The organism is Methylobacterium endophyticum (assembly GCF_050591105.1).
GTDB lineage: Bacteria > Pseudomonadota > Alphaproteobacteria > Rhizobiales > Beijerinckiaceae > Methylobacterium.
In genome coordinates, this window is the sequence record NZ_JBNHES010000005.1 from 167,203 (window position 1) to 224,147 (window position 56,945).

49 protein-coding genes and 2 tRNA genes (2 of these 51 only partly in view) are annotated in these 56,945 nt (G+C 70.0%); 26 read left to right on the forward strand and 25 right to left on the reverse strand.

What is annotated here, in order from left to right; translation table 11 throughout:
* Both frc and ACP56T_RS08170 read left to right on the forward strand, forming a co-directional pair.
* Window positions 1–400 carry the 3' portion of a formyl-CoA transferase gene (gene frc, locus ACP56T_RS08165; RefSeq protein WP_430911640.1) on the forward strand. 851 nt of this gene lie to the left of the window's left edge, so 400 of the gene's 1,251 nt are visible here — the last part of the coding sequence; its start codon lies off the left edge, out of view; the stop codon is at window positions 398–400.
* Between the two features lie 235 nt (window positions 401–635).
* Window positions 636–1,841 (forward strand): HPP family protein, encoded by a 1,206-nt coding sequence (locus ACP56T_RS08170; protein ID WP_430911641.1) that lies wholly within the window; start codon window positions 636–638, stop codon window positions 1,839–1,841.
* A gap of 34 nt (window positions 1,842–1,875) precedes the next feature.
* Here ACP56T_RS08170 and ACP56T_RS08175 read toward each other — a convergent pair whose 3' ends face one another.
* The 3 genes from ACP56T_RS08175 to oxlT all read right to left on the reverse strand — a co-directional run bounded on the left by ACP56T_RS08175 (window position 1,876) and on the right by oxlT (window position 5,935).
* Complete coding sequence (locus tag ACP56T_RS08175; RefSeq protein WP_430911642.1) at window positions 1,876–2,574, reverse strand: alpha/beta hydrolase; 699 nt, start codon at window positions 2,572–2,574, stop codon at window positions 1,876–1,878.
* Window positions 2,575–2,744: 170 nt separating this feature from the next.
* On the reverse strand, window positions 2,745–4,508 hold the full coding sequence (gene oxc, locus ACP56T_RS08180) for an oxalyl-CoA decarboxylase (protein ID WP_430911643.1): 1,764 nt from the start codon (window positions 4,506–4,508) through the stop codon (window positions 2,745–2,747).
* 119 nt (window positions 4,509–4,627) lie between these two features.
* Window positions 4,628–5,935, reverse strand: coding sequence for an oxalate/formate MFS antiporter (gene oxlT / locus ACP56T_RS08185; RefSeq protein ID WP_430911644.1), 1,308 nt, complete (start codon window positions 5,933–5,935; stop codon window positions 4,628–4,630).
* Between the two features lie 407 nt (window positions 5,936–6,342).
* Here oxlT and uraH (ACP56T_RS08190) point away from each other — a divergent pair, with 407 nt between their 5' ends.
* Window positions 6,343–6,852, forward strand: coding sequence for a hydroxyisourate hydrolase (uraH, locus tag ACP56T_RS08190; protein WP_430911645.1), 510 nt, complete (start codon window positions 6,343–6,345; stop codon window positions 6,850–6,852).
* Window positions 6,853–6,905: 53 nt separating this feature from the next.
* Window positions 6,906–7,259 carry a hydroxyisourate hydrolase gene (uraH, locus tag ACP56T_RS08195; RefSeq protein ID WP_430911646.1) on the forward strand — a complete coding sequence of 118 codons (354 nt, stop codon included), beginning with the start codon at window positions 6,906–6,908 and terminating at the stop codon, window positions 7,257–7,259.
* Window positions 7,260–7,276: 17 nt separating this feature from the next.
* Here uraH (ACP56T_RS08195) and ACP56T_RS08200 read toward each other — a convergent pair whose 3' ends face one another.
* Genes ACP56T_RS08200 through ACP56T_RS08220 form a run of 5 tightly spaced genes read right to left on the reverse strand, consistent with a single transcriptional unit; the run spans window position 7,277 to window position 12,851 of the window.
* Complete coding sequence (locus ACP56T_RS08200) at window positions 7,277–8,302, reverse strand: ABC transporter ATP-binding protein (RefSeq protein WP_430911647.1); 1,026 nt, start codon at window positions 8,300–8,302, stop codon at window positions 7,277–7,279.
* Complete coding sequence (locus tag ACP56T_RS08205; protein ID WP_430911648.1) at window positions 8,299–9,357, reverse strand: ABC transporter ATP-binding protein; 1,059 nt, start codon at window positions 9,355–9,357, stop codon at window positions 8,299–8,301. The genes ACP56T_RS08200 and ACP56T_RS08205 overlap by 4 nt, the downstream gene beginning before the upstream one ends.
* Window positions 9,354–10,280, reverse strand: a complete 927-nt coding sequence (locus ACP56T_RS08210) for an ABC transporter permease (RefSeq protein WP_430911649.1) — start codon at window positions 10,278–10,280, stop codon at window positions 9,354–9,356. The genes ACP56T_RS08205 and ACP56T_RS08210 overlap by 4 nt, the downstream gene beginning before the upstream one ends.
* A 4-nt stretch (window positions 10,281–10,284) precedes the next feature.
* Window positions 10,285–11,238, reverse strand: a complete 954-nt coding sequence (locus tag ACP56T_RS08215; protein ID WP_430911650.1) for an ABC transporter permease — start codon at window positions 11,236–11,238, stop codon at window positions 10,285–10,287.
* Between the two features lie 26 nt (window positions 11,239–11,264).
* Window positions 11,265–12,851: an ABC transporter substrate-binding protein gene (locus ACP56T_RS08220; protein WP_430911727.1), complete on the reverse strand. Its 1,587-nt coding sequence runs from the start codon at window positions 12,849–12,851 to the stop codon at window positions 11,265–11,267.
* A gap of 586 nt (window positions 12,852–13,437) precedes the next feature.
* Between ACP56T_RS08220 and ACP56T_RS08225 the strand changes: the two genes are divergently transcribed.
* Together ACP56T_RS08225 and ACP56T_RS08230 are read left to right on the forward strand one after the other, a co-directional pair.
* Complete coding sequence (locus ACP56T_RS08225; protein ID WP_430911651.1) at window positions 13,438–15,492, forward strand: carbohydrate porin; 2,055 nt, start codon at window positions 13,438–13,440, stop codon at window positions 15,490–15,492.
* 18 nt (window positions 15,493–15,510) lie between these two features.
* Window positions 15,511–16,392 (forward strand): polysaccharide deacetylase family protein, encoded by an 882-nt coding sequence (locus tag ACP56T_RS08230; RefSeq protein ID WP_430911652.1) that lies wholly within the window; start codon window positions 15,511–15,513, stop codon window positions 16,390–16,392.
* Window positions 16,393–16,408: 16 nt separating this feature from the next.
* Here the strand turns inward: ACP56T_RS08230 and selD are convergent, their stop codons facing one another.
* The 6 genes from selD to ACP56T_RS08260 form a co-directional block, all read right to left on the reverse strand.
* Entirely contained in the window at window positions 16,409–17,461 is a 1,053-nt protein-coding gene (gene selD / locus ACP56T_RS08235; RefSeq protein WP_430911653.1) for a selenide, water dikinase SelD, read from the reverse strand.
* Between the two features lie 107 nt (window positions 17,462–17,568).
* Complete coding sequence (fdhE, locus tag ACP56T_RS08240; protein ID WP_430911654.1) at window positions 17,569–18,540, reverse strand: formate dehydrogenase accessory protein FdhE; 972 nt, start codon at window positions 18,538–18,540, stop codon at window positions 17,569–17,571.
* Window positions 18,541–18,544: 4 nt separating this feature from the next.
* A complete protein-coding gene (locus ACP56T_RS08245; RefSeq protein ID WP_430911655.1) occupies window positions 18,545–19,267 on the reverse strand; it encodes a formate dehydrogenase subunit gamma in 723 nt (240 codons plus the stop codon).
* Window positions 19,268–19,316: 49 nt separating this feature from the next.
* On the reverse strand, window positions 19,317–20,249 hold the full coding sequence (gene fdxH, locus ACP56T_RS08250; RefSeq protein WP_430911656.1) for a formate dehydrogenase subunit beta: 933 nt from the start codon (window positions 20,247–20,249) through the stop codon (window positions 19,317–19,319).
* 16 nt (window positions 20,250–20,265) lie between these two features.
* A complete protein-coding gene (gene fdnG, locus ACP56T_RS08255) occupies window positions 20,266–23,346 on the reverse strand; it encodes a formate dehydrogenase-N subunit alpha (protein WP_430911658.1) in 3,081 nt (1,026 codons plus the stop codon).
* A 121-nt stretch (window positions 23,347–23,467) separates the two neighbouring features.
* Entirely contained in the window at window positions 23,468–23,806 is a 339-nt protein-coding gene (locus tag ACP56T_RS08260) for a hypothetical protein (protein WP_430911659.1), read from the reverse strand.
* A gap of 192 nt (window positions 23,807–23,998) precedes the next feature.
* Here ACP56T_RS08260 and selA point away from each other — a divergent pair, with 192 nt between their 5' ends.
* The 10 genes from selA (at window position 23,999) to ACP56T_RS08310 (ending at window position 35,018) form a co-directional block, all read left to right on the forward strand.
* Window positions 23,999–25,411 (forward strand): L-seryl-tRNA(Sec) selenium transferase, encoded by a 1,413-nt coding sequence (gene selA, locus ACP56T_RS08265; protein ID WP_430911728.1) that lies wholly within the window; start codon window positions 23,999–24,001, stop codon window positions 25,409–25,411.
* Window positions 25,408–26,196 carry a tetratricopeptide repeat protein gene (locus ACP56T_RS08270; protein ID WP_430911660.1) on the forward strand — a complete coding sequence of 263 codons (789 nt, stop codon included), beginning with the start codon at window positions 25,408–25,410 and terminating at the stop codon, window positions 26,194–26,196. The genes selA and ACP56T_RS08270 overlap by 4 nt, the downstream gene beginning before the upstream one ends.
* Complete coding sequence (gene selB, locus ACP56T_RS08275; protein ID WP_430911729.1) at window positions 26,193–28,196, forward strand: selenocysteine-specific translation elongation factor; 2,004 nt, start codon at window positions 26,193–26,195, stop codon at window positions 28,194–28,196. The genes ACP56T_RS08270 and selB overlap by 4 nt, the downstream gene beginning before the upstream one ends.
* A tRNA-Sec gene (locus tag ACP56T_RS08280) sits at window positions 28,149–28,244 on the forward strand. The genes selB and ACP56T_RS08280 overlap by 48 nt, the downstream gene beginning before the upstream one ends.
* Before the next feature lie 337 nt (window positions 28,245–28,581).
* Window positions 28,582–29,901 (forward strand): MFS transporter, encoded by a 1,320-nt coding sequence (locus ACP56T_RS08285; protein ID WP_430911661.1) that lies wholly within the window; start codon window positions 28,582–28,584, stop codon window positions 29,899–29,901.
* A gap of 156 nt (window positions 29,902–30,057) precedes the next feature.
* Entirely contained in the window at window positions 30,058–31,170 is a 1,113-nt protein-coding gene (cyoA, locus tag ACP56T_RS08290) for a ubiquinol oxidase subunit II (protein ID WP_430911730.1), read from the forward strand.
* A 44-nt stretch (window positions 31,171–31,214) separates the two neighbouring features.
* The gene (cyoB, locus tag ACP56T_RS08295; RefSeq protein ID WP_430911662.1) at window positions 31,215–33,218 is read left to right on the forward strand and encodes a cytochrome o ubiquinol oxidase subunit I; all 2,004 of its coding nucleotides are present in this window, start codon (window positions 31,215–31,217) and stop codon (window positions 33,216–33,218) included.
* 5 nt (window positions 33,219–33,223) lie between these two features.
* On the forward strand, window positions 33,224–33,853 hold the full coding sequence (cyoC, locus tag ACP56T_RS08300; protein WP_430911663.1) for a cytochrome o ubiquinol oxidase subunit III: 630 nt from the start codon (window positions 33,224–33,226) through the stop codon (window positions 33,851–33,853).
* The gene (cyoD, locus tag ACP56T_RS08305) at window positions 33,850–34,242 is read left to right on the forward strand and encodes a cytochrome o ubiquinol oxidase subunit IV (protein WP_430911664.1); all 393 of its coding nucleotides are present in this window, start codon (window positions 33,850–33,852) and stop codon (window positions 34,240–34,242) included. Before cyoC ends, cyoD begins: the two co-directional genes overlap by 4 nt.
* A 20-nt stretch (window positions 34,243–34,262) precedes the next feature.
* On the forward strand, window positions 34,263–35,018 hold the full coding sequence (locus ACP56T_RS08310) for an SURF1 family protein (protein WP_430911665.1): 756 nt from the start codon (window positions 34,263–34,265) through the stop codon (window positions 35,016–35,018).
* A gap of 39 nt (window positions 35,019–35,057) precedes the next feature.
* Here ACP56T_RS08310 and ACP56T_RS08315 read toward each other — a convergent pair whose 3' ends face one another.
* Window positions 35,058–36,194, reverse strand: a complete 1,137-nt coding sequence (locus ACP56T_RS08315; protein WP_430911666.1) for a DUF2778 domain-containing protein — start codon at window positions 36,192–36,194, stop codon at window positions 35,058–35,060.
* Window positions 36,195–36,404: 210 nt separating this feature from the next.
* The gene (locus ACP56T_RS08320; RefSeq protein WP_430911667.1) at window positions 36,405–37,202 is read right to left on the reverse strand and encodes a lytic murein transglycosylase; all 798 of its coding nucleotides are present in this window, start codon (window positions 37,200–37,202) and stop codon (window positions 36,405–36,407) included.
* A gap of 284 nt (window positions 37,203–37,486) precedes the next feature.
* Between ACP56T_RS08320 and ACP56T_RS08325 the strand changes: the two genes are divergently transcribed.
* The 8 genes from ACP56T_RS08325 (at window position 37,487) to ACP56T_RS08360 (ending at window position 45,165) form a co-directional block, all read left to right on the forward strand.
* Window positions 37,487–38,413, forward strand: coding sequence for an ABC transporter ATP-binding protein (locus tag ACP56T_RS08325; RefSeq protein ID WP_430911668.1), 927 nt, complete (start codon window positions 37,487–37,489; stop codon window positions 38,411–38,413).
* A gap of 11 nt (window positions 38,414–38,424) precedes the next feature.
* Window positions 38,425–39,186, forward strand: a complete 762-nt coding sequence (locus ACP56T_RS08330; RefSeq protein WP_430911669.1) for an ABC transporter permease — start codon at window positions 38,425–38,427, stop codon at window positions 39,184–39,186.
* A gap of 476 nt (window positions 39,187–39,662) precedes the next feature.
* Window positions 39,663–40,229 (forward strand): FMN reductase, encoded by a 567-nt coding sequence (msuE, locus tag ACP56T_RS08335; protein ID WP_430911670.1) that lies wholly within the window; start codon window positions 39,663–39,665, stop codon window positions 40,227–40,229.
* Window positions 40,230–40,240: 11 nt separating this feature from the next.
* Entirely contained in the window at window positions 40,241–41,209 is a 969-nt protein-coding gene (locus tag ACP56T_RS08340) for an aliphatic sulfonate ABC transporter substrate-binding protein (protein WP_430911671.1), read from the forward strand.
* 7 nt (window positions 41,210–41,216) lie between these two features.
* Window positions 41,217–42,074 (forward strand): aliphatic sulfonate ABC transporter permease SsuC, encoded by an 858-nt coding sequence (gene ssuC / locus ACP56T_RS08345; protein WP_430911672.1) that lies wholly within the window; start codon window positions 41,217–41,219, stop codon window positions 42,072–42,074.
* 38 nt (window positions 42,075–42,112) lie between these two features.
* Complete coding sequence (locus tag ACP56T_RS08350; RefSeq protein ID WP_430911673.1) at window positions 42,113–42,940, forward strand: ATP-binding cassette domain-containing protein; 828 nt, start codon at window positions 42,113–42,115, stop codon at window positions 42,938–42,940.
* 33 nt (window positions 42,941–42,973) lie between these two features.
* Window positions 42,974–44,149, forward strand: a complete 1,176-nt coding sequence (gene ssuD / locus ACP56T_RS08355) for an FMNH2-dependent alkanesulfonate monooxygenase (RefSeq protein ID WP_430911674.1) — start codon at window positions 42,974–42,976, stop codon at window positions 44,147–44,149.
* A 41-nt stretch (window positions 44,150–44,190) separates the two neighbouring features.
* Window positions 44,191–45,165 carry a sulfonate ABC transporter substrate-binding protein gene (locus ACP56T_RS08360; protein ID WP_430911675.1) on the forward strand — a complete coding sequence of 325 codons (975 nt, stop codon included), beginning with the start codon at window positions 44,191–44,193 and terminating at the stop codon, window positions 45,163–45,165.
* Window positions 45,166–45,476: 311 nt separating this feature from the next.
* Here the strand turns inward: ACP56T_RS08360 and ACP56T_RS08365 are convergent, their stop codons facing one another.
* Entirely contained in the window at window positions 45,477–46,328 is an 852-nt protein-coding gene (locus ACP56T_RS08365) for a class I SAM-dependent methyltransferase (RefSeq protein WP_430911676.1), read from the reverse strand.
* 371 nt (window positions 46,329–46,699) lie between these two features.
* On the opposite strand from ACP56T_RS08365, the gene ACP56T_RS08370 reads away from it, so the two are divergent.
* On the forward strand, window positions 46,700–48,631 hold the full coding sequence (locus ACP56T_RS08370; RefSeq protein ID WP_430911678.1) for an HAD-IIIA family hydrolase: 1,932 nt from the start codon (window positions 46,700–46,702) through the stop codon (window positions 48,629–48,631).
* Window positions 48,632–48,688: 57 nt separating this feature from the next.
* Here ACP56T_RS08370 and ACP56T_RS08375 read toward each other — a convergent pair whose 3' ends face one another.
* From ACP56T_RS08375 to ACP56T_RS08385, 3 genes are all read right to left on the reverse strand, one after another.
* Complete coding sequence (locus ACP56T_RS08375) at window positions 48,689–49,657, reverse strand: GHMP family kinase ATP-binding protein (RefSeq protein ID WP_430911679.1); 969 nt, start codon at window positions 49,655–49,657, stop codon at window positions 48,689–48,691.
* A 172-nt stretch (window positions 49,658–49,829) separates the two neighbouring features.
* On the reverse strand, window positions 49,830–50,801 hold the full coding sequence (locus tag ACP56T_RS08380) for an NAD-dependent epimerase/dehydratase family protein (RefSeq protein WP_430911680.1): 972 nt from the start codon (window positions 50,799–50,801) through the stop codon (window positions 49,830–49,832).
* Window positions 50,802–51,082: 281 nt separating this feature from the next.
* A tRNA-His gene (locus tag ACP56T_RS08385) sits at window positions 51,083–51,159 on the reverse strand.
* A gap of 153 nt (window positions 51,160–51,312) precedes the next feature.
* Here ACP56T_RS08385 and ACP56T_RS08390 point away from each other — a divergent pair.
* Window positions 51,313–53,160 (forward strand): chloride channel protein, encoded by a 1,848-nt coding sequence (locus ACP56T_RS08390; protein ID WP_430911681.1) that lies wholly within the window; start codon window positions 51,313–51,315, stop codon window positions 53,158–53,160.
* A 12-nt stretch (window positions 53,161–53,172) separates the two neighbouring features.
* On the opposite strand, the gene dxs is transcribed toward ACP56T_RS08390, so the two are convergent.
* From dxs to ACP56T_RS08415, 5 genes are all read right to left on the reverse strand, one after another.
* A complete protein-coding gene (gene dxs / locus ACP56T_RS08395; RefSeq protein WP_430911682.1) occupies window positions 53,173–55,170 on the reverse strand; it encodes a 1-deoxy-D-xylulose-5-phosphate synthase in 1,998 nt (665 codons plus the stop codon).
* Between the two features lie 134 nt (window positions 55,171–55,304).
* A complete protein-coding gene (locus tag ACP56T_RS08400) occupies window positions 55,305–55,592 on the reverse strand; it encodes an exodeoxyribonuclease VII small subunit (RefSeq protein WP_430911683.1) in 288 nt (95 codons plus the stop codon).
* Window positions 55,593–55,731: 139 nt separating this feature from the next.
* Window positions 55,732–56,244 carry a tyrosine phosphatase family protein gene (locus ACP56T_RS08405; RefSeq protein ID WP_430911684.1) on the reverse strand — a complete coding sequence of 171 codons (513 nt, stop codon included), beginning with the start codon at window positions 56,242–56,244 and terminating at the stop codon, window positions 55,732–55,734.
* Window positions 56,245–56,275: 31 nt separating this feature from the next.
* Window positions 56,276–56,839, reverse strand: coding sequence for an HD domain-containing protein (locus tag ACP56T_RS08410; RefSeq protein WP_430911731.1), 564 nt, complete (start codon window positions 56,837–56,839; stop codon window positions 56,276–56,278).
* 38 nt (window positions 56,840–56,877) lie between these two features.
* On the reverse strand, window positions 56,878–56,945 hold the 3' end of the coding sequence (locus tag ACP56T_RS08415) for a DNA-3-methyladenine glycosylase I (RefSeq protein WP_430911685.1). 550 nt of this gene lie beyond the right edge of the window; only the last 68 of its 618 coding nucleotides appear in the window; the start codon falls outside the window, past its right edge; the stop codon is at window positions 56,878–56,880.

Genomic DNA, 56,945 nt, shown 5'->3' on the forward strand with positions numbered 1-56,945 from the left:
CGGCAAGCCCGAGTGGATCGACGATCCGGCCTACAACACCGCCCGCGCCCGCCAGGACAAGATCATGGACATCTTCGCCACGATCGAGGCCTGGCTCGCGGACAAGACCAAGTTCGAGGCCGTCGACATCCTGCGCAAGTTCGACATCCCGTGCTCGCCGGTGCTGTCGATGAAGGAGATCTCGGTCGATCCGTCGCTGCGCGCCAGCGGCACCGTGGTCGAGGTCGACCACCCGAAGCTCGGCAAGTACCTGACCGTCGGCAGCCCGATCAAGTTCTCGGACATGAAGGTCGACATCAAGGCCTCGCCGCTGCTGGGCGAGCACACCGACGAGGTGCTGCGCGACCTCGGCTACACCGAGCAGCAGATCGAGATGCTGCACCAGGAGCGCGCCGTCTGAGGCGATCGTCCATCGGAGGACGGAGCGCCATGCGTCGCCGTCGTCCCGTGCCGGACGCCGCTGCCCATGCGTGACGGGCAGCAGGCGGTCGGCCTGATATGAAAGGGCCGCCTCCGGCCGGATCGGGGGCGGCCCTTTTCTTTGGCACGGCGGCGACACCCGCTATGGAGCCGGCGGGCCCGCGTCCGCTCCGGCGGTGCGCCGGCCGCTCCTCGAACGCAGGTGATCCCCCGCGATGCATCCGATCTGGCGGCGATTCCTCCCGGAGCAGGCTCCCCTCAGCCCGCGCGAGCGTGTCCGCTCGGCCCTCGGCGCCCTGATCGGCATCGTCGCGACGGGGCTCGTCTGCACGGCGGCGCTGGGGCCGGACGCCGCCCTTCCCGCGCTGATCGCGCCGATGGGCGCCTCGGCGGTGCTGCTCTTCGCGGTTCCCGCGAGCCCCTTGGCGCAGCCCTGGTCGATCCTCGGCGGCAACACCGTGGCGGCCCTCATCGGCGTGACGGCGGCGGCCGTCGTCTCGGATCCCGCCTGGGCGGCGGGCCTCGCCATCGCCCTCACCATCGCCACGATGATGAGCCTGCGCTGCGTCCATCCGCCGAGCGGCGCCGTGGCGCTGACGGCGGTCCTCGGCGGCCCCGCCATCCGCGACCTCGGCTACGGCTTCGTGCTCTGGCCGGTGGGGGCGAACTCGCTGCTGATGCTGGCGGCGGCGCTCCTGTTCAACAACCTCACCGGCCGGCCCTATCCGCATGCCAGGGTGGCGGCGCCCGACCGCGGCACCGCCGATCCCGCGCCGACGACCCGGATCGGCTTCTCCTCGTCCGACCTCGACGAGGCCCTGAAGACCTTCGACCAGCTCCTCGATGTCGGGCGCGGCGACCTGGAGGCCATCCTGCGGCAGGCGCAGATCAACTCCTACCGGCGGCGCTCGGGGCAGGTCGCCTGCGCCGACATCATGTCCCGCGACGTGATCGCGGTGGCGCCCGGCGATTCCCTCGCCGAGGCGCTGAGCCTCCTGCGCCGTCACCGGATCAAGGTGCTGCCCGTCACCGACGAGAGCGCGCGGGTGCTCGGCATCGTCACGCAGACGGACCTGCTCGACAAGGCCGCCTGGGACCGGAGCGGGCCCCGGCTCGGCCTCGGGCGGCGCCTGCGCCTGATGCTCCAGCGCGGACAGGCGCCGCATGGCTGCGTCGCCGACATCATGACCACCTCCGTGAAGACGCTCTTTCCCGAGAGCCCGATCGCGGACGTCGTCGCGCGCATGGCGGAATCCGGGCTGCACCACCTGCCCGTGGTGGGGGCCGACGGGCGCCTCGTCGGGATCGTCTCGCAGACGGACCTCGTGTCCGCGCTGCTCGCAGACGCCGCCGGGAACCGGAGCGAGGAGCGCTCCCCGCCGGCCGGCGGTCTCGAGCCCGCGATGCCCTCGCCGGCCTGATCCGGGCGGGGGAGGGGGCTAAGCGGGGAGGCCGTTATCCGGCCGACTCCGCGCCCTCGCCCAGGAAGAAGTCCACCGCCATGGCGACGACGGCCGGGTGGTAGGCATGCGGCCCGTCATACTCGACATAGGTCACGTCGTAGCCGGCGGCCTTGAGCTTGCCCGCGTGCGAGCGGCCGCCGTGATCGACCGCGATCTGCTCGTCGCGGGTGCCGTGCGAGACGAACACGCGCGGCGCGCCGGTCTGCATCTGCACGGACATGAAGCCCGCCGACGAGACGATCAGGTGGGTGACGAAATCGCCGTTCGTGAGCCCCGAGGACAGGGTGTAGCTGCCCCCGTCCGAATGGCCCGCGAAGGCGAGCCGGGCGGGATCGAGCAGGAAGCGCGAAGCGACCTCGTTCAGCGCGGCCTCGACGCGCTCGCGGTCGGGCCCGTTGCCGGCGATGACGAGGTCCCAGGTCGGAAACAGCGATTGCGGGACGAGGAGCAGGAAGCCGCGCGCCTCGGCGTGCCCCTGGAGCATCGGCAGGATCTTGGCGGCGGAGCCGCCGCCGCCGTGGAACAGCACCACGAGGGGCGTCGGCCGTCGCGGATCGATGCCGGCCGGCACATGGAGCAGCGCGTCGCGCTTCTCGAACAGGCTCAAGGGCTGCGGGCCCGGCGGCAGCGGCGGCTTCGTCGGCAGGCGGTGCGCGAAGGCGATGCGGCCGGCGAGATGAGGATCGATCATGGCCACCGTCCCGATCTTGTTTTGAATGCGAGAGCGCGTGCGGCGCGCCCTCGAACGGAAACGTCCCGGCGGAAATCAATCCGCCGGGACGAGGACGCCTTATGAGCGGCGAGGGCGGTGGGCTCCCCTGTCGGCAAGACGTCCCGAGGGAACGTCCCGCCGGGGCGGGCTCACTTCTTCTTGACGACGCTCTGCGGGTTGAGGCTGCCGATATTGCCGCTCTCGGTGCCGGCGGCCGGATCGATCACGGCGTTGACGAGGGTCGGGCGGCCCGAATCCATCGCCGCGTTGACGGCGCGGCTGAGCTCGTCGGGGGTCGCCACATGGACACCGACGCCACCGAAGGCCTCCATCATCTTGTCGTAGCGCGAGTCCGGCACGAACACCGTCGGCGCGACGTCGGCGCCGCCCGTGGGGTTCACGTCGGTGCCGCGATAGATGCCGTTGTTGTTGAAGACCACGATGCAGACCGGCAGGTTGTACCGGCAGATCGTCTCGACCTCCATGCCCGAGAAGCCGAAGGCGCTGTCGCCCTCGACCGCGAGCACCGGCTTGCCGGTCTCGACGGCGGCGGCGACGGCGAAGCCCATGCCGATGCCCATGATGCCCCAGGTGCCGACATCCAGGCGCTTGCGCGGCTGGTACATGTCGATGATGCCGCGGGCGAGATCGAGGGTGTTGGCGCCCTCGTTGACGAGGATGGCGTCGGGCCGGTCCTTGATGATCGTCCGCAGCGCCCCGAGCGCCGAGTGGAAGTCCATCGGGGTGGAGTTCTTCAGGAGGCGCTGACCCATCTTGGAGATGTTGGCCTCCTTGCGGGCCGAGATGGCGTCGAGCCACTCGGACGGCGGGGAGGGCCACTTCGACCCCATGCCCTTGAGCAGCGCCTCGACGCAGGAGCCGATGTCGCCGACGACCGGCGCCACGATCTCGACGTTCGAGTCCATCTCCTTGGGCTCGATGTCGATCTGGATGAACTTCTTCGAGCCGGGCGCGCCCCACTGCTTGCCCTTGCCGTGCGACAGCAGCCAGTTGAGGCGGGCGCCGATCAGCAGGACGACGTCGGAATCCTTGAGCACCGTCGAGCGCGCGGCGCCCGCCGAGAGCGGATGCGTGTCGGGCAGCAGGCCCTTGGCCATGCTCATCGGCACGTAGGGGATGCCGCTGGTCTCGACGAGCTGGCGGATCGCCTCGTCGGCCTGGGCGTAGGCCGCGCCCTTGCCGAGGATGATGAGCGGACGCTTGGCGCCCTTGAGCACCTCGAGGGCGCGCTCGATGGCGTGCGGGGCGGGAAGCTGGGCGGGGGCCGCGTCGATGACCTTGACGAGGGACTTGGCGCCGGCCTCGGCGTCCATCACCTGCGAGAACAGCTTGGCGGGCAGGTCGAGATAGACGCCGCCCGGACGGCCCGAGACCGCCGCGCGGATGGCGCGGGCGACCGCGATGCCGATGTCGCAGGCGTGCAGGACGCGGAAGGCGGCCTTGCAGAGGGGCTTGGCGATGGCGAGCTGGTCCATCTCCTCGTAGTCGCCCTGCTGGAGGTCGACGATCTCGCGCTCGGAGGAGCCCGAGATGAGGATCATCGGGAAGCAGTTGGTGGTGGCGTTGGCGAGCGCCGTCAGGCCGTTGAGGAAGCCGGGGGCGGAGACCGTCAGGCAGATGCCGGGCTTCTTGGTGAGGAAGCCGGCGATGGCGGCGGCGTTGCCGGCATGCTGCTCGTGGCGGAAGGAGATCACCCGCATGCCCTCGGCCTGGGCGAGGCGGCCGAGATCGGTGATCGGAATGCCCGGCACGCCGTAGATGTTGGTGATGCCGTTGAGCTTCAGCGCGTCGATGACGAGATGGAAGCCGTCGGTCAGCTCGCGCTGCGTGTCGGCCTCCGCCATGCTCACGTCGGCGGTCTGGGGGTCGATGATCTGGGCCAGTGCGGACATGACCGCTTCCTCCTGAAGAATTGTCGACGGGATTGTTGGATCGTTGATCGGCGGGTGCCCGGATCGGATCGGTCCGTCAGGGCACCCGGTTGTCGGTGCGTCCGTTCAGGACACGTCTCCTACGCCAGGCGGACGGGCGGCTGAGCGGCGGCGGTGGCGGGCGCCGTGAGGAGATACTTGAGGCGCATCGGCTTGAGGACGAACATGGCCAGGATCGCGGCGGTGGCGTTGAGGCCGATGACCAGGGCGAACACCGCCGACCACCCGTAGGCGGCGGAGAGGATGCTGGCGAAAGGCACCAGGAACGCCGCGGTTCCCTTGGCGGTGTAGAGCAGGCCGGCGTTCGTGGTGGCGAACTTCGAGCCGAACGTGTCGCCGCAGGTCGCCGGGAAGAGCGAGTAGATCTCGCCGAAGACCCCGAAATACATCGCCGTGGCGAAGATGAACACGATCGGGTTGTGGCCGTTGGTGATGAGCAGGATCACCGCCACCGCCGCCACCGAGAAGGCGATGAACATCGTGTTCTCGCGGCCGATGTTGTCCGAGACGAAGCCGAAGAACGGCCGCCCGAACCCGTCGAAGATGCGGTCGAGGGAGATCGCGAAGGTCAGGGCCGCCATCTGGAGGCCGAACATGCTCACCGGCACGTCGGCGACCTGGAAGTCGTGGGCGATGGGCGCGATCTGCGCCGCCGCCATCAGGCCGCCGGAGGCGACCATCACGAACATCGCGTACATCACCCAGAAGACCGGGGTGCGCACGGCCTCGCGCGGCGTGCGGTCGACCTTGGTCTGCGGCAGGCGCACGCTCTTGCGCTGAACCGGCACGGCGACGCTCGGCTTGCGCAGGAAGAACGACAGCAGCAGCACGGCGCCGCCCTGGATCAGGCCGAAGGTGAAGAACGCGTTCTGGTAGCCGCCCGAGGCGATCATCTTGGCGATCGGCACAACCGTGAGCGCGGCGCCCGCGCCGAAGCCCGCCGCCGTCGCGCCCGCCGCGAGCCCGCGCCGGTCCGGGAACCACTTCAGGGCGTTGCCGACGCAGGTGCCGTAGACCGAACCGGCGCCGATGCCGCCCAGCACAGCCGCGAGATAGAGCAGCGGCAGCGAGTCGGCGTAGGCATCGAGCATCCAGGCGGAGGCGATCATCACGCCGCCGAAGGCCACCACCACGCGCGGACCGTAGCGGTCGACGAACCAAGCCTCGATCGGCACCAGCCAGGTCTCGGTGGCCACGAACAGGGTGAAGGCGAACTGGATCGCGGCGCGACCCCAGTGATACTTGGCGTCGATCGGATCGACGAACAGGGTCCAGCCGTATTGCAGGTTGGCGATCATCGCCATGCACAACACGCCGAACCCGAGCTGCCACCACTTGGCCGACGGCGCATCGGCCGGCGCGGAGGCCGACCCATTCTCGCGTTCCATCCCCGAATCCTTCTGAAGAGCGACTCTCCGGTCGAACTGGATACATAATGCACCAATCGACTAGGCATGCAATATACCAGAATGAAAAACGTGCGCGGGGTGTAACATCCTGCAAGGCGGCGCGCGGCGGGGAATGGTCTCCATGGCCGTCGATGTCCGACCGTGCCGGTCCCTCGTCCCGTGGCGTCGGGACGCGCCTACGAGGATGGCGCCCGGCGGACCCGTTCGCCAGTTGAGGCCGGCCGCGCCGCGCTAGGCTAGGGGCGACTTGGCGCGCGCTCCGGGGATCGCTGACAGTTGCGGGCGACCGTCAACGATCCCGCCGAGGCCGGCGACCCGTCCCCGATCTGCCTCGATCTTGCATGGCAGTGCGCGCGGCATCGAGTCCGAGCCCCGGAGACAGGATCGTGGACCCAAACTCCCTTACGCGGCGCAGCCTGGTCCGGGCGGGGATCGGCGGCATGGCGGCGGCCTCGACGGGCGCCTCCACGGGCGTGCTGGCCCAGTCGGAGCCGCCCAAGCCCGGCGCCCTGACCGTGGCGCCGAAATCCCAGGCCGGGCTCGGCCCGCGCCTGACGATGCACGCCATCGACAACTTCCACGGCACGCCGGGCGCCGGCATGGTCGCGGATCTCTCGATCCGCGACGGGGACGCCTACAAGCCGATCAAGACCGTGACGACCGCGCCCAACGGCCGGACCGCCGAGCCGCTGCTCGTCGACGAGGCCCTCAAGGAGGGACGCTACGAGCTGCTGCTGCATGTCGAGGACTACTTCAAAACCTACGGCGTGACGCTGCCGACGCCGAACTTCCTCGGGCTCGTGGCGGTGCGCTTCGTCATCCGCGACGCTGGGCAGCGCTACCACCTGCCGGTGCTGTTCACGCCCTGGGGCTACTCGTTCTATCGCGGCAGTTGAGCCGCCGGCCGTCCCGCGGACCCGATCGACCCCATCCAACGCCGGAGGCTCCCATGGCAGGAATCACCACCCACGTCCTCGACGCCGAGCGCGGCCGCCCCGTCGCGGGGGTGCGCATCGACCTCTCCGTCCTGGAGGGCGGCGAATGGCGCCATCTCAAGACGGCGACGACCAACGCGGACGGGCGCACCGACACACCGATGGTGCCTCCCGCCGAGGCGAAGACAGGGATGTACCAGCTCGAATTCCATGTCGCGGAGGTCTTCGCCGCCCGCGCGGGGACGGGCGCGGTCGACGCCTTCGTCGACGACACGGTGGTGCGCTTCTCGGTCTTCGACGCGAAGCAGCACTACCACGTCCCGCTGCTCTGCACGCCCGGAAGCTGCACGACCTATCGCGGCAGCTGAAGGCCGCGCCGGGTCCGTCAGGCCGGCACGGCGGTGTCCAGAGCCGCCGCCGTGCCACCCCGGAAGGCGGCCGCCGCGTCGTCCGCGCGGCGGCAGGCGACGACGTGACCGGGGGCGATCGCGGCGGCGGCCGGCATCTCCATCCGGCAGGCGTCCTCGGCGAGGAAGCAGCGCGGCGCGAAGGGGCAGCCGGGGGGCCGGGCCGAGAGATCGGGCGGGTTGCCGGGGATGGTCTCGAGGCGCTGCCCCTTCACGAGCACGCCGTCGGCGCGGCTGCGCAGCAGCCCGATGGTGTAGGGATGGTGCGGCTCGCGCACGATCTGCCGAGCGGTGCCGATCTCCACCACCTTGCCCGCGTACATCACGGCGATCCTGTCGGCGACCTCCACCGCCGCGCCGAGATCGTGCGTCACGAGGACGATCGAGAGCCCGAGGTCGCGCTGCAACTCGCGCAGCAGCAGCAGGATCTGGATCTGCACCGTGGCATCGAGCGCCGTCGTCGGCTCGTCGGCGAGCAGCACCTGCGGGCGGCAGGCGAGCGCCAGAGCGATCATCGCGCGCTGGCGCATGCCGCCGGACATCTCGTGCGGGTAGTTGTCGAGCCGGCGCGCCGGGCTCGGGATGCGCACCCGCTCGAACAGGTCGAGGGCGCGCTTCCTCGCCGCCTGCGCGCCGATGGCCTCGTGGCGCAGGATCGCCTCGGTGATCTGCCGGCCGACGGTGTAGACGGGATCGAAGGCCAGCAGCGGCTCCTGGAAGATCATCGAGACCACGCGGCCGCGAAAATCCACCAGCTCGCGCTTCGACAGCGCCAGCACGTCGCGCCCGACCACGCGGACGCCGCCCTCGATGCGACTGCGGCCCTCGGGAAAGAGCCGCAGGATCGCCCGCAGGGTCACGCTCTTGCCCGAGCCGGACTCGCCGATCAGCGCCAGCGACTCGCCGCGCTCCAGCGACAGGTCGACGCCGTCGACCACCTGGACGGGGCCGAAGCCGACCCGCAGCCCCGTGAGCTCGATCGCCTTCGCGGTATCGCCGGTCATGCCGCGATCCGCTGGGCGGGAGCAGCGGGATGGCCGGAGCCCGGCTGGCGGGCGAGGCAGGCGACCCGGTGCAGGTCCCCGACGGCATCGAGGCGCGGCTCGTCCTGGGAGCAGACCGGAGCGGCGAGCGTGCAGCGGGGGTGGAAGCGGCAGCCGGAGGGCGGATCGATGGGGTTCGGCGGATCGCCAGCGAGAAGCGCCGCCTCGGTGCGGTTGTCGGGATCGAGCGAGGGCATCGAGGCGAGCAGCGCCTGCGTGTAGGGATGCGAGGGCGCGGAGAGCACCGTGTCGGACGGCCCGATCTCGGCGACGCGGCCGAGATACATCACCATCACCCGGTCCGCGATGAAGCGCACCACGTTGAGGTCGTGGCTGATGAAGATGTAGGTCAGCCCGAATTCCTGCTTGAGGTCGAGGAGCAGGTTCAGCACCTGCGCCTCCACGGACTTGTCGAGGGCCGAGACCGCCTCGTCGAGGAGCACGAGGCGCGGCTCCAGCGCCAGGGCGCGGGCGATGTTGACGCGCTGGCGCTGGCCGCCGGAAAGCTCGTGCGGATAGCGCCCGGCGAAGCGCTTCGGCTCCAGCCCGACGCGGGCGAGCAGCATGCGCGCGCGTTCCACGGCCTCGCGGCCCGGCACGCCGTTCACCTTCGGTCCGAAGGCGATGGACGCCTCCACCGTCATGCGCGGGTTGAGGGAGGCGTAGCTGTCCTGGAAGACCATCTGCACCTGCCGCCGATAGGCGCGCCAGGGCAGGGAGCGCTCGCCGACCGGCTGGCCGTCGAACAGGATCTCGCCGGAATCGCGCTCGATCAGCCCCATCAGGAGCTTGGCGGTCGTCGACTTGCCGCAGCCGGATTCGCCGACGATGCCCAGCGTCTCGCCCTTCAGGGTCTCGAAATCGACGCCGTCGACGGCCTGCACCACCTGCCGCTTGCCCCCGAACCCCTTGCGGACGGGGAAATGCTTCACGAGGCCCGAGATCGACAGGAGGGGCTGGGCCGGGCCGCCGCGATCATGCGCGAACGGGTCCGGCAGGTCCGGGATGACACTCAACGACGGATCTCCATGGCGCTGCGCAGTCCGTCCGAGAACAGGTTGAACGAGATCGAGACGATGAAGATCGCGAGCCCCGGCAGCGCCGCCACCAGCGGGTTCACGTAGATCGCCGTGCGCAGGGTGTTGAGCATCAAGCCCCATTCGGGCTCGGGCGGGCGCACCCCGAGCCCGAGGAAGGACAGGCCCGAGGCCAGGATCATCGAGACGCTGATGAGGCTCGTCGAATAGACGAAGATCGGCCCCAGCACGTTGCCGAGCACCTGCACGCGCATGATGGTGAGCGCCGAAGCGCCCGACAGACGCGCCGCGTCGATGTAGTCGCGTTTTCGGATTCCCGTGGTCACGCTCTCGGCCACGCGCGCGATCTGGGGGACGAACACGCAGGTCAGCGAGACGATGGCGTTGAAGATGCCCGCGCCGAGCGCCCCCGACAGGGCGATCGCCAGCAGCACCGAGGGGAAGGCGAAGAACACGTCGATGGTGCGCATCAGGATCGTGTTGGTCCAGCCGCCGACATAGCCGGCGAGGATGCCGATCCCCGAGCCGATGACGAAGGCGATGAGCACCGGGGTCACGCCCATGAACAGGGAGAGGCGGGCGCCGATCATCAGGCGGCTCAGCATGTCGCGGCCGAGCTCGTCAGAGCCGAGGGGGAAGTTCGCCGTCCCGATGGGCTTCAGGCGGCGCAGCATGGCGCCCTTGTAGGGATCGGCGGGCGTGATCCAGGGCGAGAGGATCGCGACGAGCACGATCAGCAGGATGACGGCGCCTGCGGCGAGCGCGACGGGATCGCGCATCAGCCGGTGGCCGACATGGCGCCAGTAGCCGCGCGAGGCGACGAAGGCGGCGGGTTCGGCGCCGGGAGCGGCCGCGACGTTGCCGTCGAGCGCGACCGAGCCGGCGGTGAGGGGGGCGGACATCGGCTCAGCCCCGCTCGATGCGCGGATCGAAGGCCGTCTGCATGACGTCGACGGCCAGGTTCAGGAACACGAAGAACATCGCCAGCACCAGGATCGAGCCCTGGAGCAGGGGCAGGTCGCGCTGGAAGATCGCGGCGTTGAGCAGGAAGCCGGTGCCGGGCCAGGCGAACACCGTCTCGATCAGGATCGAGCCGCCGAGCAGGTAGCCGAGCTGGAGCCCCATGATCGCGAGCGCCGTCGGCGCCGCGTTGCGCACGACGTGCTTGAACACGCCCCACTCGTCGAGCCCCTTGGCGCGCAGCGCCTCGACGAAATCCTGCGCCAGGATGTCGGCGACGAGGGCGCGCACGGTGCGGGCGATGATGCCGGTGGGGATCACCGACATCGTGACCGCCGGCAGGATGATGTAGCGCAGATGATCGAGATCGGGCCGCCAGTTGCCGGACCCGTCCGGGCCGGCCCCCGTGGGCGGCAGCCAGCCGAGCGTCGCCGAGAACACGATCACCATCACCATGCCGAGCCAGTAATGCGGCACGCTGACGCCGAAGACCGACAGCGCCGAGGCGATGCGGTCCGGCCAGGAGTTGCGGTGGTAGCCGGCGACGAAGCCGAACAGCGTGCCGAAGGTGAAGCCGAGAAGCGTGGCGACGGAGGCCAGGATCAGGCTGTTGACCACCGCGCGCGAGACCTCGCCGAGCACCGGGCGGCCGGTGGCGATGGAGGTCCCGAGATCGCCGTGCAGGACGCGCCAGAACCAGATTCCGTATTGCACGGGCAGCGGCTTGTCGAAGCCGTAGGCGGCGCGCATCTCCTCGATGGTCGCCTGCGTCGCGTCCACGGGCAGCACGGCGCTCAGGGGATCGCCGGGCGCGAGATGCACGAGAAGGAAGCAGACGACGCTGACGCCGAAGGCCACCGGCGTCACCGCGACCAGGCGCTTGAGGATGTAGAGCAGCATCGTCTCTCAGCCCTTCCCGCCGCGCGTCACCGGCTCGCCGCCGCGTCGATGGTGATGGGCGAGAAGTCCTGGAACCAGTTCTGCGCCTGGACGAAGCCCTTGACCTTCTTGCTCATCGCCCGCGGATTCACGTCGTGGGTGATCATCAGGAACAGGGCGTCGTCGACGAACTTCTCGTGGACCTTCTGGAGGACCTTGACCTGCTCCTCCTTGTCGAAGGTGTTGCGCACCTGATCGAAGAGCTTGTCCATGTCGGGATCGTTGTAATAGCCCCAGTTCGTGCCGTTGGGCGGGGCGAGATTGCCTTGCAGGTGCCGGATGAAGCCCGTGAAGGGGTCCTGGATGAAGTAGCTGTAGTTGAGGCCGGTGCCGCCGCGCGAGGTCTCGGCCTTGGCGCCCGCGCGCCAGATGTTGATGAGCGTGTTCCACTCGACCACTTCGAACTCGACCTTGATGCCGACCTCGGCGAGGCTCTGCTGCACGAACTCGTTCATCGGCAGCGGCTGCATCTGGCCCGAGCCCGAGGCCGAGATCAGGATCTTGGTGGTGATCGGCTTGTCGGGGCCGTAGCCGGCCTCCGCCAGCAGCTTCTTGGCCGCCGCCGGGTCGTATGTCAGCTTGAACGAGGGGTGCCCGAACCACTGGTGGCCCGGCGGCATGAAGCCCTCCGCCGGCACCGCGAGGCCGCCGAGCAGCTCCTTCAGCCCCTCGCGGTCGACGGCGAGGTTGGCGGCCTTGCGCACCCGGATGTCGTTCCAGGGCGAGCCCGGCACCCGCGAGAGGTGCCACGTCCAGTTGTGCGGATAGGTGTTGGTGACGATGGTGAAGCCGGCCCCCTTCAGGGAGGCGACGGCGTCCGGCGCCGGGGCCTCGATCCAGTCCACCTGGCCCGAGCGCAGGGCCGCGATGCGGGCGTTGGCCTCCGGCAGCGGCACGAGGACGAGCTTGTCGAGCTTCGGCACGCGGGCCTTGTCCCAATAGGCGGTGTTCGGGACCATCTCGGCGCGCTCGCGGGGCGCGAACAGCGTCAGCTTCCACGGGCCGGTGCCCGAGGGCGACTTGGCGAAGGCGTCCCAGCTCTTGCCGAGCTTCTCCCACTGGGCGGGAGAGGACATCATGATCCAGGCGATCTGGTAGGGCAGCGTGGCGTCCGGCGCCTTGGTGACGATCTCGACGGTGCCGGGGTCGACGACGCGGTAGCTCGCCACCGCCGGGATGCGGGTCCGCCCCTGCGCGGACTGGCGCGGGTCGTATTGCGGGGCGTCGGTCTTGAGGAGCTTGTCGAGGTTCCAGACCACGGCCTCGGCCGTGAAGGGCGACCCGTCGTGGAAGGTCACGCCCTCGCGCAGCTTGAAGGTCCATTTGGTCTTGTCGGCCGGGTCGACCGCCCAGCTCACGGCGAGGCCGGGGACGAGGTCAGAGGGCTTGGTGGCGCTCGACAGGTCCCAGTTGATGAGGCCGTCATAGACCGTGTAGCCGGTGAAGCGCATGCCCTCGCCGCCGTTGTCGGCCTGCCCCGTGGTCAGCGGGATGTCGGAGGCGGTCATGCCGATGCGCAGGACGCCCTGCGCGCAGGCGAGCGTCGGCGACGCCGCCAGGGCGAGGGCGGCCATCGTCAGCCGCAGTCTCTTGAGGCTCGGGAGGGGGAGGAGCGAGGGGTGCTTGTGCATGCAGTCGGCCATGCAAGGCTTCGGCCAAGCCTCCGGCCCGGCGGCGGCGGGAGCGGCGATGTCCTGGCCTGAGGGCAGCGGGATTTCGGGCCACGGACCGTCGGGAAACGCCGTCCCGCGTGCTCGCGGACGACGACGGCGGATGCGATCCCGCGTGAACCAACCCCCTAAGGCAGAACGCACATACTCGTTCTTCGACAAAGCGATAGTGGTGGTTTCTCATATGAAGCGCGAAGGCAGGCCGGCTTGGGGCCCGGCCGGGCCGCCCTCCGATAAGGTCTGGGCACCGACATCGATCTGTCATGCAGGCCCGGCTAACTGGATCGGGCCCGCCGCGACCACGATCACGCCGGCGGGCGGGTGATTTTTGCAACGTCGGCCCGCCAAGAAGGCAACCGGCGGGCATTGCGGTTGCCGGCGATATAGCCGTTGCTATACCCGACCGCGACGATATCGGGAGTCGGACTTGAAGCACGGCGACGTCTTCGGCAGGGGCAGGGTCCGAAGGGCAGCGCTCCCGGCGCTGGCCTTGGCCGTCCTGCTCGGACCGCCAGCGCTCGCCGCCGATCCGGCCCCTCCATCCGCGCAGGGCCCTGCCTTCATCGACTGGTCCGGCCCCTATCTCGGGATCGAGGGCAGCGGCGGCGCGTCCTTCGGGCAGCACACGTTTCACGGCACCATGATCGGCGGACGAGCGGTCCCGGACTTCAAGACCGGGGACGCCACGGGCCGCAACGACCGCTCGCGCAACGCGACCACCGCCGTCGGCGGCCTGTTCGGCGGCTACAACTGGCAGACCGGCCCGTGGCTCTATGGCATCGAGGCGGACGTCTACGGCGCCAACCTGAAGCGGCCCGTGGCCTCCACGGCGCCGGGGCTCGGCTACGAGGGGCTGGACCCGGAATTCAGCGTGCTGCGCGCCAAGACGGACCTCTACGGCACCCTGCGCGGACGCGTCGGCGTCGCCTTCGACCGGGCCCTCGTCTACGCCACCTTCGGCCTCGCGGGGGCCGATGTCCGCATCCTGGCCACCTATCCCGACCTCGCCGGAGGGGGCGTCGCGAGCACGCGGCACGACCTCTCCTATCTCGGCTTCACCCTCGGGGCGGGCGTGCAACTGGCGCTGACGGAGCAGCTCGCGCTGGGGATCGACTACCGCTACCTCGACCTCGGCGGCGGCGGCCGCTTCGGGCTCGGCGCGCTGCCCGGCGCCGCCGGAGGCCCGGTCTCGACGCGGGACGCGTCCTTCACCTCCCACCAGATGATGGCGCGCCTGTCCTGGCATCCCGCCGGCCTGACGCCGCCCCCGGAGACGGAAGGAACGTCGAGCCCCGACGACCGCTTCTCGCTGCACGGGCAGACCACCTTCATCACGCAGGGCGTGCCGGGCTTCCGCGCGCCCTACACGGGGCCGGCGAGCCTGATCGGGCGGCAGGTCCAGTCGACCACCACGGCCACGATGATGCTCGGGCTGAAGCTCTTCGAGGGCACCGAACTCTACTACAATCCTGAATTCTCACAGGGATTCGGCCTCAGCCGCACGCTGGGCGTCGCCGGGTTCGTCAACGGCGAGGCGCAGAAGGCCGGCGCGCCCTATCCGAAGCTGCGTTCCAACCGCTACTTCCTGAAGCAGACCTTCGGGCTCGGCGGCGAGACCGAGGACGTGCCGGACGGCCCGAACCAGGTGGCGACGCGGCGGGCCATCGAGCGCGTCACCGTGGTCGCCGGCAAATTCGCCATCGGCGACTATTTCGACGCCAATTCCTATGCCCACGACCCCCGCGTCGACTTCATGAACTGGGGTCTGTGGGCGTCGGGCGCCTACGACTTCCCGGCCAATCTCCCCGGCTTCACCCAGGGCGTCATGGTCGAGTACAACCGCCCGGAATTCGCCCTGCGCGCCGCCTATACCCAGGTGCCGAAGGAGCCCTCCAACGACGTGCTCGACCCGCGCGTGTTCGAGCGCGCCGGGGGCGTGGTGGAGTTCGAGGAGCGGCATGTGCTCCCCGTCCTCGACCAGCCGGGCAAGCTCCGGCTCGGGCTGTTCTCCAATGTCGGCAACACCGCCGATTTCCGGCAGGTCGTCGGCCTGACCCAGGCCGGCCTGTTCGCCGACATCAACGACGCCGCCGCCGCGACCCGCCGCCCGCGCCGCAAGACCGGCTTCTACGTGAATCTCGAACAGGCGGTGAGCGCCGATCTCGGCGTCTTCGCCCGCGTCAGCGCCAATGACGGCCGCAACGAGAGCCTGTCCTTCACCGATATCGACCGCTCGGTCTCGGGGGGCGTGTCGCTGAAGGGCACCGCCTGGGAGCGGCCGGCCGACACGGTCGGCATCGGCACCTCGATGAACGGGATCTCGCCCTCGCACCGCGCCTTCTTCGCCAATGGCGGCGTCGGGCTGCTGATCGGCGACGGGCGCCTGCGCTACGCGCCCGAGCGGGCGCTGGAGGCCTACTACGCCCTGAGCCTCAACAAGATCCTGACGGTCTCGTTCAACTACCAGCTCGTCGTGAACCCGGCCTACAACAAGGATCGCGGCCCCGCGAACTTCCTGGGCACGCGGATCCACGCCGACTTCTGAACGCCGCAAGGAACGGGCATGACCGGACACGGCCGTTACGGATACAGCGCGCTGCCGAGCCGGCCCGTCTTCGACTGGCGGCAGGGGCGGCGCCTGGCGGTCTATGTCGGGCTCAATCTCGAAGGCTTCGATTTCGGCTCCGGGCTCGGGGCGGAGCTGGCCCCCGGCGGCCCGCAGCCGGACGTGCTGAACTACGCCTGGCGCGACTGGGGCAACCGCGTCGGCGCCTGGCGGATCGGCGAGATGCTCGACGCGCTGGCGATGCCGGCGAGCGTGCTCGTCAACAGCCGGCTCTACCGCGACTGCCCCGGCCTGATCGAATCCTTCCGGGCGCGGGGCGACGAGATCGTCGGCCATGGGCGCACCAATTCCGAGCGCCAGGGCACCCTCGACGAGGACCGGGAGCGCGCGCTGATCGCGGAGGCCACCGCCATCCTCACCCGCGAGGAGGGCAGGGCGCCGGCCGGCTGGCTCGGGCCGTGGATCTCGCAATCGCCGGTCACGCCGGACCTCCTCGCCGAGGCCGGCTACCGCTACCTGCTCGACTGGGCCCATGACGACCAGCCGGTCTGGTTCTCGACCCGAGGCGGCGGCCGCATCCTCTCGGTGCCCTATCCGCAGGAGCTGAACGACATCCCGGCCATCGTCGCGCGCAAGGAGTCCGGGCGGCAATTCGCGGAGATGATCGTCGACGCCTTCGACGAGATGCTGGAGCGGTCCGCCTCGGCGCCCCTCGTCATGGGCATCGCGCTGCACCCCTACATCGTCGGCCAGCCGCACCGAATGAGGCCCCTGCGCCGGGCGCTCGCCCATATCGCCGCGCATCGCGAACAAATCTGGCTGACCACGGCCGGCGGCATCGCGGAGCATTTCGCGGGGCTCGACGGCGGCAACGGATGAGGGCCGGCGCGGACGCTCAAGCCGCCTCGACGCGGATGCCGGGTTCGCCCGCCTCGAGACGTCCGACGACCGCCGCCCCGGCGAAGCCCGCCTCCCTGATCCCGTCGAGGATCGCGCCGGCCCGCTCGGCCTCGCAGGCGACGAGGAGGCCGCCCGAGGTCTGCGGATCGGTGAGGACGTGGCGGCGCCAGTCGGGGAGGGCGGGGGGCAGCGCCACCGCCTCGCCATAGCTCGACCAGTTGCGGTGCGAGGCCCCCGTGACGAAGCCCTCTCGCGCCAGCGCCTCCGTGCGGACCAGCAGCGGCACGGCGGCATCGGCGATCACCAGCCTCAGGCCGGAGCCGCGCGCCAGTTCGAGCCCGTGCCCGAGCAGCCCGAAACCGGTGACGTCGGTCATGGCGTGCACGTCCGGGTCGGCGCCGAGCGCCATGCCGACGCGGTTGAGCCGGGTCGTCGCGGCGATGAACTCGGCATAGCCCTCCTCGGGCAGGGCCTCGCGCTTGATGGCGGCGGAGTAGATGCCGACGCCGAGCGGCTTGGTCAGGATCACCGCGTCGCCCGGCCGCCCGCCGGTGTTGCGCCGGAGGTTGCTTCGCGCGCAGGTGCCGATCACCGCGAGCCCGTAGATCGGCTCGACGGAATCGATGGAATGCCCCCCCGCCACCGGAATGCCGGCCTCCGCGCAGATGGCGGCGCCCCCGGCCAGGATGCGGCCCACGACATCCGGCGCGAGCTTCGAGACCGGCATGCCGAGGATGGCGAGCGCCAGCAGCGGCCTGCCGCCCATGGCGTAGACGTCCGAGATGGCGTTCGTCGCGGCGATCCGCCCGAAATCATGCGGATCGTCCACCATCGGCATGAAGAAATCCGTGGTGGCGACGAGGCAGGTGCCGTCGTCGAGCTCCCACACCGCCGCATCGTCCGCCGTCTCGTTGCCGACGAGGAGCCGCTCGAAGGGAGCCGCCGCCGGCTGATGCGCCAGCAGGCTGCGCAGCATGCCCGGATCGAGCTTGCAGCCGCAGCCGCCGCCATGGGCGAGGCTCGTCAGGCGCGGGGGGATGTCGCTCATCGGCAGCGCCTCTCGAAATCCGGCCGGACGGACCGGGGCGCCGGCCGCCCGTCTGGAGATGGTGGGGACGCGCCGATGCTCCGGCAACCCGCCCGGCGCCGCGATTCTCAGGCGATGAAGAGCGGGTTGAGCCCGGCGCGCCGGAAGCCCTCCTCGGCGATCTTCAGGTCGAGACCATAGGAGGCGACGTCGTCTGCCACCGGGTCGAGGGCGGGATCGCGGTGCTGGTGCAGGTGCTTGAGGTAGCTGTTGCAGGCGGTGCAGGTCTCGACCTGGACGTCCTTCGAGACCTCGTCGAGGCCGTAATAGCTGATCCCCTCGCCGGAGCCGCAGGCGGTGCAGCGGATGCGGACATGGTTCCACAGGGTGCCGCAGAGCGAGCAGGCGCAGTAGCGGGCCTTGTCGGCGGGGGTCCAGCCGACGACAAGGCTCGCCACGGGGGCGCCGCCGCAGCACGGGCAGACGCCGTCCGCCACGGGCTTGAGGCTCGCGAGGTCGAGCCGCGCGGCCTGGACGGAGAGATAGACCTGGAGCGCGGCCGCCGCGAAGACGCACTCGCCCATCCGCTCCAGGGGAAAGGCGCCCTCGAACACCTGCGCGGCGAGATCGAGCCTGTCCTCGGGGGAGGCCGCGCGCAGGGCGTCGCGCGCGAGCCGGGTCGCCTCAGGGGTGGCGGAGAGATCGACGGACGCGAGCAGCCGGTCGAGCCCTTCGAGGAAGGCGGGATCGTCGCGCAGAAGGGCTGCCGACAGAGGGGGCATGCCGTGCTCGGCGCGCAAAGCCGTGTCGGCCGGCACCGCGACCGTCATTGCCGCCTGCACTCCGGCTTGCGCCTCCGCGATATGGGCGAGGAAGTCCAGATAGCCGCCGAGCGGGTGATCCGGCGCCAATGAGCGAAGCCGCGCGGCGCGGTCGGAAAAAAGCCGCGCCGGGTCCGGCAGGCGAGCGAAGGGAACCGCGCCGGAGATTCCGATCCGGTCGGGATCGGGCTTGAGCTCGCGCCTCGGCCGCTCTTCAGCCTCCGGCGTCTCCTCGACGGGCTCGGTCCGCCCACGCGTCCGGCGAAAGATGCCCGCCAATGCCTCAGGCCCCGTGCTTGTCGGTGGTGCCGCCGGTGTCCTTGGTCCCGGCGAGCTGGCGCAGCCACTTGCGGTGATGGCGATAAGCCCAGCCGCCGGTGACGGTGCCACGCATCATCGCCCGCCCGGTGCCGCGTACCCAGATGCCCGCATAGACATGGATGAAGATCAAGGCGATGGCGAGCACCGCCGCGAGCGAATGGGCGAGCACCGCCCAGCGCTTCGTCTCGATGACGGTGTAGGCGTAGAAGTACTGGTCCCAGATCACGAGCCCGGTGACGAACATGATCGCGATCAGGACGGTCTGCCCCCAGAACACGGTCTTCTGTCCGGCATTGTACTTGCCGAGCTCGGGCAGACGGTCCTCGCGGTTGGTCAGCACGTCGCCGATCTTCTTCGACCACTCGACATCGTCCCGGTTCGGCAGGTTGAGCCGCCAGAACCGCAGGAACAGCAGCGAGAAGCTGATCATCAGGGCGACGCCGAACCAGGGATGGATCACCCGCGTCGCCTGCCCGCCGCCGAACAGGCCGGTGAGGAAGAACAGGAACGGCGTGAACATCGCCAGTCCGCTCAGGGCGAGCAGCGTGAACAGGATCGCGGTGATCCAGTGGTTGACCCGCTGCACGCCGTTGTAGCGGCGCACGTAGAGGATCTCGGGCGTCTCGGCCTTCACCTCGCGGATCGGGTTCTCGTCGCTGTCCCGGATGTCGGCATGGATCGTCATCGGACGCGCTCCACGGTGAGGTCGGGCAGGGAGGGGCAAGCGGAGGGGATCAATGGGCGCGCGCCCCCTCGCCGTTGCGGCGGCTCGCCTCGTGGTCGAGCTCGACGGCCTCCTCCTCCTCCTCCAGCGCTACCTCGTTGGGGCCGGCGGTGATGTAGTGGAAGAAGCCCGCCACGGCGGCGAAGCCCATGGTGGCGAGCCCGAACACCTTCGCCCCGCCCTTCCAGAAGGCGACGAGCGGGCTGATCCTCGGATCGTTCGGCAGGCCGGCATAGAGGCTCGGCTTGTCGGCATGGTGGAGCACGTACATCACATGCGTGCCGCCGACGCCGGCCGGATCGTACAGCCCCGCCTTGTCGAACCCGCGCGACTTGAGGTCGTCCACCCGGTCGTGCGCCTGCTCGATCATGGCCTGCTTGGTGCCGAACATGATCGCGCCCGTCGGGCAGGCCTTGGCGCAGGCGGGGGCCTGTCCGACGGCCACCCGGTCCGAGCAGAGCGTGCACTTGTAGGCCTTGTGGTCCTTCTCGGAGATGCGCGGAATGTTGAAGGGGCAGCCCTTCACGCAATAGCCGCAGCCGATGCAGTTCTCCTCGACGAAGTCGACGATGCCGTTGGAGTACTGGATGATCGCGCCGGGCGAGGGGCAGGCCTTGAGGCAGCCCGGCTCGGAGCAGTGCATGCAGCCGTCCTTGCGGATCAGCCATTCGAGGTTGCCGCTCTGCTCGTTCTCGTACTCCGTGAAGCGCATGAGCGTCCACGACTTCGGCGTGAGGTCGTGGGGGTTGTCGTAGACGCCGACATTGACGCCGATGTCGTCGCGCAGGTCGTTCCACTCCTCGCAGGCCGCCTGGCAGGCCTTGCAGCCGATGCACTTCGAGACGTCGATGAGCTTGGCCACCTCCATCTGGCTGCGGATCGCGGGCGGCTGCTCCGTGGAGGCGGAGCGCTGGCGGATGTCGAGGGAGCTGTAATCGGCCATGATCTCTCAGCTCCCCTTACGCGACGGCGCCGGCGGGCGGGGTGGTCGGCTCGATGTTGACGAGCCACGCCTTGAACTCCGGCGTCTCGGTGTTGGCGTCGCCCACCACCGGCGTCAGCGAGTTCGGGTGCCATCCCTTCTTGGTCAGGCCCATGAAGCCCCAGTGCTGCGGGATGCCGACGACATGAACGGGCTTGCCGTCGCAGATCAGCGGCTTGATCCGCTTCGTCACCACCGCCTTGGCCTTCAGCGAGCCGCGCTTCGACCAGACCCGGACCCAGCCGCCCTTGACGATGCCTTTCTCCTTAGCGAGCTGCTCGGAGATCTCCACGAAGGCCTCGGGCTGGAGCATCGCGTTGATGCGCGAATGCTTCGTCCACTGGTGGAAATGCTCGGTGAGCCGGTAGCTCGTGGCCGCGTAGGGAAACTCCGCCGAGGTGCCGAGATCGGCCAGATCCCCCTTGAAGATGCGGGCGGCGGGCGCGCCCTTGATCTTCGGGAAGGCGACGTTCGCCACCGGCGACTCGAAGGGCTCGTAATGGGTCGGGAACGGCCCGTCCCGCATCAGGCCGCGGGTCCAGAGCCGGGCGACGCCCTCCTGATTGAGGATGAACGGGCCGACACCGGCCTCGGGCGCGCTCGTCGGGCCGAAATCCGGCACGTCGAAGCCGACCCACTGCTTGCCGTTCCACTCGATGAGCTTCTTCTTCTCCGACCAGGGCTTGCCCTCGGGGTCGCAGGAGGCGCGGTTGTAGAGCACGCGGCGGTTGGCCGGCCAGGCGAAGGCCCAGTTCGGCGCGATGCCCTTGTTGCCGGGGTCGGTGTTGTCCCGGCGGGCCATGGTGTTGCCCTTCTCGGTGTAGCAGCCCGAGTAGATCCAGCAGCCGCAGGCGGTGGAGCCGTCGTCCTTCAACTGGGCGAAGCCGTCGACCTGCTTGCCGGCGGGGATCGTTGCGCCGGCCGCATCCTGGATCGGGGCGAGGGTGTAGCCGTTGAGCTCGCGCGCCAGCTCCACCGGCGTCGGCGAATCCGCCGTCGCATAGTTCCAGGTCAGATCGACGATCGGGTCGGGGAAGGCGCCGCCCTCCTTCTTGTAGAGCGCCTTCATGCGCAGGAAGAGCCCCGCCATGATCTCGATGTCGGAGCGGCACTCGCCCGGCGGCTCCTGCGCCTGCCAGTGCCACTGCAACCAGCGGCTGGAGTTCGAGAGCGAGCCCTCCTCTTCCGCGAACAGCGTCGTGGGAAGCTCGAACACCTCGGTCTGGATCTTGGCAGGGTCGACGTCGTTGTACTCGCCGTGGTTTTCCCAGAACCGGGCCGTCTCGGTCTGGAGCGGGTCCATCACCACGACGAACTTCATCCTGGCGAAGGCTTCCGCCATCTTGGCGCGGTTGGGGAACGACATCAGGGGGTTGAAGCCCTGGATGAAGTAGCCCGTCATCTTGCCTTGCTTGGCCAGTTCGAAGCCGCGCATGATGTCGTAGTTCGGCACGTCGAGCTTGGGCAGGTAGTCGTAGGCCCAGCCGTTGTCCTTGGTCGCCTTCTCGCCCCACATGGCCTTCTGGAAGGAGACGAAGAACTTGTTGTAGTTCTGCCAGTAGCTCGTCTGGCCCGGACGCAGCGGCTTGAACTGCCGCTTGCTCATGTAGTCGGAGTAGTCCGGCTCCTTCTCCGTCGGGATGCTCATATAGCCCGGCAGCAGGTTGCTCATCAGCCCGACATCGGTCAGGCCCTGGATGTTGGAATGCCCGCGCAGGGCGTTCATGCCGCCGCCGAGCATGCCGATATTGCCGAGCAGCGTCTGCACGATGCACATCGAGCGGATGTTCTGCGACCCCTTGGAATGATGGGTCCAGCCGAGCGCGTAGAGGGACGTCATCGTCCGCTCGGGGCTCGCCGTCGTGGCGATGACCTTGCAGACCTCGAGGAACTTCTCCTGGGGAGTGCCGCAGATCCGCGAGACCATCTCCGGCGTGTAGAGGGCGACGTGCTTCTTGAGGAGCTGCATGACGCAGCGCGGGTGCTGCATCGTCGGGTCGACGACGGCATAGCCGTCCGGCCCGATCTCGTAGTCCCAGGTGGTCTTGTCGTAGTCGCGTTTCTCCGGGTCGTAGCCGGCGAAGAGCCCCTCCTCGAAGGTGTAGCCCTCCTTCACCACGAAGCCGGCGTTGGAATAGGCCGAGACGTAGCGGTGCTGGATCTGGTCGTTGTCGAGCAGGTACTTCGCCACCCCCGACAGGAAGGCGATGTCGGTCCCCTGCCGGATCGGGCAGTAGATGTCGGCGACGGAGGCCGTGCGCGTGAAGCGCGGATCGACGACGATCAGCTTGGCGTTGTTGTGGGCCTTGGCCTCGACCACCCACTTGAAGCCGCACGGATGCGCTTCCGCCGCATTGCCGCCCATGACCGTGATGACGTCAGCGTGCTTGATGTCCATCCAGAGGTTGGTCATCGCACCACGACCGAACGAAGGCGCCAGACTGGCGACCGACGGGCCGTGTCAGACCCTGGCTTGGTTGTCGAAGACCAGGGCCCCCATGCTTCGGACCGTCTTGTAAGTCATCCAGGCCGTCTCGTTCGTCGTCGCCGAGGCGCCGAGGAAGCCCGTGGTGGTCCATCGGTTGACGGTGAGGTCGCCATTCTTGGCGACGAAGTTCCTGTCGCGGTCGTCCTTCATCAGGCGCGCGATGCGGTCGAGGGCGAAGTCCCAGGACACGCGCTTGAACTCGGAGGTGCCGGGCGCACGGTACTGCGGGTACTTCGTGCGCGTCTCGGACTGCACGAAGTCGAGCAGGCTCGATCCCTTCGGGCAGAGCGTGCCGCGGTTCACGGGATGGTCGGGATCGCCCTCGACATGCATCACCGCCGAGCGGGCGTTCTTCGACCGGTCGCCGAGGCTGTAGAGGATGACGCCGCAGGCCACCGAGCAATAGGGGCAGGTGTTGCGGGTCTCGCGCATCTGCGCGAGCTTGAACGGCCTCACCGAGGCCGCCATCGCCGGCTCCAGCCCGCCGAAGCCGAGGGCGCCGAGCGTGCCCCCCGCGAGCCCGGCGCCGAGCCCCTTCAGGAGGCCGCGCCGCGAGATCTGGACGTTCATCCCACGATCCTGTTGCGAGTTGTTATCATTCCAGATGCTCACAGGATTGCGCGCAACTGGCAAGTGCGGTGGCGCGACGCGGAGGCTCGTTTTGTCAGCCTCCGGCCGTGCGACCGGCGGGTCATTTCGAGGGGGAGGCGGGGTTGGAGCCCGATGGGCCGGGGGTGCGGTGATCGAGAGGGCGCTGCGGATCGGCGCCCGGCGAGGGCGACGTGTCGCCCCCCGGCACCGGCCGGCTCGCGTTCTCGCGGACGGAGTCTCCGCCGGGATTCGGGGCGTCCTTGGCCGCGGATTCCTCACGGGGGATGGGCGCCTGGACCCAACCGTCATGGGCGCTCTTCGACTTGTCGCCGAGCACGTCCTGGCCCTTGATCTCGCCGGGCGCCGTCTGCGCCGAGGCGGGGGACGGCAGGGCCAGCGCGAAGGCGGCCAGCAGGACGGCAGGGGGCAAGCGGATCATGGCGGGCGCCTTCGAGCGGACGTTGCCGACCAACCGGCCGGCGCGGGCGCCGGTTCCGGCGCAGGCTGCTTCACCCTGGAGCGGGCCCGCGTCTTCCAGACGGCCGCCCGGCCGCTATGATGAGGGCCGGACAGCAACCACAATGGACATCGGTTGAGCGCGCGCGACCGCACCGTTCCTGCGCAGGACGGCATCCCGACACCCGAGGCCGCCCTGCTGCGGCGGCTGCCCTCCGTCGACGAGGTGCTGCGCTCCGAACCGGGCCGGGCCGCGTCCGAGCGCTTCGGCCGGTCCGCCGCCGTCGCCGCGACGCGCCTGTCGCTCGCGGAAGCGCGCGCGGCCCTGAAGGCCGGGGCCGGGGAGGCGCCCGCGCCGCCCGCGATCGGAACCGCCGCCCTCGCCCGCCTCGACGCCGATCGGGCGCCGAACCTGCGGGCGGTCCTCAACCTCACCGGCACGGTGCTGCACACCAATCTCGGCCGGGCGGTGCTCGCGGAGGCGGCGGTCGAAGCCGCCGTGCTCGCCATGCGCGAGGCGGTCGCCTTGGAGTTCGACACCGCCACGGGCAAGCGGGGAGAGCGCGACGACCTCGTGCGCGGGCTGCTCGCAGAGCTGACGGGCGCGGAGGACGCGACCCTCGTCAACAACAACGCGGCCGCCCTGATGCTCGTGCTGAACGCGCTCTGCGAGGGGCGCGAGGCGGTGGTCTCGCGCGGCGAGCTGATCGAGATCGGCGGCTCCTTCCGGCTGCCCGACATCATGGCCCGCTCGGGCGTGCGCCTGCGCGAGGTCGGCACCACCAACCGCACCCATCCGCGCGACTACCGCGACGCGGTCTGCGGGGAAACGGGCCTCCTCCTCAAGGTCCATACCTCGAACTACCGGGTCCAGGGCTTCACCGCGGAGGTGGGCCCGCGCGATCTCGCGGCGCTGTCGCGTGAGACGGGCGTGCCCTTCGTCAACGATCTCGGCTCGGGCACCCTCGTCGATCTCGCCCGCTTCGGCCTCGCCCACGAGCCGACCGTGGCGGAGGCGGTGGCGGAGGGGGCCGACCTCGTCACCTTCTCCGGCGACAAGCTGCTCGGGGGCCCGCAGGCCGGCTTCGTCGTCGGGCGGCGCGATCTCGTCGCGCGGATCAACAGGAACCCGATGAAGCGCGCCATGCGGGTCGACAAGATCCGGCTCGCCGCCATCGAGGCGACGCTGCGTCTCTACCGCGATCCCGACCGGCTGGCCGAGCGGCTGCCGACCCTGCGCAGCCTCGCCCGGCCCGAGCCCGAGATCCGCGCGGCGGCCGGGCGCGTCCTGCCCGCGCTCCGGGCGGCGGCCGGCCCCGGCTTCTCCGCCGACATCGCCGCCTGCGCCAGCCAGATCGGCTCCGGCGCGCTGCCGCTCTCGACCCTGCCGAGCGCCGCCCTCCGCCTCCGGCCCGTACAGAGGAAGGGGCCTCCGCTCCAGGACCTCGCCGCCGCGTTCCGGGCGTTGCCCATGCCGGTGATCGGCCGGATCGAGGACGACGCGTTCTGGCTCGATTGCCGCTGCCTGACCGACGAGGGCGCCTTCGTCGCCAACCTGTCCGCCCTGATCGTGGAGACCGGCGCGTGAGCTGGCTGTCGCGCCTGATGCCGCGCCGGCAGGCCCCCGTCCCCGATCCGATGGCGCTGGCGCGGTCGCGCGCGGAGGCCGGCGACCATGAGGGGGCGCTGGCCCTGTGGGAGCCGCTCGCCCGCGCAGGCGACGCGCGCGCCTGCAACAACATCGGCGCCTGTTTCGCGGAAGGGTTCGGCGTGCCGCGCGACGCCGTGCTCGCCCTGCACTGGCTGACGCTCTCGGCCGATGCCGGCGATCCGGTCGGGCAACGCAACCTCGCCTCGCTGCTGTTCAAGGGCGGCGGCGAGGGCGTCCCGGCGGACGGCCCTCGCGCGGCGCGCCTGTATCGCGCCTCCGCCGAGCAGGGCGACGCGATCTCCCAGGACATGCTGAGCTGGATGCTGCTGGAGGGAGGCGACATCGCCCTCGATCCCGCCGAGGCCATGGGCTGGGCGAGGAAGGCCGCCAGCGCGGGCATCGCCGCCGCGATGACCCGCATCGGCATGATCCACCACAACGCCCTCGGCGTGCCCCGCGACGCCGCCGAGGCCGCCCGCTGGTGGCGGCGCGGGGCGGAAGCCGGCGACGCGGACGGCCAGGCCATGCTCGGCGCGGCGCTGACCATGGGCTCCGGCGCGACGAAGGACCCGGAGGAGGCCCTCGCCTGGCTGCTGCGGGCTCAGGCGAACGGCAGCGCGCTCGCAGGCTCCTTCCTGCCCGCCGCCCGGAGCGCCCTCGATGCCGAGGCACTGGCCAGGGCGGAAGCCCGCGCCCGCGCGCCCCTCGGGGAGGCGGCATGATCGTCGGCACCGCCGGCCATATCGACCACGGCAAGACCGCGCTGGTGCGCGCGCTCACCGGGGTCGAGACCGACCGCCTGAAGGAGGAGAAGGCGCGCGGCATCTCCATCGATCTCGGCTTCGCCTATCTGCCGGTGCCGGGGGGAGGCCGGCTCGGCTTCGTCGACGTGCCGGGTCACGAGCGCTTCGTGCAGACCATGCTGGCGGGGGCTGGCGGCATCGACTGGGCGCTCCTCGTGGTCGCGGCCGACGACGGCCCGATGCCGCAGACCCGCGAGCACCTCGCCATCCTCGACCTGCTCGGCATCGGGCGCGGTCTCGTCGCCCTGACGAAGAGCGACCTCGCCGGCCCCGAGCGGCTGGCGCAGGTCGAGGCGGAGATTCGCGGGCTGCTCGCGCCGACGAGCCTCGCCGGCCTCGACATCCTGCCGGTCTCCACCCGGACGGGGGAGGGGGTCGACGCCTTGCGCGAGACCCTGTTCGCGGCCGCCCGCCGGCACCAGGGCCGCGCCGCCGACAGGCTCTTTCGGCTCGCGGTCGACCGCTCCTTCGTGCTGCCCGGTGCGGGCACCGTCGTCACCGGCACGGTGCTGTCGGGCTCGGTGGCGGTGGGCGAGCGCGTCGTCGTCGGCCCCTCCGGCCTGCCGGCGCGGGTGCGGGCGATCCACGCTCAGAACGAGGCGGCAACGCGCGGCGGCACCGGAGAGCGCTGCGCCCTCAACCTCGCCGGGGACGGCGTCGGCAAGGATGCGATCCGGCGCGGCGACATGGTCTGTGATCCGGCGCTGCACGCGCCGAGCGCGCGCATCGACGCGGAGTTCCGCCTGCTCGCCTCCGAGCGGAAGGCGGTGGAGACCTGGATGCCGGTGCGGCTGCACCACGCGGCGACGAATGTCGCGGGGCGCCTCGTGCCGCTCTCCGCCACCCGCATCGCGCCGGGCGAATCCGGGCTCGTCCAGATCGTGCTGGATGAGGCGATCGCCGCCACGGTGGGCGACCGTTTCGTCCTGCGCGACACCTCGGCCCAGCGCACCCTCGGCGGCGGCCGCTTCCTCGACCTGCGCGCGCCTGCCCGCAAGCGCCGGACGCCGGAGCGCCTCGCCGCCCTGACCGCCGCCGGGCGCGGGGAGGGCGCCGCCGCGCTCGGCCCGCTGCTCGACGGTCCGAGCGCCTGGCTCGACCTCGCCGCCTTCGCCCGCGACCGGGCACTGCCCTTCGAGACCGCGCGCGGACACGCGGAGGCGCTGTCGCTCGCCACGCTGACCGTCGCCGACGCGACCCTCGCCTTCCCGGCGAGCACCTGGGACCGGATGCGGCGCAGCCTGAGTTTCCGCCTCGCCGAGTTCCACGCCGAGAATCCCGACCTCATGGGGCTCGGCCAGGAGCGCGTGCGGCTCGCCATGGAGCCGCGCCTGCCGGCCCCCGCCTTCCGGGCCTTCCTCCAGCGCCTCGCGGCGGAGGGCGAGATCGCCCTCGAAGGGGCCTGGGTGCGGCTCGCCTCGCATTCCGTGACGCTGTCGGCCGGCGACGAGCGGCGCTGGGCCTCGATCGCGCCGCTGCTCGGAGGCGGGGAGCGCTTCAAGCCGCCGCGCGTGCGCGACATCGCCGGCGCGACCGGCGTCCCCGAGCCGGAGATCCGCAAGCTGATGAAGCTCGCGGGCCGCCTCGGCCGCGTCGACGAGGTCGCCCACGACCACTTCTTCCTGCGCGCCACCGTGTCCGAGATGGTGGACATCGTGGCCGCGCTGTCCCAAACCTCGCCCGCGCGGGAGTTCACCGCCTCGCAGTTCCGGGACCGCGTCGAGAACGGCCGCAAGGTCGCGATCCAGATCCTGGAGTTCTTCGACCGCCACGGGCTCACCCTGCGGCGCGGCGACCTCAGGCGCGTGAACCCGCACCGCCTGGACCTGTTTCGCCCCCTGCCCGGATCCGGCGAGGGACACGCGGCGTCCGGAGGAGAAGCGTCCCCGGTGGGGCGTCCGGACTTCAAATCCGGGTGAGGCCGCGAGCCGGTCTCAGGTGGGTTCGACCCCCACTCTCCTCCGCCACCTCCCGCGTCGGCGATGCCGGTACGGAACAGCCTCCGGCCAACGGAATCGGGCCCGCATGACGGTCGCCGCATGGGGCGCCGAGGCCCGATCCGGGCCGTCTCCCCGCCGACCCCGCCCGCGACATTCCGGCGCGAGGATTGCCGGATGCACTGCGGTAAAGCCGCAACGCCCCTTCGCCATGCCTGTCGCGCGGGGCTCATGCGGCATCGACGGCACCTGAATCCGTTTGACGGGCGGTGCCTTTGCGCTAGGCAATGGCTCGCATTACGCATGGGTTCGCGAAGCGGAACCTCGATCGAGCCGGCTCCCTCCGGGGGCCGTCACGGAGCACTCCATGGCCTCTTCCTCGACGCTGGAGCGTGACGCGCACCGCGTCTCCTCGGACCACAAGGTCGATCCGAGCGAGATCGCGGTCGGCGTCGTCATCGGCCGCGCCTCGGAGTATTTCGACTTCTTCGTCTACGGCATCGCCTCGGTGCTGGTCTTCCCGAAGGTGTTCTTCTCCTTCGAGCCGGACGCGCTCACCGCGACGCTCTACTCCTTCGCCATCTTCTCGCTGGCCTTCGTGGCGCGCCCGATCGGCTCGGCGATCTTCATGGCCGTCGACCGCCGGCACGGGCGCGGCGTGAAGCTGACCATCGCGCTGTTCCTGCTCGGCGGCTCGACGGCGGCGATCTCCTTCCTGCCGGGCTACGGCCAGATCGGCTACGCGGCGATCTATCTGCTCGCGGGCCTGCGTATCGCGCAGGGGCTGGCGCTCGGCGGCGCCTGGGACGGGCTCGCCTCGCTGCTCGCCATGAACGCCCCCGTGGAGCGGCGCGGCTGGTACGCGATGATTCCCCAGCTCGGCGCCCCGCTCGGCTTCATGGTGGCGAGCGCGCTGTTCTCGTTCTTCGTCGTCAACCTGACCCCGGAGGACTTCCTGGACTGGGGCTGGCGCTTCCCGTTCTACTGCGCCTTCACCATCAACGTGGTGGCGCTGTTCGCCCGCCTGCGGCTAGTGGCGACCGACGAGTTCCAGGGCCTGATGGAGAAGGGTCGGCTCGAGGCGGTGCCCGTCCTCGAATTGCTGCGCCACCACGCGCTCGACGTCTGGATCGGCGCCTTCGTGCCGCTCGCCGCCTTCGCGCTGTTCCACCTCGTGACGATCTTCCCGATCAGCTGGATCACGCTCTACACCGACCGCTCGGCCGGCGAGTTCCTGATCGTGCAGTTCTCCGCCGCCATCGTCTGCGCCGGCGCCATCGCCGCCTCGGGGCTGATCGCGGACCAGATCGGCCGCCGCAACGCGCTCCTGATGAGCTCGGGCCTCATCGGCCTGTTCGCGCTCGGCAGCACCATCGCGCCGCTGATCGTCGGCGAGAGCGCCATCGGCCAGACGATGTACGTCACCATCGGCTTCATGCTGCTCGGCCTCGCCTACGGGCAGACCGCCGGCGCGGTGACATCGCGGCTCGGCGCGCGCTACCGCTACACCGGCGCGGCGCTGATGACGGATCTCGCCTGGATGTTCGGAGCGGGCTTCGCGCCGCTCCTCGTGCTCGCGCTGGCGAGCCGTTACGGGCTTGCCATCGTCGGGCTGTATCTGCTGTCGGGCGCGCTCGCCTCGCTGCTCGCCCTCATGATCGACCGTTCCGAGATGCGGCAGGTGTGACCGGCCCCGTGACCCCGCACGGCGCCTCGGCGCCAGGACGAAACGCCGCCGCGGCAGCGGCTCAAGCATAGGTCGAGTTCCGTGGCCATCCCCGTCCCCAGCCCCTCCACGAACGAGCCCCGCGCCCCGCGCCGCCGGTCCCCGCTGCTGCGCCGGATGGTGCAGGGCCTCGCCCTGGTGCCGCTCGCGGGCCTGCTCGCTGGCTGCAACCTCGTGGTGATGCAGCCCTCCGGCGACGTGGCGCTCCAGCAGCGCAACCTCGTGCTGGCCTCGACGGGGCTGATGCTGCTCATCATCGTGCCGGTGATCGCGCTGACGCTGTTCTTCGCCTGGCGCTACCGCGCCTCGAACGAGGCCGCGACCTACGACGCCGACTGGCACCACTCGACCCAGCTCGAGCTCCTGATCTGGACGGCGCCGCTCCTGATCATCATCGCGCTCGGCGCGCTCACCTGGATCAGCACGCACACCCTCGACCCGTTCCGGCCGCTGTCGCGCATCGAGGCCGGCCGGCCGGTGCAGCCCAACACCAAGCCGCTCGAGGTCCAGGTCGTCGCCCTCGACTGGAAGTGGCTGTTCTTCTACCCCGAATACGGCATCGCCACCGTCAACGAGCTCGCCGCGCCCGTGGACCGGCCGATCGCCTTCAGCATCACCGCCTCGACCGTGATGAACGCGTTCTACGTGCCCGCGCTCGCCGGCATGATCTACGCGATGCCCGGAATGGAGACGAAGCTCCACGGGGTCATCAACAAGGCCGGCGTCTATGACGGCCTGTCCTCGCATTACAGCGGGGCGGGCTTCTCCTACATGACCTTCAAGTTCCACGGCCTGTCGCGCAGCGACTTCGACCAGTGGGTCGCCAAGGCGAAGGGGACCGGCACCGATCTCAGCCGCGAGGCCTATCTCGATCTCGAGAAGCCGAGCGAGCGCGTCGCGGTCCGCTACTACAAGAGCGTCGCCGACGGCCTCTTCGGCTCGATCCTCAACATGTGCGCCGTTCCCGGCAAGATGTGCATGAGCGAGATGATGCATATCGACGCCTCGGGCGGCGCCGGCAAGGACAGCCAGGAGAACCGCGAGAAGCTGCGCTACGACAACCGCCACACGGAGCAGGGCGAGGAGGCGCCGGGCGCCACCGCGCCGGCGACGCATAGGGCTCCGCGCAGCGACGGCCCCGACGCCGGCACCAAGGGCGACCCGCACCAGGGCCATTCCATGCCGGGCATGAACCACGATTCCGTGGCGCCCGCGCAGCGCAGCAACTAGGCGCGCCCGGCGCGCCGCCTGACCTCATCGAACGGGCCGATCCCATGTTCTCCAATCCGGATCTTCAGAAGCTCGTCTTCGGGCGCCTGTCGCTGACCGACATCCCCTTCCACGAGCCGATCCTGCAAGCCACCTTCGCGGGCGTCGCGCTCGGGGGGATCGTGGTGCTCGGCGCGATCACCTATTTCCGCTTCTGGGGCCCGCTGTGGCGGGACTGGGTCACGTCCGTCGACCACAAGAAGATCGGCGTGATGTACATCGTCCTGGCGATCGTCATGCTCCTGCGCGGCTTCGCCGACGCGATCATGATGCGCGCCCAGCAGGCCGTGGCCTTCGGCGCCAACGAGGGCTACCTGCCGCCGCACCACTACGACCAGATCTTCACGGCGCATGGCGTGATCATGATCTTCTTCGTGGCGATGCCGTTCGTCACCGGGCTGATGAACTACGTCGTGCCGCTCCAGATCGGCGCCCGCGACGTCGCCTTCCCGTTCCTCAACAATTTCAGCTTCTGGATGACCGTCGCCGGCGCGATCACGGTGATGATCTCGCTCTTCGTGGGCGAGTTCGCCCGCACCGGCTGGCTCGCCTATCCGCCGCTCTCGGGGGCCGACATGAGCCCCGGCGTCGGCGTCGACTACTACATCTGGGCCCTCCAGATCGCCGGCATCGGGACGCTGCTCTCAGGGATCAACCTGATCGCGACCATCGTGAAGATGCGCGCGCCGGGCATGACCATGATGAAGCTGCCGATCTTCGTCTGGACCTCGCTCTGCACCAACGTGCTCATCGTGGCCGCCTTCCCGATCCTGACCGCCGTCCTCGCGCTGCTGTCGCTCGACCGCTACGTCGGCACGCATTTCTTCACGAACGACCTCGGCGGCAACCCGATGATGTACTTCAACCTCATCTGGATCTGGGGCCACCCGGAGGTCTACATCCTCATCCTGCCCGCCTTCGGCATCTTCTCGGAGGTGACCTCGACCTTCTGCGGCAAGCGCCTCTTCGGCTACGCATCGATGGTCTACGCCTCGGTGGTCATCACGATCCTCTCGTACCTCGTCTGGCTGCACCACTTCTTCACGATGGGCTCGGGCGCCTCCGTGAACTCGTTCTTCGGCATCACGACGATGATCATCTCGATCCCGACGGGGGCCAAGATCTTCAACTGGCTGTTCACCATGTTCCGCGGCCGCATCCGCTTCGAGCTGCCGATGATGTGGACCGTGAGCTTCATGGTGACCTTCACCATCGGCGGCATGACCGGCGTGCTGCTCGCGGTGCCCCCGGCCGACTTCGTGCTGCACAACTCCCTGTTCCTGATCGCCCACTTCCACAACGTCATCATCGGCGGGGTGCTGTTCGGCATGTTCGCCGGGGTGAACTACTGGTTCCCGAAGGCCTTCGGCTTCAAGCTCGATCCGTTCTGGGGGAAGCTGTCCTTCTGGTTCTGGACGATCGGCTTCTACGTCGCCTTCATGCCGCTCTACGTGCTCGGCCTGATGGGCGTGACGCGGCGCGCCAACCATTTCGACGATCCGGCGCTTCAGATCTGGTTCGTCGTCGCGGCCTTCGGCGCGGTGCTGATCCTGTTCGGCATCCTCTCGATGATCGTGCAGTTCGCCGTCAGCATCAAAAACCGCGCGGCGCTGCGCGACGTCACCGGCGACCCGTGGGGCGGGCGCACCCTCGAATGGTCGACCTCCTCGCCGCCGCCGGACTACAACTTCGCCTTCACGCCCCGCATCCACGATCTCGACGCGTGGTGGGACATGAAGCGACGCGGCTACAGCCGTCCGCTCGAAGGCTTCAAGGCGATCCACATGCCGAAGAACACCGGCACCGGCGCCATTCTCGGCGCCCTGTCGGTGGTCTTCTCCTTCGCCATGATCTGGTACATCTGGTGGCTGGCAGCGGCGTCCTTCGCCGCGATGGTGATCGTCACCATCGCCCACACCTTCAACTATAACCGCGACTTCGACATCCCGGCCGACACCGTCGTCCGCACGGAAGGCGAGCGCACCACCATGCTCGCAGGGCAGGCCTGACCGCGATGGCGATGCATCTGAACACCGCCCCGCCCGGCAGCGAGGCCCCGGTCTTCTACGAGGCCGAGGAGCACGCCCACGAGGCGAGCACCATGCTCGGCTTCTGGATCTACCTGATGAGCGATTGCCTCATCTTCGCGGTCCTGTTCGCCACCTATGCCGTGCTCGGGCGCAACTACGCGGCCGGCCCTTCGCCGCAGGACCTGTTCGACCTCAAGCTCGTGGCGCTCAACACCGCGATGCTCCTGTTCTCCTCCATCACCTACGGCTTCGCCATGCTGGAGATGGAGAAGGGCAACCAGCGCGCCATGCAGCTCTGGCTGTTCGTGACGGGGCTCTTCGGCGCGGCCTTCATCGGCATCGAGCTGTTCGAGTTCTCGCACCTGATCCACGAGGGCGCGGGCCCTCAGCGCAGCGGCTTCCTCTCCGCCTTCTTCGCGCTGGTCGGCACGCACGGCCTGCATGTGAGCTGCGGCCTGATCTGGCTCGCGGTGCTGATGGTCCAGACCGCGCGGCGCGGGCTGATCGTCGAGAACAAGCGCCGGCTGATGTGCCTGTCGATGTTCTGGCACTTCCTCGACGTGGTCTGGATCGGCGTCTTCACCTTCGTGTACCTGATGGGAGTCGTTCGATGAGCGCTGCGAGCGACGCGGGCCACCACGGCGACGGGCACGGCCACGACGCCTCCGCCGCGCACGGCTCCTTCAAGGGCTACGTGACCGGGTTCGTGCTGTCGGTGATCCTGACCGCGATCCCGTTCTGGCTGGTGATGGCCGACGTGCTGAAGGACGCCGTCTGGACGACGGTGGTCATCCTGGCCTTCGCCGTGGTGCAGATCGTGGTGCACATGATCTACTTCCTGCACATGAACACCAAGTCCGAGGGCGGCTGGACCATCCTGGCGCTGATCTTCACGATCACGCTGGTGGTCATCACGCTGACCGGCTCGATCTGGGTGATGCACCACCTCAACACCAACATGATGCCGATGTCGGCCCACGACGCGCTGCACCGCCAACCCTGACCGGGAGCGGGGCCCGCGCCGTGCCGGCGCCGGAGGACGCGCCGGTCCGGCGGGTCTCGACGGGCGGGCTCGTCGCCCTCAACCTGGCGGGGCTCGCGGTCGTCGCGGTGCTGGCGGGGCTCGGCACCTGGCAGGTGCAGCGGCTCGCCTGGAAGCGCGACCTCATCGAGCGCGTCGAGACGCGCATCCACGCGGCCCCCGCGCCGGCACCGGCCACCGCCACGGCTGAGGCCGACGCCTACCGGCGCGTCGCCGCCACGGGGGTGTTCCTGCACGATCGCGCCACCCTGGTTCAGGCGGTGACGGCGCTGGGCGGCGGCTTCTGGGTGCTGACCCCGCTGCGCGCCGGGGACGGGCGCACGATCCTGGTCAATCGCGGCTTCGTGCCCTCCGACCGGCGCGATCCGGCGGCCTGGGCGCCCGCCTCAGGGCCCGTCACGATCGCCGGCCTGATCCGCATGAGCGAGCCCGGCGGCGCCTTCCTGCGCTCCAACGATCCCGCCGCCAACCGCTGGTATTCCCGCGACGTCGCGGCCATCGCCGCCGCGCGGGGCCTTCCCGAGGTCGCGCCCTATTTCATCGACGCCGAGGCCGCCCCAGGTCCGGGGGGCCTGCCGGTGGGCGGGCTCACCGTGGTCGACTTCCCCAACAACCACCTCGTCTACGCGATCACCTGGTTCGTGCTGGCGGCGATGACGCTGGCGGCGCTCGCCCTCGCGGATCTCCAGGCGCTGCGCGCGCGCTCCGCGCCGCCGGCCCGCTCCCGATCCGTATAGGCCGGCCGCCTTCCGTCGCCCGTCCGGCGGGGGGGATCGCTATTCGGCGCCCGCGACGCGCAGGGTGCGTCCGCCGGAGGCGAGGCGGGGAACGGCATCTCCCCGGCTTCCGGCGACCACGACGAGGCGCTGCACCTCGCCCCGCAGGAAGGCCTGGAGGAACCTGTCGTAATCGCGGAAGGACACGCAGCCGTTCGAATCGCCGCGCGGTCCGAGCATGAAGGTGTGGGCGAGGAGCCCATTGCGGCCATAGACCGCCTCGGCGCCGCCCACGGGGGTCAGCCGGATCGCGCGCACGCCGTGGAAGAGCGCCTCGCGCTCGGTGAGGTCGTAGGTGCCGGGCGGGGTCGGGCCGCGCATGCGGACATGGACGTGGCGGGGATCGTCGAAGGCGTCGCCGAGCCCGGAATGCGCCTCGAGCTTCTCGCCGTTCGGCAGCACCACGGTGCGGGCGCTGATATCGTAGACGGCGATGCCGGTGCCGGTCGCCGGCGCGGAGAAGGGGTTGAACGGGCTGCGCGCCGGCGGGGCGACGGGCTTCGTCTCCAGGGCGGCGTAGCCGAGGGCGGCGGAGGGCGCCCCGGCCGGGGCCGGAGACGGCTGGGCGCCGAAGAGCTTGTCGAAGAACGAGCGCGTGTCCTCCACCGGAGCGGCCGGCGCGGCGGCCATGGCCTGGCGCGAGGCGCGGCGATCCGCCCGGCGGGAGGGCTCGCCGGGATTCGCGCGCAGCTCCGAGGGGCGCGGCACCGGCAACGGCACCATCTGCGCCTGCAAGGACGGGGCCTGCGAGGACAGCTCCTGAGCCGGAGGAGCGGGCTCCTGCCGGGCAAAGGGCGTCGCGGATTCGACGGGCGCCTCCGGCGCGAGGGCCGCGACCTTCGCCTGCTCGGCGTCGCGAAACGCCTGCCGCAGAAGCGCGACCGACTCGGGGTCCAGCGGCGCGATCGGATCGGGGGTCTCGGCAGCGTCGACCACCACCGCTTCCCGTACGGGGAGGGGAGTATCGCCGCCGGTCGGGACCCGGTTCGAGACCGGCAGGCCGCCGAACAGGACGAGCACCAGGATCGCCGTCACGGGCGCCCGCAGGGGGGACAGGCCGGCAAGGGCGAGACGGCCAGAGGCGGCGCGGCGGGGAGCGGGAGGGGCGCCGTCCGGGGGCAGGGTGTCGTTTACCATGCTGGCGCCGCCGAGCTCCTCGTCTCCCGACGGATGCCCGGCCGGTCAGCCCGCGCCGAGAATCGGCGGCGCACCGGGCCCGACAGCATTCGTCGAGCAACAATCAGCCGGCCGCGCTCGGCTTTTCCGGGGCGCAATCATGGTGAATCTGAGATGGAGCGCGGCGGTTCGCGGCCGCCGCCGGGCGCGAGGCCGGCGGCGGCGATCGTCCTACGGGGCGTCGATCTGGCGGCCGAGGGTGGCGATGGCCCGCTGGTAGACGCTCGCCGCGTTCCAGCCCTGGATCGCCGCGAAGTTCGGCTCGCCCGGCTGGTAGCCGGCGCCGGCCCGCCAGCCATGGCCCTTGAGGAAGTTCGCCGTCGAGGACAGGGCGGCGCCGACATTGTTGAGGTCGCCGCCGGTGCCGTACTGGAGCACGTTCTTGGGCAGGAACTGGGTGTGGCCGACCTCGCCATGGGCGGCGCCGCGCGTGCTGGCGTTGAGCACGCCGCTGTCGACGAGCTTCAGGGCCGCGTAGAGCTGGTCGGTGAAGTATTCCGAGCGGCGGCAGTCATAGGCGAGGGTCGCCACCGCCGAGAGCGTGTTGACGTTGCCCTTCACCGCGCCGAAGCCGGTCTCCATGCCCCAGATCGCCAGCAGCGGGCCCGGCGGCACGCCGTAGCGCTGCTCGATGGAATCGAAGAGCGCGGCGTTCGTCACCTTGAGCTTGCGTCCGCGCGCCACGATGGTGGGGCCGCCGCGCTTGGCCAGGAACTGGTCCAGCGAGAGCTTGAAGCTGCGCTGTCCCCGGTCGGCCGAGATCGTCGCCGTGGAGTAGGAGGTCGTCGCCAGGGCGGCGAGGCTGGCGGCGCTGGCGCGCCCCTTGGCTTCCTGCGCGAACTCGCTCTTCCACGCCTCGAAGCCGCCAGCCGAGTTGCCGCATTGCGCCGCCTGCGCGCCGACGGGCACGAGGGCGAGCGCGGCGATGGCCGCCGCCGCGACGATCTTGCCACAGGTATGGTCTGTCACGCGAAACTCCTCTGGCAGTCGGTCGGCGAAGGCATGGTCACGGGCGGCCGAGCCGAGTCGCCGCCGCGCCGGCAGGTGGTATGCCCGAGGCGCCTGTCCGGGGCTAGACGGCGCGCGAATCACATTCCATCCAGGCCGCGACCTGTGGCGGATGGGTCGCCGCGCGCGAAGTGCCGTTTGGCACAGGCCGCGAAGGCGCGGGCGGAGGGCCGGGTCGCTCCTCGGTCCGGCATGCTGTAGGCCCGCGCGGCGTTCTTCGCGCCCCGCCCGCCGAGCAGCAGACCATGCCGCCGATCCTGTCGATCTCCAATCTGTCGAAGACCTACGCCTCGGGCTTCTCGGCGCTGCGCGACATCACTCTCGACATCGCGCGCGGCGAGATCTTTGCGCTGCTCGGGCCGAACGGGGCCGGCAAGTCGACGCTCATCAACGTGATCTGCGGCATCGTCACCCCGAGCGCCGGCACGGTGCGCATCGACGGCCACGACATCCTGAGCGACTACCGCGCCGCGCGCGGCATCGTCGGGCTCGTCCCGCAGGAACTCACCACCGACGCCTTCGAGACGGTCTGGAACACGGTGAGCTTCACGCGCGGCCTGTTCGGGCTCCCGAAGAACCCCGCTCATATCGAGCAGGTGCTGCGCGATCTCTCCCTGTGGGAGAAGAAGGACAACCGCCTGATGACGCTGTCGGGCGGGATGAAGCGGCGCGTGCTCATCGCCAAGGCGCTCTCCCACGAGCCGCGCCTGCTCTTCCTCGACGAGCCCACCGCCGGGGTCGACGTGGAGCTGCGCCAGGACATGTGGCGCCTGGTGCGCCGACTTCAGAGCCAAGGCGTCACCGTCATCCTCACCACCCACTATATCGAGGAGGCGGAGGAGATGGCCGACCGGATCGGCGTGATCCGCAAGGGCGAGATCATCCTGGTCGAGGAGAAGGCCGCGCTGATGCACAAGCTCGGGCGCAAGCAGCTCACCATCCAGGTGAACGGCGCCCTCGACGCGGTGCCGCCCTCGCTCGCCGCCCACGGGCTCGAGCTCGACGGCCAGGGAAGCGAGCTCGTCTACACCTACGACACCAAGGCCGAGCGCACCGGCATCACCGCCCTGCTGACGGATCTGGCCGCCGCCGGCATCACCTTCAACGACCTGCGCACCAGCCAGAGCTCCCTCGAGGACATCTTCGTCGACCTCGTGCGCGAGCGGGCCTGAGGAACCTCCCCATGAACTGGCTCGCGGTCCGCGCCATCTACCGCTTCGAGATGAGCCGTTTCTGGCGCACGGCGATGCAGAGCATCCTGGCCCCGGTGATCTCGACCTCGCTGTATTTCGTGGTCTTCGGCGCCGCCATCGGCTCGCGGGTGACGGCGGTCGACGGGGTGCCCTACGGCCTGTTCATCGTGCCGGGCCTGATGATGCTGGCGCTGCTCACGCAGAGCATCGCCAACGCCTCCTTCGGCATCTATTTCCCGCGCTTCGCCGGCACGATCTACGAGATCCTCTCGGCGCCGATCTCGCCGGTGGAGGTGGTGATCGGCTATGTCGGCGCGGCCGCCTCGAAGTCGATCCTCATCGGGCTCATCATCCTGGCCACCGCCTCGCTGTTCGTGCCGCTGCGCATCGACCATCCGGTCTGGATGCTCGCCATCCTCGTGCTCACCGCCGTGACCTTCAGCCTGTTCGGCTTCGTCATCGGGCTGTGGGCGGACGGGTTCGAGAAGCTCCAGCTCGTGCCGCTGCTGATCGTGACGCCGCTGACCTTCCTCGGCGGCAGCTTCTACGCCATCGACATGCTGCCGCCGTTCTGGCGGGCGCTGAGCTTGGCCAACCCGGTCGTCTATCTCATCAGCGCCTTCCGCTGGGCCTTCTTCGGCACGGCGGACGTCGCCATCGGCGTCAGCCTGGCCATGACCGGGCTTTTTCTCGCCGTCTGCCTCGGGCTCGTCACCTACATCTTCCGCACCGGCTACCGCCTGAAGAACTGATCCGGGCGGCGCCCCGAGCGCGGGCGCTACCGGACTCTTCAAGACGCGCGGCCGCGCCTGTCCCGGCCCGATCCGCAAGGACCGGGATCTCGGCGTCGCGCCCGCTCGCTCCCCGGCATCGGCCCGTGGCGCTTCGAGCGCCGGAGCCGCATCGTCGCGACCGCGTCGGGCGCGAAAGAAAAACGACTGTCCATCCCCGCTGAGACGATGGAATTTTCTGCCGCGATCGCATTGCAAAAGACAAAACGAATTCATTGACCGGGCAGCATCGCCGGCACAAATTATCGCCATAGCCAAGACGGCGACATCAATACTTCTTCCAAGCGATCGATACGCCTGAAATCGCCCGATCATCGCGGCGGTGAGGCGTGCTTTATTCTCCTGTTCCGCCGCCCGGCAGAAAATCCGGTCGCGCGGGCCGTCATTCACGCGAGGTTTTTCGTGGCACGAATCCCCACACCTGCGAGGGCCGCCTGATGCCGTTCCGTATCGTCGCCTTCTCGGGCAACACGCGCCGCCCTTCGCGCACGCGCACCCTGGTGGAAGCGGTCGCCGCCGAGGTGGCGCGCCGCCAATCCGTCGAGATCCGCACCTTCGACCTCGTGGACGCGGGCACGGGCATCGCGGTCGCCGCCCGCAACGCCCTGCCGCTGCCGGCGGCGCGGATCGTGGACGCCATCGAGGGGGCGGACGCCCTGATCGTCGGCTCGCCGGTCTACAAGGGCGCCTATGCGGGGCTGTTCAAGCACCTCATCGACTTCGTCGATCCCGAAGCGCTCGCCGGCAAGCCGGTGGTGCTGACGGCCACCGGCGGCGGTCCGCGCCATGCGCTGGTGGTGGAGCATGCCCTGCGGCCGCTCTTCGGCTTCTTCGCCGCGCAGACGGTGCCGACCTCGGTCTATGCGGGCGAGGCCGAGATCGCCGACGGCAAGGTGGTCGACGCCGCCGTGCGGGTGCGCATCGAGCAGGCGGCGCGGGAGCTCGGGCTGCTGCTCGACCTCGCGGGCGAGCGCGCCGGCCTGCCGCTCGCCGCCTCGCGATAGGAGCCCGCGCGATGCTCTCCCGCCGCGCGCTGGTCGCGGCCTCGCTGGCCGCCGCCGGAGCCGCCATGGCCCCACGGCGGGCGCGCGCGGCCGAGGCCGCCCGTCTCGCCATCGGCTACCAGAAGAACGGCATCCTCGCGGTCGCCAAGGACAGCGGCGCCATCGAGGCGCGGCTGGCTCCGCTCGGCGTCTCCGTGACCTGGACGGAGTTCTCCTACGGGCCGCCGCTGCTGGAGGCCCTCGGGCTCGGCGCCATCGGCTTCGGCCAGACCGGCGACGCGCCGCCGATCTTCGCGCAGGCCGCCGGGGCGAACCTCGTCTACGCCGCCGCGCAGCCGGATGGCGGCTCGGGCTCGGCGATCCTGCTGCCGAAGGACTCCGGCATCCGCTCGCTTGCCGATCTCCGGGGCAAGCGCGTCGCCTTCGCCAAGGGATCGAGCGCCCACAACCTCACCATCGCCGCCCTGGAGAAGGCCGGCCTGAGCTATGGCGACATCGCCCCCGTCACCCTCGCGCCGGCGGACGGCGCGGCGGCGCTGGCGCGCGGCTCCGTCGACGCCTGGACGGTGTGGGACCCGTATTTCGCCATCGCCGAGCAGGGCGGGCAGGTGCGCGTGCTGGCGCAGGCGTCGGAGATCGCGCCGACGAACAATTTCTTCCTCGCCAACCGCACGCTGGCCGAGAGCAGGCCCGGCATCGTCGCCGAGACCCTCGCGGCGCTCGCCGGCGTCGCGGCCTGGTGCGAGGCGAACCGGCCGAGCGTCGCCGCCAGCCTCTCGAAGGCCACCGGCGTGCCGCTCGCCGCCACCGAGCGCACGGTCGGGCGGATCAAGTACACGCTCGCGCCGATGAATCCGGCGGTCACTGGCGAGCAGCAGCGCATCGCCGACCGCTTCCACGGGCTCGGCGTGATCCCGAGGCCGGTGCGCGTCGCCGACATCGTCTGGACGCCTCCGGGCGCCGCTCCGCGCAACGGGTGAGTTTCCCATGGCCGATTCCTCCGCGATCCCCGCACCGCGCGTCGCCGCGCGCCGGCGGGATGCCTCCCTCGCCCGGCGGGTCTCCTCCGGGACCGCGCCACGGCTCGATCCGCAGCGCCTGCTCCCTTGGCTGCTGCCGGCCGCGCTTCTGATCGGCTGGCAGGCGGCGGCCTCCGCCGGGCTGATCTCCACCCGCTTCCTGCCGGCCCCGCTGGAGGTGGCGGCGGCGGGCTGGCGCCTCGGCCGCACGGGCGAGCTCTGGACCAATCTCTGGGTGAGCTTCTGCCGCGCGGCCCTGGGCTTCCTGATCGGCGGCGGCATCGGCCTGAGCTTCGGTCTCGCCAACGGCCTCTCGCGGCTCTCGGAGCGGCTGACCGACACCAGCCTCCAGATGGTGCGCAACGTGCCGCATCTCTCGCTGATCCCGCTGGTGATCCTGTGGTTCGGCATCGACGAGGGCGCCAAGCTCTTCCTGGTGGCGCTGGGCGTGTTCTTCCCGATCTACGCCAACACCCTGCACGGCATCCGCTCGGTCGATCCGCAACTCGTCGAGATGGGCCGGGTCTACGGCATGTCGCGGCGCGAGCTCTTCCGGCGGGTCGTGCTGCCCGGCGCGCTGCCCTCGATCTTCGTCGGGCTCCGCTACGCGCTGGGCATCATGTGGCTGACGCTGATCGTCGCCGAGACGATCTCGGCCTCCTCGGGGCTCGGCTACATGGCCATGCAGGCGCGCGAGTTCATGCTCGTCGACGTCGTGGTGCTGGCGATCCTCATCTACGCGGCGCTCGGCAAGCTCGCCGACAGCCTGACGCGGCTCTTGGAGCGGCGCTGCCTCGCCTGGAACCCGGCCTACCGCGACGCCTGAACCGCGCACGCTCGCCCCTTCGACAAACGGGATCCGTCATGACCGCCTCCGCCGCCCTGCGCTTCGAGGACATCTCCGCCGATGCCCGCGCCGCCGCCCGCCCCAGGGCGCGACAGCCCGCGCGCGGGCTCGCCGTGACCCTGCGGCGCCTCGCCAAGGCGTTCGACGGCGGGGAGCCGGTGATCCGCGGCCTCGACCTGCACATCCCGGCCGGGCAGTTCGTGGCCGTGGTCGGCCGCTCCGGCTGCGGCAAGAGCACCCTGCTGCGGCTCATCCTCGGCCTGGAGACCCCGAGCGGGGGCAGCATCGCCCTCGACGGCGAGCGCGACGGACAGGCGGGCTCGGGCGGAAGCCGCCGCATCATGTTCCAGGAGCCGCGCCTGCTGCCCTGGGCTCGCGTCGCCGACAACGTGGCGGTCGGGTTGGGCCGCGCGGGGAGCCGGAGCGAGCGCCGGCTGCGGGCGCAAACCGTGCTCGCCGAGGTCGGGCTCGGCTCCAAGGCCGGGATCTGGCCGGCGACGCTCTCGGGCGGCCAGCGGCAGCGCGTGGCGCTCGCCCGCGCCCTCGTCAGCCGGCCCTCGCTGCTGGCGCTGGACGAACCGCTCGGGGCGCTGGACGCGCTCACCCGCATCGACATGCAGGCGATGATCGAGCGGATCTGGAAAGATCAGGGCTTCACCGCGATCCTCGTCACCCACGATGTCGGCGAGGCGGTGGCGCTGGCCGACCGCATCCTCGTGATCGAGGAAGGCGAGATCGCCCTCGACCTGTCCGTGGACACGCCCCGTCCGAGGCGGCGCGGCGACCCCGACCTCGCGGCGCTGGAAGGCCGCATCCTCGACCGGCTTCTCGGCGCGCGCGCCTGATACCGCCGGCATCCAAGACAATCGGAGACACCGATGAGCATATCCACGGACGGCAAGACCGACGTCCTCTGGTTCCTGCCCACCCACGGCGACGGCCGCTATCTCGGCGCGGCGGAGGGGGCGCGGGACGTGTCCCTCGACTATCTCGGCCAGATCGCGCGCGGTGCGGACGACCTCGGCTATTACGGCGTGCTGCTGCCCACGGGACGCTCCTGCGAGGATTCCTGGGTGATCGCCTCGGCGCTCGCCCCGCTGACGAAGCGCCTGCGCTTCCTCGTGGCGGTCCGTCCGGGCCTTCAGGAGCCTTCCGCCGCCGCCCGCATGGCCGCGACCCTCGACCGGATCTCGGACGGGCGGCTCCTCATCAACGTCGTCACCGGGGGCGATCCCGTCGAGCTGAGGGGCGACGGCGTCTTCCTCGACCACGACGAGCGCTACGCGGTGACGGACGAGTTCCTGCACATCTGGCGCGGGCTGATGGCCGGCGAGACCGTCAGCTTCGAGGGCCGGCACCTGAGAAGCGAGAACGGCCGCGTCATCTTCCGGCCGGTGCAGGATCCCCATCCGCCGCTCTATTTCGGCGGCTCCTCGCCCGCCGGCATCGAGGTCGCGGCCGAGCATTGCGAGGTCTACCTCACCTGGGGCGAACCGCCGGCCGGCGTCGCGGAGAAGATTTCGCGCGCCAAGGAAGCAGCGGAGCGCCGCAACAAAAAATTCTCCTACGGCATCCGCCTCCACGTCATCGTGCGCGAGACGGAGAGCGCGGCCTGGGCCGAGGCCGAGCGGCTGATCTCGCGCCTCGACGACGCCACCATCGCGCAGGCGCAGGCCACCCTGAAGCGCCAGGATTCCGTGGGCCAGAGCCGGATGATGGCGCTGCACGGCGGCGACCGGAACAAGCTCGTGGTCTCGCCCAATCTCTGGGCCGGCGTCGGGCTGGTGCGGGGCGGGGCGGGGACGGCTCTCGTCGGCTCGGCGACCCAAGTCGCCGACCGGATGAAGGAGTACATCGATCTCGGCATCGACCGCTTCATCCTGTCCGGCTACCCGCATCTCGAGGAAGCCTACCGCTTCGCCGAGCTGGTCTTCCCCAAGCTTCCGTTGCGCGCCACCACCGGCACCACCCGAAGCGCGGCCGCCAATAACGGCCCCTTCGGCGAGGTGATGGCCAACGACATCGTGCCGCTCCGCCGCGTCGCCGCGCGCTGACCCTCCCTCATCCCCTCCCAGCAGCCCCGAGGACGCCTCTCATGCAAGCCGCCGCTCAGCCCCTGCCGGAGGCTCGCCTCGCGCGCGCCTGGATCCTGCTCACCGCCCTCGCGCTGTCGCTGCTGACGGGTTTGGCCGCGCGGGCCGACGAGAAGGTCGTGCGCATCGGCTACCAGAAATACGGCACCCTCGTTCTCCTGAAGGGCAAGGGCACCCTCGAGCCGAAGCTGAAGGCGCTCGGCTACACGGTGACGTGGTCGGAATTTCCCTCGGGGCCGCCGCTGCTCGAGGCGCTCAATGCCGGCGCCCTCGATTTCGGCACGGCGGGGGAGACGCCGCCGATCTTCGCCCAGGCCGCGAGCGACGCGCTCACCTACGTGGCCCATGAGCCGGCGGCCCCGCGCGGCGAGGCGATCCTGGTGCCCAAGGACAGCCCGATCCGCTCGGTCGCGGAACTGAAGGGCAAGACGGTCGCCTTCACCAGGGGCTCGAACGTGAACTACCTGGTGGTGAGCGCGCTGAAGAAGGCCGGGCTGACGCTCGCCGATATCACGCCGGTCTACCTCACGCCGGCGGACGGGCGTGCCGCCTTCGAGCGCGGCGCCGTCGATGCCTGGGGCGTCTGGGACCCCTTCTACGCGGCGGCGGTCGTCACCGGGAACGCGCGCGTGCTGAGCGACGGCACGGACCTCGTGCCCAACCACCAGTTCTACCTGGCCTCGCGCGCCTTCACGGCCAAGAACGGCGCCGCCGTCGACGCGGTCGTGTCCGCCATCGCCGAGATCGACGCCTGGGCGAAGGACAACGCCGACGCGGTGGCGCAGGAACTCGCGCCCTCCGTCGGCATCCCCGCGCCGATCCTGGCGGTGGCGCTCAAGCGCCAGAGCTACGGGGTGCGCTCCCTCGACCGGGACGTGGTGGCCCAGCAGCAGCGCATCGCCGACACCTTCCACGGCCTCGGCCTGATCCCCAAGGCCGTCGACGTCGCGGACGCGGTGCGCAAACCAGGAAGCTGAGAGGACGAGACGACAGGCGGAAACCGGGCGGCTGTGAGCTGTTGAGACTTGAGGCCGCCCGGCTTCCTCGAAGCGCGTCCTTGGGAAGGATGATCACTTCGATGGTCGTATCGAAGACACCATAGAAGACTGCGGGCTGCGGTTACAGGGCTTCGCCGGTGCGGAACCGCACATAACCCTCGGAACGGTGAACGCAATCCGTGGGCCCGCCGGTGGCGGCGCGCGGCGTCGGCGATGCGGGCCGCCTGCCGGTTCCGCGCGGAAGCAGGCGAGCCGTCGGAAACGATCCTCGCTCATTCCGTCAGACGACATCACCCGTAAGCGCGCGCGGTTTCCAGTCCGAGAATATACATGACCGATCCCATATCGGCATCTTTCAGGACATCCAGATTGGACTTCACCGGTGTCCAGATCCGGTCCTTCACCGCCTCGGGACTACGTGACTCCGTCTTCTCGAGAAGAAAAGCCCATGTCTTCCCGACCAGCTCATGCACACGAAACCCTGCCGGTTCGGCCAGGAGCGAGATCGCGGCGAGCGAGTAGGACACCAGATGACCGCACCTGAGCGGATCCAGATACCCAGGAGCGTCCTTGCGCACGAAATCCGGCTGCCCTGAGTTGAATATGAACAACGCATCGTCGTGCGATACCGCCGCCAAATCGACCAGCATCGTACGTAGCATCTTCGGCGTTAGATGCTCGATGACCTCGATGCAACATCCTGCATCGACTTTCATATCGAGATCCGAAATGCTGCCTATGATCAAATTCGGATTCTGACTCATGTGATAAGCGGGAGGATATTTCTCGATGCCGTAGAATTTATGCTTCGACCTCGGCAGATATGTCGAGCAGGCGTCCAGAAGAAGCCCTCCCCCGGTCCCGACATCCAGGAAGACATCGATAGGACGGCGCGCGTACAGGAATGCTTCCGCAACACGCGCCAATGCTGGGCCATAGCATCGAACACGAGCCGCCTTCAGTTCTTTTTCCCAATAAGAGCCCTCATAATCGACCAGAGAGCGTCCATTGTCGATTTCATCGATGGTTTTCGGGTCGATGAAGATACTGTCGCAGCCAAAACATTGAATATAATCAAAGCCGGATACCTTAGTATACAATTCGGTATTTTCCGACTCGCAAATCGGACAATGCGTCGTCATTCTTCCACGCTCCAGCTTCTCGTTCTCGTACGGCGAGTACCATGAAGCGGCAATGCTTCGCTGCCGGCCTATCCGCAGCTCCGCAGCAGGTCACGTCTACGCTTTGGACGGCGCGCATCAGGCGGCAATGATTTTCGAAATCTCGGCGGACCGGCCGGCGACGACGCAGCCTGTTCGCTCACGACGCGGAGGACTACAACCGGCGCGAATCCGCGTTGCATCGCGGCTATCGTGGCCGCCCGCGTCGCGAGACGACGGCGTGCGGTTCTGGGATCGGGAACGGTCATGACCTTCATTCGCGAGCTCGCGGCCCGTCGGGCGCCGCATGACGTGGCGGGCGGCAACCGGGCCGCGCGGCGGGGACGGGCCGCGTGACCCGCCAGGCGGTGATCTTGGCCGGGGGCAAGGGCACCCGACTGCGCGAACGGCTCGATGGCCGACCCAAGCCGCTGGTCGATGTCGACGGGACGCCCCTGCTGGGGCGGCAGCTCCAGCTGCTTGCCCGGAACGGTTTCGACAGCGCCTTGATCCTCGTCATTCACGCGGCGGATCAGATCGAGGCGTTCTGCCGCGAGACCGATTTCGGACTCGCCCTGACGACCCTCGACGACGGCGAGGCCAAGGGCACCGCAGGCGCCGTTCTGGCCGCCTTGGACCGGCTCGCCCCCCGATTTCTGGTTCTCTACGGGGACACGCTGCTGGACGTGGACCTGGCGCGCATGTGGGAGGCCCACGCGCATGGCGGCGCGGCCGCGACGCTGTTCCTGCACCCGAACGATCATCCCCATGACTCGGATCTCGTGGAGACCGACGCCTCGGGCCACATCACCGGCTTCCACTCCTATCCGCATCCCCCGGACGCCCTGCTGCCGAATCTGGTCAACGCCGCGCTCTACGTGATCGAACGCGAAGCGCTGACCCGCTGGCGGGACGCCTCCCCCCCGCTCGACTTCGCCAAGGACCTCTTTCCGCGCATGGTCGCCGCCGGCGAGCGGCTGCGCGGCTACGTCTCCTTCGAGTACATCAAGGACATCGGCACCCCCGCGCGTCTCGACAAGGCCGTCCGCCATCTGCGCACGGGCGTGGTCGAGCGCGCCAGATCGAGCAGGCCGCAGAAGGGGGTTCTGTTCGACCGGGACGGCACCCTCAACCAGCTCGCGGGGCACATCCGCGACCACGAGGACCTGCATCTCCTGCCGGGCATCGCCCAGGCGGTCCGCAGGCTGAACGATGCGGAATACCGCGTCGGCCTCGTCACCAACCAGCCCGTCATCGCCCGCGGCGAGGCGACGCTTCAAGACCTGCGCCTGATCCACAACAAGCTGGAGACGGAGCTCGGCCGGAGCGGCGGATGGCTGGACCTCATCCTGCTCTGCCCGCACCATCCCGATGCCGGGTTCTCCGGCGAGGTCGCGTCGCTGAAGATCCGATGCGCCTGCCGGAAGCCCGGCATCGCGCTGATCGAAGAGGCCCGCGAGCGCCTCAATCTCGACATGCAGCAATCCTGGTTCGTCGGCGATTCGACCACGGACATGCTGGCGGCCAAGCGAAGCGGCCTGCGGTCCATCCTGGTCCACACCGGAGAAGGCGGACGCGACGGCCGGGCTCGCGTCACGCCGGACGTGGTGGTCGACGACGTCCCCGCAGCGGTGCGGTTCATCCTCGAGACCTATCCGGCACTGCGGGATCGGCTCGCGCCGCTCACCGCGCGCATTCGCCCCGGAGACGTCGTCCTGATCGGGGGACGGGCCCATCTCGGCAAGTCGACGGTCGCGCGCGCCCTCGCCTGGACCCTCGCCGAGCGGGGCGGCAAGCCGCTGGATCTCGCGCTGGACAGGTTCATCAAAAGCGCCGCCGACCGTGACGGCAACGGCCTCCTCGGCCGCTACGAGCTCGAAGCGGCGCGCGCCATGCTCTCGCCCTGGCTGGAAAGCGGCACGGCCACCGAGCTGACCCTTCCCTGGTACGATCGCCATACGCGGACGCGGCATCCGGCGGTCGATCACGCAACGCTCGAGCGGGAGACGGTGCTGATCCTCGAAGGCGTGCCCGCGCTTCTCTTCGCCCTGCCGGAGTCGCCGGCCGCACGCCGTGCCGTCCACCGCGTCTGGGTCGGGGGGAACGAGGAGGAACGGCACCGCCGGATCCTTCGGACCCTGACGGGGCGCGGTTCGAGCCCTGCCGAGGCCGAGGCGATCTATGCAAGCCGCCTGCGGGACGAGGACGCACTGATCGAGAGCGGTCGGCGGAGCGACGATCTGCAACTCACGATGGACGACCTCCTTCCGGCGCCGGCCGGTTAGAACGGCAGCCGCGTGATGCGGAGATTGCGCCGGCCTGGGGAGCGTGTAGCGACCGCCTCAGAAGGTGGTGGTCGGATTGTAGAAGATGATCCGGCTTCCCATCGTATCGAAGCGGAACTTGATGAGCCGCAGCATGCCGAGCGCCTCGGCGACGGCCGCGTGGCGCTCCTCCGGCGCATAGAGCATCAGGAACCCGCCCGAGCCCGCGCCGAGAAGCTTGCCTCCGAGCGCGCCCGCCTTCTTGCCCAGCGCATACCAATGGTCGATCTCGTCGGTGCTGATGCCGCTCGCGAGGGTCTTCTTCAGGCTCCAGTTGTCGTCGAGGATCTCGCCGAACGAGTCGAGATTGCCGTTCTGGAGCTCCTCCCGGAGCACGTAGGCGAGCTCGACCATCCGAACCAGGGCGCCTCGCTTCGCACGGTCGCTCGTGACCGCCTCCGACTGCTGCTTCAGGATGTGGGACGCGCTGCGGGTGATGCCGGTATAGAAAATCAGGATGCGCCGTTCGAGGCTGTCGCGAACGCTCGGCTGCATGATGATGGGCGAGACGACCACGCTGTCGTCGGCCTTGAACTCGATGAGGTTCAGCCCCCCATACGCGGCGGCGTATTGATCCTGCTTGCCGATCGGCTCGCCGCAGCGCCCGATCTCGATCTCGCAGCTCATCCGGCCGAGATCCTCCGCCGAGATGTGGCGCCCGAGATAGGCCGACAGCGCATTCAGGAGCCCGACGGTGAAGGTGCTCGACGAGCCCAGGCCGGTGCCGCGAGAGGGGATATCCGCGATCGTCGTGATCTCGACCCCGCCATCGATCTTCATCAGGTCGAAGGCGGCGCGCACGAGCCGGTGCTCGATCTGCTCGACGGACTCGACCTCCTCGGTCTTCGAATAGGCCAGCCGGATGCCGCCGTCGAACTTCCGGTTGATATTGACGTAGACGTATTTGTCGATCGCCGTGCTGAGCACCGCGCCGCCGTGACGCCGATAGAAGTCCGGCATGTCGCTGCCGCCGCCAACGAAGCTCATCCTGAGCGGAGTTCGGCTGATGATCATCGACGGTCGTCGGGGTTCGGGGGAAAGGGCAGGGCGGCGAGAGCGAGATGAGCTTGCACAAGAAGGACTTGGGCGAGACGAGCCTGGCCCGCCTCGCCGGATCGGGACGAGACGGCCACCGTTCCGCCAAGCGGTAGCCGCATCGTCAGGGCCGCCCCGTTTCCTGCGCGACGATCTGGTCCACGGCCCGCAGCACGGCGGCGCGCGAGTCGAGCCGCGGGCTCCAGCCGAGCCGCGCCAGACGCTCGGTGCTGTATCGGAAGCGCGGCACGTCGCCGATCCAGCCGCGCGAGCCCGTTCCGTACCGGATGCGGGCGGCGGGCGACACGCGGTCGCGCACGATTTCGGCGATCTCGCGGACATGGATGCCCTCGTCCGAGGGACCGACGTTGTAGACGTTGTAGCGGGCGGGCGCCTTGTCGGCGATGAACAGCATCGCCTCGACGAGATCCTCGACATGAAGATAGGCCTTGCGCTGGGAGCCGTCGCCGAGCACGTCGAGGGTGTCCGGGGTCGCGCGCAGCTTGTGGACGAAGTCGAGCATCACTCCGTGGGTCGCGGGCACGCCGACGACGTTGGGAAAGCGGAATACGTTCGCACGCGGCAAATGGGCCTCGACCGCCGCGCGGATCTGCGCCTCCGAGGCGAGCTTCATGGCGCCGTAGTTCGAGATCGGCTCGAGCGGCCCGATATCCTCGTGGATCGCCTGCTCGCCGAGATCGCCGTAAATGGCCGAGCTCGACGCGAAATGGAGAACCTGCGCCGAGACCTCCTTCGCGACGATCAGGGTGTTGAACGTCGTCATGAAGGTCTGCCGGAGGTCTATCGCCGGGTCGGCGATACCGGCGGGAATGTCGGAATTGGCCGCGAGGTGCCAGATGTCGGACACGCCGCCCCGCTCGGCGGCCGGGGCCAAGGCGGCGCGAAAGGCGGTCAGGTCCGTCAGATCGACGACCTCGGAGCGAAATCCGTCGCGCCCGGCGAAAGGCTCCCAATAGTCGCGCCGCCCCCGCGACAGGTCGTCGAGCGCGAGCACGCCGACGCCCCGATCCAGCAGTCTCCCGGCGAGATTGACGGCGACGAAGCCCGCGCCCCCCGTGATCACATGGATTGCCACGCCCGTCTCCCTCCATGCGGAACCGCGCGCATGGAAGCATCCGCTCTAGGCGCTTTCAGACGCGCCCGACAGACCCCGATCGATTGTTCCGCCGTCTCTCGGGATGGGGAACCGGAAGCAACGTCTCTCAAACAGGCTCCTGCCGGGCGCGGTCGACGCAGGCATGAGGCCCAAGCCGCCATGAATCGCCGCCGGGACGGGCCTGCCGCGAACGAAGAAGGCCGCGACAGCAAAAAGGGGCCAGCCTGAAGCCAACCCCTCGCAACGTCCGATAAATTCGATGGTACCACCGCCCCGGCTCGAACGGGGGACCCCCAGATCCACAATCTGGTGCTCTAACCAACTGAGCTACGGCGGCCCGAGGCGCTGCGTGTATCGCGGGGTCGGCCGGTTTTCAAGCTCCCGGCCCTTCTCTTTTGCGCCTTGTGGACGCGGCGCCCGCTCGGGACGGCGGCGGGCTTGCGCGCGCCACCCGCTCGCGGCCACAAGCGGGACATTGACCGGAGACACGATGCCCCCGACCCGCGCCCCGGCGCGCCGCCTGCTCGACCGCCGGACGATCCTTCAGGCGCCCGGCCGCCTGCGCGGCCTCGTCCGCGGCAGCGAGATCGGCCTCGCCCTCCTCGCCGCCGTGATCGGCTGCGCCTCGGGCGTCGCGGTGTCGGGCATGAATCTCGTCGCGCAGGGAATGCGCGAGCACCTCTACGGGCTCTCCCACGGCACCCGTCTCAGCGCGTCGTCGGCACTGGCGAGCCCCTGGCTGGCCCTCGTCCCGGCGCTCGGCGGGATCGTGCTGGGCCTCACCGTCCTCGCCATCGGGCTGAGACGCGGCAAGAGGCGGCCGGTGATCGACCCCATCGAGGCGAACGCGCTGCATGGCGGCCGGCTGTCGCTACGCGATTCCGCCTATGTCGCCGCGCAGAACGTCCTCTCCAACGGCTGCGGCGCCTCGGTGGGGCTGGAGGCCGGCTACACGCAGCTCTCGGCCAGCATCGCCTCGCGGCTCGGGCTCGCCTTCGAGGTCCGCCGGGGAGACCTGCGCACGCTGGTCGGATGCGGATCGGCCGCCGCCATCGCGGCCGCCTTCGGCGCGCCGCTCACGGGCGCCTTCTACGCGTTCGAGCTCATCATCGGCACCTATTCCATCGCCACCCTGACGCCGGTGGTGGTCGCGGCGTTGTGCGGAAGCCTCGTCTCGCGGGCGCTGGTCTCCGGGCCGGCGCTCGCGGCGATCCCGGAGGCCGGCTCGTCCTTCGCGGCGGCGGTCTCCGGCCTGGACACGATCCCGAGCGTCGCCCTGGGGCTCGTCTGCGCGGGTCTCGGCATCGCCCTGATGCGCGGCGTCACCCTGGTGGAGCAGGCCGTGCGCGCGACCAGGCTGCCGCAGGCGGCGGCGCCCGCCCTCGGCGGCCTCGGCGTCGGCCTCCTCGCCCTGACCCTCGGCCCGCAGGTGCTGTCGGGCGGGCACGGGGCGCTGCACCTGCATGTCTCGGCGGAGGCGCCGGCCTATGGCGCGGCGGGGCTGGCGCTGCTCTACGCGGGCAAGGCGACGGCCTCCGCTCTCTCCATCGGCTCGGGGTTTCGCGGAGGATTGTTCTTCGCCTCGCTTTTTCTCGGGGCGCTGGCGGGCAAGATCTTCTACGCGCTCTCGCCGGGCCTCGCCTCCTTCGGGCTGATGCCGCCGGATTACGCGGTGATCGGCATGAGCGCGCTGGCGGTGGCGGTGGTCGGTGGGCCGCTGACCATGACCTTCCTGGCGCTCGAGGCCACGGGCAGCTTTCCCGTCACGGGGCTGGTGCTTGTGGCGGTGATCGCCTCCTCCCTCGCGGTGCGGAAGACCTTCGGCTACTCCTTCGCCACCTGGCGCTTCCACCTGCGCGGGGAGAGCATCCGCTCGGCCCACGACATCGGCTGGATCCGAAACCTCACCGTCGGCCGGCTGATGCGGCGCGAGATCCGGCCGGTGCGGGTCGACATGCCGCTGGCGGAGTTCCTGCGCGCCCATCCCCTCGGCTCGCCCTCGCGGATCGTGGTCGTGGACGGGGCGGAGCGCTATGCCGGCATCGTCATGGTACCAGAGGCCCATGCCGCCATGCGCGACGACGCCGCCCGCGACGCCGAAGGGGAGCCCCGGACGCTCGCCGACATCCTGCGCCACCCGCGGGACTTCCTGACCCCGGAGATGAACGCCAAGGAGGCAGCCGCCGCCTTCGACCGAACCGAGAGCGAGGCGCTCGCCGTCGTCGACGACGCGGCGACGCTTACCGTGATCGGTCTCCTCACCGAGAGCCACACGCTCAAGCGCTACAGCGAGGAGCTCGACCGCCAGCGTCAGGCGATGGCGGGGGAGGGGGTCTGAAGCCTTCGCGCCTCAGCGCGGCCGGCGGGCGACGCTGACGACATTGGCGCCGCGACCCTTTTTCTCGGGGATTGTCTTTTGGACCATGTCGACGATTCCGTCGGCGTCGAGCTTTGCGTCGGCGTACATTTTGTCGGGGGTGTCGTGGTCCTGGTAGCGGTCGGGGAGCGTCATGGTGCGGACCCGGACGCGGCCGGCATCGAGGGCGCCCTTCTCGGCGAGCAGATGCAGCACCATCGCCCCGAAGCCGCCCACCGAGCCCTCCTCCAGCGTCACCAGCACGTCGTGCGTGGCGGCGAGATCGAGGATCAGCGCCTCGTCGAGCGGCTTGGCGAAGCGCGCGTCCGCCACGGTGACGGCGACGCCCGCTTCCTCCAGCCTGTCGGCGGCCTTGAGCGCCTCGGCGAGGCGCGTGCCGAGGGACAGCAGCGCCACCCGCGCGCCGCCCTTGGTCTCCCCCGCGCGGCGCACGATCCGGCCCTTGCCGATCTCGAGCACCTCGCCCTTCTCCGGCAGGTCGACCCCGACGCCCTCGCCGCGCGGATAGCGCAGCGCGCTCGGGCCGCCGTCATGCGCGTGCAGGGTCGCCACCATGTGCACCAGCTCGGCCTCGTCGGAGGCCGCCATCACCGTCATGTTCGGCAGGCAGCACAGATAGGCGAGGTCGAAGGCGCCCGCATGCGTCGCCCCGTCCGCGCCGACCAGCCCCGCCCGGTCCATGCAGAAGCGCACGGGCAGGTTCTGCAAGGCCACGTCGTGCACCACCTGGTCGTAGGCCCGTTGCAGGAAGGTCGAGTAGATCGCCACGAACGGCTTGTAGCCCTCCGTCGCCAGCCCGCCCGCAAACGTCACCGCGTGCTGCTCGGCGATGCCGACGTCGAAGGTCTTGTCCGGGTGCGCCTTGCCGAACAGGTCGATGCCGGTGCCGCCGGGCATGGCGGCGGTGATCGCCACCACCTTGTCGTCGGCATCCGCCGCCTTGATCAGGCTCTCGCCGAACACCCGGGTATAGGCCGGCGCATTGGGCTTGGCCTTGGCCTGCACCCCCGAGAGCACGTCGAACTTGACGACGCCGTGATAGCGGTCGGCGCTGGCCTCGGCCGGGCCGTAGCCCTTGCCCTTGCGCGTGACGACGTGGAGCAGGATCGGGCCCTGGTCGGAATCGCGCACGTTCTTGAGCACGGGCAGCAGGTGGTCGAGATTGTGCCCGTCGACGGGGCCCACGTAGTAGAAGCCCATCTCCTCGAACATGGTGCCGCCGCCCCCCGTGATCAGGTTGCGGGCATATTCCTCGGCGCGCGCGGCGCGCTCGTAGATCGCCTTGGGCAGGAGCTTGCCGAGCTGCTTGGCTGTCTCGCGCAAGCCCCGATAGGCGCCCCCGGAAGCGAGCCGCGCCAGATAGGCCGACATGGCGCCCACCGGCGGGGCGATGGACATGTCGTTGTCGTTGAGCACCACGATGAGGCGCGAATGCATGGCGCCGGCGTTGTTCATCGCCTCGTAGGCCATGCCCGCCGACATCGAGCCGTCGCCGATCACGGCCACCACGTTCTTGCGCTTGGGGGCCTCGGCGCCCTTCGCCTTGGCGGCGGCCGCGTCGAGATCGCGCGCCACGGCCATGCCGAGCCCGGCCGAGATCGAGGTCGAGGAATGGGCCGCGCCGAACGGATCGTAGACGCTCTCGCTCCGCTTGGTGAAGCCCGACAGCCCGCCCCCCTGGCGGAGCGTGCGGATGCGGTCGCGCCGCCCGGTGAGGATCTTGTGCGGATAGGCCTGGTGGCCGACATCCCAGACGATGCGGTCGTCGGGGGTGTCGAAGACGTGGTGCAGCGCCACCGTCAGCTCCACCACCCCGAGCCCCGAGCCCAGATGCCCCCCCGTCACCGACACCGCATCGATCATCTCCGACCGAACCGCGTCCGCAACAGCCTGCAACTCAGACTCCGGCAACAGCCGAAGCGACGACGGGTCAGACAGGCCGTCAAGGAGAGAGGTGGAAGTCGAGGACACGGGCTGAACCCTCACTGGCGACCGCGCGGCGCGGGCATCGGCGCGCCACGGGCAGTCGTGTCGGACAGGCGGGGCAGGGCCGAAAGGCCTGTGCCGCCGAAGGAAACCGCCGGGGGAGGCGCCATCGGGCGGCCCTACTCGACGTCGAGGGGAGCGACGCCGGCGGCCTTGCCATCCGGCCCCGTCGCGATTCTCTGGATGCGCTGCTCGGCGGTCTTCAGCAGCCCGTCGCAATGGCGCTTCAGGGTCTCGCCGCGCTCGTAGATGGCGATCGAGCGTTCGAGCGGAACGTCGCCCTGCTCGAGCTGGCGCACGATCTCCTCGAGCTCGGCCAGCGCCGCCTCGAACGGCATGCCTTCGAACGGCGTATCCTGCGCCGGCGCGCCGGTCTTCGACGCCGCGGACGGTCGGGCTTCTGTCATCCCACGCATTCCTCTTGAGGTCGGTTCTAAATCGCCGAGGCTCCGGCATACAACCCTGCCGCGCCGGGGCGCGGTGCCGGCGGGCACGCAATCGCCGGCCGGGGCGTCGTTTCGGCCACAGGATTCTTCGGGGGATCCGTCAGTCGAGGGGGATGTGGAAGGGCGTTCCCTCGAAGCAGTCCTCGCCCCGGCCGATGGCGGCTATGCCCGCGACCATGCGGCCCCGACGCCCGAGCAGGCCGTCGCCGATCTCGACGAAGAGGCGGTTCGGGGTCGCGGTGGGGGAGGCCGCGCGCAGGACGCGCGCCATCTCGCCCTCGTCGCGCTCGGGCATCAGGGCGCAGGCGGCGATATAGGCGGCCGCCGTCGAGCGGCTGACGCCCGCGTAGCAGTGGATGAGGAGCGGCTTCTCCCGGTCCCAGGCCCGCGCGAAGGCGAGGATGCGCGCCACATGCTCCTCGGCGGGCAGGACGTGCCCCTCCTGCGCCGCGACCACGTCGCTGACGAGCACCGCCTCGTAGCGGTCCGGGCGGATCGCGGCCGGACGCTCCATCTTCGCGCGGTTGCCGAGCAGCGTGAGGACATGGCTCGCCCCGCTCGACGCGAGGGTCTCGGGCAGGCGTGCGAGGGAGCAGACATGGATGCGGGGCATGGCGCTTCCTGGGGCGGTTGCGGCGGCGGCGTCAATCCGGGGGCAGGAGCTCGTGGAAGCGGGCGAGGTAGCGCGCCTGCGCCTCGGCGGTGGGCCAGGGCTCGCAGAGTGCCGTCACCGGCTCGGGCAGCCAGCGCGGGCGGCCGAAATAGCGTGCGGCCTCTTCCGGCGAGAACCCGGCGAGCCGCACCGCCTCTGCCTGGGCCGCGATGCGGTCCGCGCGCTTGACGAGGCGGGCGAAGGCGGGGCTCGGGGCGGGGAGCCCGAAGCGGCGTCGGATGGCCGCGAGCAGGCGCCGCTCGACGCCCTTGTAGGAATCGCCGATGGCCGCCTTCAGGGGCGAGATGATGTCGCCGACGACGTATTCGGGCGCGTCGTGCAGCAGCAGCTCCAGGGCCTGCGGCGGCGTCAGCTCGGGGTCGAGATGGCGGCCGACCGCCTCCACCAGCAGGGAATGCTGAGCCACCGAGAAGACGTGCGGCCCCTCCGTCTGGCCGTTCCAGCGGGCGACGCGGGCGAGCCCGTGGGCGATGTCGGCGATCTCGATGTCGAGGGGCGAGGGGTCGAGGAGATCGAGCCGGCGCCCGGAGAGCATGCGCTGCCAGGCGCGCGCGGTTCTCTCACGCGGCCGGCTCACGTCGGATTGCCGAGAGCCGCGCAGGCCGCGTGCCGGTGGCAGCCGACGAGATGGTCGTTGACCA

Excerpts from the sequence above, each read along its gene's own strand:
- ACP56T_RS08170 (WP_430911641.1), top strand. The coding sequence starts at position 636 with ATGCATCCGATCTGGCGGCGATTCCTCCCGGAGCAGGCTCCCCTCAGC.
- ACP56T_RS08175 (WP_430911642.1), bottom strand. The coding sequence starts at position 2,574 with ATGATCGATCCTCATCTCGCCGGCCGCATCGCCTTCGCGCACCGCCTG.
- oxc (WP_430911643.1), bottom strand. The coding sequence starts at position 4,508 with ATGTCCGCACTGGCCCAGATCATCGACCCCCAGACCGCCGACGTGAGC.
- oxlT (WP_430911644.1), bottom strand. The coding sequence starts at position 5,935 with ATGGAACGCGAGAATGGGTCGGCCTCCGCGCCGGCCGATGCGCCGTCG.
- uraH (WP_430911646.1), top strand. The coding sequence starts at position 6,906 with ATGGCAGGAATCACCACCCACGTCCTCGACGCCGAGCGCGGCCGCCCC.
- ACP56T_RS08200 (WP_430911647.1), bottom strand. The coding sequence starts at position 8,302 with ATGACCGGCGATACCGCGAAGGCGATCGAGCTCACGGGGCTGCGGGTC.
- ACP56T_RS08210 (WP_430911649.1), bottom strand. The coding sequence starts at position 10,280 with ATGTCCGCCCCCCTCACCGCCGGCTCGGTCGCGCTCGACGGCAACGTC.
- ACP56T_RS08215 (WP_430911650.1), bottom strand. The coding sequence starts at position 11,238 with ATGCTGCTCTACATCCTCAAGCGCCTGGTCGCGGTGACGCCGGTGGCC.
- ACP56T_RS08220 (WP_430911727.1), bottom strand. The coding sequence starts at position 12,851 with ATGGCCGCCCTCGCCCTGGCGGCGTCGCCGACGCTCGCCTGCGCGCAG.
- ACP56T_RS08230 (WP_430911652.1), top strand. The coding sequence starts at position 15,511 with ATGACCGGACACGGCCGTTACGGATACAGCGCGCTGCCGAGCCGGCCC.
- selD (WP_430911653.1), bottom strand. The coding sequence starts at position 17,461 with ATGAGCGACATCCCCCCGCGCCTGACGAGCCTCGCCCATGGCGGCGGC.
- ACP56T_RS08245 (WP_430911655.1), bottom strand. The coding sequence starts at position 19,267 with ATGACGATCCATGCCGACATCCGGGACAGCGACGAGAACCCGATCCGC.
- fdxH (WP_430911656.1), bottom strand. The coding sequence starts at position 20,249 with ATGGCCGATTACAGCTCCCTCGACATCCGCCAGCGCTCCGCCTCCACG.
- ACP56T_RS08260 (WP_430911659.1), bottom strand. The coding sequence starts at position 23,806 with ATGATCCGCTTGCCCCCTGCCGTCCTGCTGGCCGCCTTCGCGCTGGCC.
- selB (WP_430911729.1), top strand. The coding sequence starts at position 26,193 with ATGATCGTCGGCACCGCCGGCCATATCGACCACGGCAAGACCGCGCTG.
- ACP56T_RS08285 (WP_430911661.1), top strand. The coding sequence starts at position 28,582 with ATGGCCTCTTCCTCGACGCTGGAGCGTGACGCGCACCGCGTCTCCTCG.
- cyoA (WP_430911730.1), top strand. The coding sequence starts at position 30,058 with ATGGTGCAGGGCCTCGCCCTGGTGCCGCTCGCGGGCCTGCTCGCTGGC.
- cyoB (WP_430911662.1), top strand. The coding sequence starts at position 31,215 with ATGTTCTCCAATCCGGATCTTCAGAAGCTCGTCTTCGGGCGCCTGTCG.
- cyoC (WP_430911663.1), top strand. The coding sequence starts at position 33,224 with ATGGCGATGCATCTGAACACCGCCCCGCCCGGCAGCGAGGCCCCGGTC.
- cyoD (WP_430911664.1), top strand. The coding sequence starts at position 33,850 with ATGAGCGCTGCGAGCGACGCGGGCCACCACGGCGACGGGCACGGCCAC.
- ACP56T_RS08315 (WP_430911666.1), bottom strand. The coding sequence starts at position 36,194 with ATGGTAAACGACACCCTGCCCCCGGACGGCGCCCCTCCCGCTCCCCGC.
- ACP56T_RS08325 (WP_430911668.1), top strand. The coding sequence starts at position 37,487 with ATGCCGCCGATCCTGTCGATCTCCAATCTGTCGAAGACCTACGCCTCG.
- ACP56T_RS08330 (WP_430911669.1), top strand. The coding sequence starts at position 38,425 with ATGAACTGGCTCGCGGTCCGCGCCATCTACCGCTTCGAGATGAGCCGT.
- msuE (WP_430911670.1), top strand. The coding sequence starts at position 39,663 with ATGCCGTTCCGTATCGTCGCCTTCTCGGGCAACACGCGCCGCCCTTCG.
- ACP56T_RS08340 (WP_430911671.1), top strand. The coding sequence starts at position 40,241 with ATGCTCTCCCGCCGCGCGCTGGTCGCGGCCTCGCTGGCCGCCGCCGGA.
- ssuC (WP_430911672.1), top strand. The coding sequence starts at position 41,217 with ATGGCCGATTCCTCCGCGATCCCCGCACCGCGCGTCGCCGCGCGCCGG.
- ACP56T_RS08350 (WP_430911673.1), top strand. The coding sequence starts at position 42,113 with ATGACCGCCTCCGCCGCCCTGCGCTTCGAGGACATCTCCGCCGATGCC.
- ssuD (WP_430911674.1), top strand. The coding sequence starts at position 42,974 with ATGAGCATATCCACGGACGGCAAGACCGACGTCCTCTGGTTCCTGCCC.
- ACP56T_RS08360 (WP_430911675.1), top strand. The coding sequence starts at position 44,191 with ATGCAAGCCGCCGCTCAGCCCCTGCCGGAGGCTCGCCTCGCGCGCGCC.
- ACP56T_RS08365 (WP_430911676.1), bottom strand. The coding sequence starts at position 46,328 with ATGACGACGCATTGTCCGATTTGCGAGTCGGAAAATACCGAATTGTAT.
- ACP56T_RS08375 (WP_430911679.1), bottom strand. The coding sequence starts at position 49,657 with ATGAGCTTCGTTGGCGGCGGCAGCGACATGCCGGACTTCTATCGGCGT.
- ACP56T_RS08390 (WP_430911681.1), top strand. The coding sequence starts at position 51,313 with ATGCCCCCGACCCGCGCCCCGGCGCGCCGCCTGCTCGACCGCCGGACG.
- ACP56T_RS08400 (WP_430911683.1), bottom strand. The coding sequence starts at position 55,592 with ATGACAGAAGCCCGACCGTCCGCGGCGTCGAAGACCGGCGCGCCGGCG.
- ACP56T_RS08405 (WP_430911684.1), bottom strand. The coding sequence starts at position 56,244 with ATGCCCCGCATCCATGTCTGCTCCCTCGCACGCCTGCCCGAGACCCTC.
- ACP56T_RS08410 (WP_430911731.1), bottom strand. The coding sequence starts at position 56,839 with ATGCTCTCCGGGCGCCGGCTCGATCTCCTCGACCCCTCGCCCCTCGAC.